Source organism: Streptomyces sp. NPDC048337, assembly GCF_043201175.1.
Taxonomy (GTDB): Bacteria; Actinomycetota; Actinomycetes; order Streptomycetales; family Streptomycetaceae; genus Streptomyces.
The window spans coordinates 1-53,584 of the sequence record NZ_JBICYR010000015.1; the positions used below are offsets into that span (position 1 = coordinate 1).

Annotated in this window: 51 protein-coding genes, 1 tRNA gene and 1 pseudogene; 25 read left to right on the forward strand and 28 right to left on the reverse strand. The window is 72.0% G+C overall.

Annotated features, from left to right (window positions below):
* Nucleotides 1–411: 411 nt before the first annotated feature.
* Both ACGFYU_RS23135 and ACGFYU_RS23140 read left to right on the forward strand, forming a co-directional pair.
* Nucleotides 412–1,803, forward strand: coding sequence for a pyridoxal phosphate-dependent decarboxylase family protein (locus ACGFYU_RS23135; protein ID WP_393829209.1), 1,392 nt, complete (start codon nucleotides 412–414; stop codon nucleotides 1,801–1,803).
* Nucleotides 1,800–3,209, forward strand: a complete 1,410-nt coding sequence (locus ACGFYU_RS23140) for a lysine N(6)-hydroxylase/L-ornithine N(5)-oxygenase family protein (RefSeq protein ID WP_393829210.1) — start codon at nucleotides 1,800–1,802, stop codon at nucleotides 3,207–3,209. The genes ACGFYU_RS23135 and ACGFYU_RS23140 overlap by 4 nt, the downstream gene beginning before the upstream one ends.
* 142 nt (nucleotides 3,210–3,351) lie before the next feature.
* Here the strand turns inward: ACGFYU_RS23140 and ACGFYU_RS23145 are convergent, their stop codons facing one another.
* On the reverse strand, nucleotides 3,352–5,148 hold the full coding sequence (locus ACGFYU_RS23145) for a bifunctional metallophosphatase/5'-nucleotidase (RefSeq protein ID WP_393829211.1): 1,797 nt from the start codon (nucleotides 5,146–5,148) through the stop codon (nucleotides 3,352–3,354).
* Nucleotides 5,149–5,288: 140 nt separating this feature from the next.
* Between ACGFYU_RS23145 and ACGFYU_RS23150 the strand changes: the two genes are divergently transcribed.
* Nucleotides 5,289–5,990, forward strand: a complete 702-nt coding sequence (locus ACGFYU_RS23150; RefSeq protein ID WP_393829212.1) for an SIMPL domain-containing protein — start codon at nucleotides 5,289–5,291, stop codon at nucleotides 5,988–5,990.
* Nucleotides 5,991–6,138: 148 nt separating this feature from the next.
* The gene (gene pyk / locus ACGFYU_RS23155) at nucleotides 6,139–7,566 is read left to right on the forward strand and encodes a pyruvate kinase (protein ID WP_393829213.1); all 1,428 of its coding nucleotides are present in this window, start codon (nucleotides 6,139–6,141) and stop codon (nucleotides 7,564–7,566) included.
* A 22-nt stretch (nucleotides 7,567–7,588) separates the two neighbouring features.
* On the opposite strand, the gene ACGFYU_RS23160 is transcribed toward pyk, so the two are convergent.
* On the reverse strand, nucleotides 7,589–8,161 hold the full coding sequence (locus ACGFYU_RS23160) for an RBBP9/YdeN family alpha/beta hydrolase (protein WP_393829214.1): 573 nt from the start codon (nucleotides 8,159–8,161) through the stop codon (nucleotides 7,589–7,591).
* 94 nt (nucleotides 8,162–8,255) lie between these two features.
* Here ACGFYU_RS23160 and ACGFYU_RS23165 point away from each other — a divergent pair, with 94 nt between their 5' ends.
* On the forward strand, nucleotides 8,256–8,864 hold the full coding sequence (locus ACGFYU_RS23165; RefSeq protein WP_393829215.1) for a TetR/AcrR family transcriptional regulator: 609 nt from the start codon (nucleotides 8,256–8,258) through the stop codon (nucleotides 8,862–8,864).
* Nucleotides 8,865–8,867: 3 nt separating this feature from the next.
* Here ACGFYU_RS23165 and ACGFYU_RS23170 read toward each other — a convergent pair whose 3' ends face one another.
* Nucleotides 8,868–9,119 (reverse strand): EF-hand domain-containing protein, encoded by a 252-nt coding sequence (locus ACGFYU_RS23170; RefSeq protein ID WP_393829216.1) that lies wholly within the window; start codon nucleotides 9,117–9,119, stop codon nucleotides 8,868–8,870.
* A gap of 66 nt (nucleotides 9,120–9,185) precedes the next feature.
* Between ACGFYU_RS23170 and ACGFYU_RS23175 the strand changes: the two genes are divergently transcribed.
* Nucleotides 9,186–9,641, forward strand: coding sequence for a MarR family transcriptional regulator (locus ACGFYU_RS23175; RefSeq protein WP_393829217.1), 456 nt, complete (start codon nucleotides 9,186–9,188; stop codon nucleotides 9,639–9,641).
* A gap of 82 nt (nucleotides 9,642–9,723) precedes the next feature.
* The gene (locus tag ACGFYU_RS23180) at nucleotides 9,724–10,164 is read left to right on the forward strand and encodes a GNAT family N-acetyltransferase (protein WP_393829218.1); all 441 of its coding nucleotides are present in this window, start codon (nucleotides 9,724–9,726) and stop codon (nucleotides 10,162–10,164) included.
* 93 nt (nucleotides 10,165–10,257) lie between these two features.
* Here the strand turns inward: ACGFYU_RS23180 and ACGFYU_RS23185 are convergent, their stop codons facing one another.
* The 4 genes from ACGFYU_RS23185 to ACGFYU_RS23200 all read right to left on the reverse strand — a co-directional run bounded on the left by ACGFYU_RS23185 (nucleotide 10,258) and on the right by ACGFYU_RS23200 (nucleotide 12,142).
* Nucleotides 10,258–10,572: a hypothetical protein gene (locus tag ACGFYU_RS23185; RefSeq protein WP_393829219.1), complete on the reverse strand. Its 315-nt coding sequence runs from the start codon at nucleotides 10,570–10,572 to the stop codon at nucleotides 10,258–10,260.
* A complete protein-coding gene (locus ACGFYU_RS23190) occupies nucleotides 10,536–11,147 on the reverse strand; it encodes a MerR family transcriptional regulator (RefSeq protein ID WP_393829220.1) in 612 nt (203 codons plus the stop codon). Before ACGFYU_RS23190 ends, ACGFYU_RS23185 begins: the two co-directional genes overlap by 37 nt.
* 57 nt (nucleotides 11,148–11,204) lie before the next feature.
* Complete coding sequence (locus ACGFYU_RS23195; protein WP_393829221.1) at nucleotides 11,205–11,960, reverse strand: transcriptional regulator; 756 nt, start codon at nucleotides 11,958–11,960, stop codon at nucleotides 11,205–11,207.
* Nucleotides 11,961–12,068: 108 nt separating this feature from the next.
* A tRNA-Leu gene (locus ACGFYU_RS23200) sits at nucleotides 12,069–12,142 on the reverse strand.
* Between the two features lie 97 nt (nucleotides 12,143–12,239).
* Here ACGFYU_RS23200 and ACGFYU_RS23205 point away from each other — a divergent pair.
* Nucleotides 12,240–12,905, forward strand: a complete 666-nt coding sequence (locus tag ACGFYU_RS23205; protein WP_393829222.1) for an ANTAR domain-containing response regulator — start codon at nucleotides 12,240–12,242, stop codon at nucleotides 12,903–12,905.
* A 74-nt stretch (nucleotides 12,906–12,979) separates the two neighbouring features.
* Here the strand turns inward: ACGFYU_RS23205 and ACGFYU_RS23210 are convergent, their stop codons facing one another.
* From ACGFYU_RS23210 to ACGFYU_RS23245, 8 genes are all read right to left on the reverse strand, one after another.
* Entirely contained in the window at nucleotides 12,980–13,696 is a 717-nt protein-coding gene (locus ACGFYU_RS23210) for an ABC transporter ATP-binding protein (RefSeq protein WP_393829223.1), read from the reverse strand.
* The gene (locus ACGFYU_RS23215) at nucleotides 13,693–14,628 is read right to left on the reverse strand and encodes an ABC transporter ATP-binding protein (RefSeq protein WP_393829224.1); all 936 of its coding nucleotides are present in this window, start codon (nucleotides 14,626–14,628) and stop codon (nucleotides 13,693–13,695) included. The genes ACGFYU_RS23210 and ACGFYU_RS23215 overlap by 4 nt, the downstream gene beginning before the upstream one ends.
* Before the next feature lie 5 nt (nucleotides 14,629–14,633).
* Entirely contained in the window at nucleotides 14,634–16,451 is a 1,818-nt protein-coding gene (locus ACGFYU_RS23220) for a branched-chain amino acid ABC transporter permease (RefSeq protein ID WP_393829368.1), read from the reverse strand.
* Between the two features lie 5 nt (nucleotides 16,452–16,456).
* The gene (locus tag ACGFYU_RS23225; RefSeq protein ID WP_393829225.1) at nucleotides 16,457–17,389 is read right to left on the reverse strand and encodes a branched-chain amino acid ABC transporter permease; all 933 of its coding nucleotides are present in this window, start codon (nucleotides 17,387–17,389) and stop codon (nucleotides 16,457–16,459) included.
* 135 nt (nucleotides 17,390–17,524) lie between these two features.
* Entirely contained in the window at nucleotides 17,525–18,757 is a 1,233-nt protein-coding gene (locus tag ACGFYU_RS23230; RefSeq protein ID WP_393829226.1) for a branched-chain amino acid ABC transporter substrate-binding protein, read from the reverse strand.
* A 543-nt stretch (nucleotides 18,758–19,300) separates the two neighbouring features.
* The gene (locus ACGFYU_RS23235) at nucleotides 19,301–19,702 is read right to left on the reverse strand and encodes a hypothetical protein (RefSeq protein ID WP_393829227.1); all 402 of its coding nucleotides are present in this window, start codon (nucleotides 19,700–19,702) and stop codon (nucleotides 19,301–19,303) included.
* Nucleotides 19,703–19,877: 175 nt separating this feature from the next.
* A complete protein-coding gene (locus tag ACGFYU_RS23240; RefSeq protein WP_393829228.1) occupies nucleotides 19,878–20,360 on the reverse strand; it encodes a PaaI family thioesterase in 483 nt (160 codons plus the stop codon).
* A 53-nt stretch (nucleotides 20,361–20,413) separates the two neighbouring features.
* Nucleotides 20,414–22,699 (reverse strand): FdhF/YdeP family oxidoreductase, encoded by a 2,286-nt coding sequence (locus ACGFYU_RS23245; RefSeq protein WP_393829229.1) that lies wholly within the window; start codon nucleotides 22,697–22,699, stop codon nucleotides 20,414–20,416.
* Nucleotides 22,700–22,814: 115 nt separating this feature from the next.
* Here ACGFYU_RS23245 and polA point away from each other — a divergent pair, with 115 nt between their 5' ends.
* The gene (gene polA / locus ACGFYU_RS23250; protein ID WP_393829230.1) at nucleotides 22,815–25,538 is read left to right on the forward strand and encodes a DNA polymerase I; all 2,724 of its coding nucleotides are present in this window, start codon (nucleotides 22,815–22,817) and stop codon (nucleotides 25,536–25,538) included.
* 36 nt (nucleotides 25,539–25,574) lie between these two features.
* Here polA and ACGFYU_RS23255 read toward each other — a convergent pair whose 3' ends face one another.
* Entirely contained in the window at nucleotides 25,575–26,444 is an 870-nt protein-coding gene (locus ACGFYU_RS23255) for a DUF4184 family protein (RefSeq protein ID WP_393829231.1), read from the reverse strand.
* A 147-nt stretch (nucleotides 26,445–26,591) separates the two neighbouring features.
* On the opposite strand from ACGFYU_RS23255, the gene ACGFYU_RS23260 reads away from it, so the two are divergent.
* A complete protein-coding gene (locus ACGFYU_RS23260; RefSeq protein WP_393829232.1) occupies nucleotides 26,592–26,804 on the forward strand; it encodes a hypothetical protein in 213 nt (70 codons plus the stop codon).
* Here the strand turns inward: ACGFYU_RS23260 and ACGFYU_RS23265 are convergent.
* The gene (locus ACGFYU_RS23265; protein ID WP_393829380.1) at nucleotides 26,776–27,204 is read right to left on the reverse strand and encodes a hypothetical protein; all 429 of its coding nucleotides are present in this window, start codon (nucleotides 27,202–27,204) and stop codon (nucleotides 26,776–26,778) included. The genes ACGFYU_RS23260 and ACGFYU_RS23265 overlap by 29 nt on opposite strands.
* Here ACGFYU_RS23265 and ACGFYU_RS23270 point away from each other — a divergent pair.
* Nucleotides 27,194–27,997 (forward strand): lytic transglycosylase domain-containing protein, encoded by an 804-nt coding sequence (locus ACGFYU_RS23270; RefSeq protein ID WP_393829369.1) that lies wholly within the window; start codon nucleotides 27,194–27,196, stop codon nucleotides 27,995–27,997. The genes ACGFYU_RS23265 and ACGFYU_RS23270 overlap by 11 nt on opposite strands.
* Before the next feature lie 21 nt (nucleotides 27,998–28,018).
* Here the strand turns inward: ACGFYU_RS23270 and ACGFYU_RS23275 are convergent.
* Nucleotides 28,019–28,560 (reverse strand): annotated as a pseudogene (locus tag ACGFYU_RS23275) (hypothetical protein).
* Between the two features lie 129 nt (nucleotides 28,561–28,689).
* On the opposite strand from ACGFYU_RS23275, the gene ACGFYU_RS23280 reads away from it, so the two are divergent.
* Together ACGFYU_RS23280 and ACGFYU_RS23285 are read left to right on the forward strand one after the other, a co-directional pair.
* Nucleotides 28,690–28,830, forward strand: coding sequence for an SPW_0924 family protein (locus tag ACGFYU_RS23280; RefSeq protein WP_329386914.1), 141 nt, complete (start codon nucleotides 28,690–28,692; stop codon nucleotides 28,828–28,830).
* A 14-nt stretch (nucleotides 28,831–28,844) separates the two neighbouring features.
* Nucleotides 28,845–29,828, forward strand: coding sequence for a DUF3068 domain-containing protein (locus ACGFYU_RS23285; protein ID WP_393829233.1), 984 nt, complete (start codon nucleotides 28,845–28,847; stop codon nucleotides 29,826–29,828).
* Here the strand turns inward: ACGFYU_RS23285 and ACGFYU_RS23290 are convergent.
* Entirely contained in the window at nucleotides 29,818–32,601 is a 2,784-nt protein-coding gene (locus tag ACGFYU_RS23290) for an ATP-dependent RNA helicase (RefSeq protein WP_393829234.1), read from the reverse strand. The genes ACGFYU_RS23285 and ACGFYU_RS23290 overlap by 11 nt on opposite strands.
* 7 nt (nucleotides 32,602–32,608) lie before the next feature.
* Nucleotides 32,609–33,457, reverse strand: coding sequence for a class I SAM-dependent methyltransferase (locus ACGFYU_RS23295; protein WP_393829235.1), 849 nt, complete (start codon nucleotides 33,455–33,457; stop codon nucleotides 32,609–32,611).
* A gap of 353 nt (nucleotides 33,458–33,810) precedes the next feature.
* On the opposite strand from ACGFYU_RS23295, the gene rpsA reads away from it, so the two are divergent.
* The 4 genes from rpsA to ACGFYU_RS23315 all read left to right on the forward strand — a co-directional run bounded on the left by rpsA (nucleotide 33,811) and on the right by ACGFYU_RS23315 (nucleotide 37,649).
* Nucleotides 33,811–35,319, forward strand: a complete 1,509-nt coding sequence (rpsA, locus tag ACGFYU_RS23300; protein ID WP_393829236.1) for a 30S ribosomal protein S1 — start codon at nucleotides 33,811–33,813, stop codon at nucleotides 35,317–35,319.
* Nucleotides 35,320–35,514: 195 nt separating this feature from the next.
* Nucleotides 35,515–36,453, forward strand: a complete 939-nt coding sequence (locus ACGFYU_RS23305) for a PAC2 family protein (protein ID WP_393829237.1) — start codon at nucleotides 35,515–35,517, stop codon at nucleotides 36,451–36,453.
* A 47-nt stretch (nucleotides 36,454–36,500) separates the two neighbouring features.
* Nucleotides 36,501–37,124, forward strand: coding sequence for a dephospho-CoA kinase (gene coaE, locus ACGFYU_RS23310; RefSeq protein WP_393829238.1), 624 nt, complete (start codon nucleotides 36,501–36,503; stop codon nucleotides 37,122–37,124).
* A gap of 123 nt (nucleotides 37,125–37,247) precedes the next feature.
* Nucleotides 37,248–37,649 carry a tetratricopeptide repeat protein gene (locus ACGFYU_RS23315; protein WP_393829239.1) on the forward strand — a complete coding sequence of 134 codons (402 nt, stop codon included), beginning with the start codon at nucleotides 37,248–37,250 and terminating at the stop codon, nucleotides 37,647–37,649.
* Between the two features lie 3 nt (nucleotides 37,650–37,652).
* Here the strand turns inward: ACGFYU_RS23315 and ACGFYU_RS23320 are convergent, their stop codons facing one another.
* Both ACGFYU_RS23320 and ACGFYU_RS23325 read right to left on the reverse strand, forming a co-directional pair.
* Nucleotides 37,653–37,913, reverse strand: a complete 261-nt coding sequence (locus ACGFYU_RS23320) for a DUF6343 family protein (protein WP_393829240.1) — start codon at nucleotides 37,911–37,913, stop codon at nucleotides 37,653–37,655.
* A 62-nt stretch (nucleotides 37,914–37,975) separates the two neighbouring features.
* The gene (locus tag ACGFYU_RS23325) at nucleotides 37,976–38,590 is read right to left on the reverse strand and encodes a hypothetical protein (RefSeq protein WP_393829241.1); all 615 of its coding nucleotides are present in this window, start codon (nucleotides 38,588–38,590) and stop codon (nucleotides 37,976–37,978) included.
* A 154-nt stretch (nucleotides 38,591–38,744) separates the two neighbouring features.
* On the opposite strand from ACGFYU_RS23325, the gene ACGFYU_RS23330 reads away from it, so the two are divergent.
* From ACGFYU_RS23330 to ACGFYU_RS23340, 3 genes are all read left to right on the forward strand, one after another.
* Nucleotides 38,745–40,040 carry a helix-turn-helix domain-containing protein gene (locus ACGFYU_RS23330; protein WP_393829242.1) on the forward strand — a complete coding sequence of 432 codons (1,296 nt, stop codon included), beginning with the start codon at nucleotides 38,745–38,747 and terminating at the stop codon, nucleotides 40,038–40,040.
* Between the two features lie 120 nt (nucleotides 40,041–40,160).
* A complete protein-coding gene (locus tag ACGFYU_RS23335; RefSeq protein ID WP_393829243.1) occupies nucleotides 40,161–43,013 on the forward strand; it encodes an SNF2-related protein in 2,853 nt (950 codons plus the stop codon).
* On the forward strand, nucleotides 43,010–44,215 hold the full coding sequence (locus ACGFYU_RS23340) for an SWIM zinc finger family protein (protein ID WP_393829244.1): 1,206 nt from the start codon (nucleotides 43,010–43,012) through the stop codon (nucleotides 44,213–44,215). The genes ACGFYU_RS23335 and ACGFYU_RS23340 overlap by 4 nt, the downstream gene beginning before the upstream one ends.
* On the opposite strand, the gene ACGFYU_RS23345 is transcribed toward ACGFYU_RS23340, so the two are convergent.
* On the reverse strand, nucleotides 44,196–44,744 hold the full coding sequence (locus ACGFYU_RS23345; protein WP_393829245.1) for a hypothetical protein: 549 nt from the start codon (nucleotides 44,742–44,744) through the stop codon (nucleotides 44,196–44,198). The two genes, ACGFYU_RS23340 and ACGFYU_RS23345, sit on opposite strands and share 20 nt — an antisense overlap.
* A 127-nt stretch (nucleotides 44,745–44,871) precedes the next feature.
* On the opposite strand from ACGFYU_RS23345, the gene ACGFYU_RS23350 reads away from it, so the two are divergent.
* Nucleotides 44,872–45,540, forward strand: a complete 669-nt coding sequence (locus ACGFYU_RS23350; RefSeq protein WP_393829246.1) for a chaplin — start codon at nucleotides 44,872–44,874, stop codon at nucleotides 45,538–45,540.
* Here the strand turns inward: ACGFYU_RS23350 and ACGFYU_RS23355 are convergent.
* Entirely contained in the window at nucleotides 45,537–46,190 is a 654-nt protein-coding gene (locus ACGFYU_RS23355; RefSeq protein WP_393829247.1) for a DUF2293 domain-containing protein, read from the reverse strand. The two genes, ACGFYU_RS23350 and ACGFYU_RS23355, sit on opposite strands and share 4 nt — an antisense overlap.
* A gap of 142 nt (nucleotides 46,191–46,332) precedes the next feature.
* Here ACGFYU_RS23355 and ACGFYU_RS23360 point away from each other — a divergent pair, with 142 nt between their 5' ends.
* A complete protein-coding gene (locus ACGFYU_RS23360) occupies nucleotides 46,333–46,722 on the forward strand; it encodes a cupin domain-containing protein (protein ID WP_393829248.1) in 390 nt (129 codons plus the stop codon).
* Here the strand turns inward: ACGFYU_RS23360 and ACGFYU_RS23365 are convergent.
* Nucleotides 46,675–48,120: a WGR domain-containing protein gene (locus ACGFYU_RS23365; RefSeq protein WP_393829249.1), complete on the reverse strand. Its 1,446-nt coding sequence runs from the start codon at nucleotides 48,118–48,120 to the stop codon at nucleotides 46,675–46,677. The two genes, ACGFYU_RS23360 and ACGFYU_RS23365, sit on opposite strands and share 48 nt — an antisense overlap.
* A 93-nt stretch (nucleotides 48,121–48,213) precedes the next feature.
* Between ACGFYU_RS23365 and ACGFYU_RS23370 the strand changes: the two genes are divergently transcribed.
* Nucleotides 48,214–48,864: a uridine kinase gene (locus tag ACGFYU_RS23370; protein ID WP_393829250.1), complete on the forward strand. Its 651-nt coding sequence runs from the start codon at nucleotides 48,214–48,216 to the stop codon at nucleotides 48,862–48,864.
* 26 nt (nucleotides 48,865–48,890) lie between these two features.
* On the opposite strand, the gene ACGFYU_RS23375 is transcribed toward ACGFYU_RS23370, so the two are convergent.
* The gene (locus tag ACGFYU_RS23375; RefSeq protein ID WP_393829251.1) at nucleotides 48,891–49,856 is read right to left on the reverse strand and encodes a carbohydrate kinase family protein; all 966 of its coding nucleotides are present in this window, start codon (nucleotides 49,854–49,856) and stop codon (nucleotides 48,891–48,893) included.
* The gene (locus ACGFYU_RS23380; protein ID WP_393829252.1) at nucleotides 49,853–50,788 is read right to left on the reverse strand and encodes a pseudouridine-5'-phosphate glycosidase; all 936 of its coding nucleotides are present in this window, start codon (nucleotides 50,786–50,788) and stop codon (nucleotides 49,853–49,855) included. Before ACGFYU_RS23380 ends, ACGFYU_RS23375 begins: the two co-directional genes overlap by 4 nt.
* Before the next feature lie 130 nt (nucleotides 50,789–50,918).
* On the opposite strand from ACGFYU_RS23380, the gene ACGFYU_RS23385 reads away from it, so the two are divergent.
* Nucleotides 50,919–51,464, forward strand: a complete 546-nt coding sequence (locus ACGFYU_RS23385; protein ID WP_393829253.1) for a class I SAM-dependent methyltransferase — start codon at nucleotides 50,919–50,921, stop codon at nucleotides 51,462–51,464.
* A 99-nt stretch (nucleotides 51,465–51,563) separates the two neighbouring features.
* The gene (locus ACGFYU_RS23390; RefSeq protein WP_393829254.1) at nucleotides 51,564–51,953 is read left to right on the forward strand and encodes a cupin domain-containing protein; all 390 of its coding nucleotides are present in this window, start codon (nucleotides 51,564–51,566) and stop codon (nucleotides 51,951–51,953) included.
* On the opposite strand, the gene ACGFYU_RS23395 is transcribed toward ACGFYU_RS23390, so the two are convergent.
* Nucleotides 51,943–53,250, reverse strand: a complete 1,308-nt coding sequence (locus ACGFYU_RS23395) for an MFS transporter (protein WP_393829255.1) — start codon at nucleotides 53,248–53,250, stop codon at nucleotides 51,943–51,945. The two genes, ACGFYU_RS23390 and ACGFYU_RS23395, sit on opposite strands and share 11 nt — an antisense overlap.
* Nucleotides 53,251–53,584 lie beyond the last annotated feature (334 nt).

Consider the following 53,584-nt stretch of genomic DNA (forward strand, 5'->3'; position numbering starts at 1 on the left):
CCGGCACACCCCCTACTCCCCCCCGGGGCGGGCCGCCACCGCGGCCCCCCCCATCCCCCCCCCCCCCGCCCCCCCCACCCCCCCCCCCCCCACCCCCCCCCCCCGCCCCCCCGGGGGGGGGCGGCCGCCACCCCATCCAGCCTCGCGGCGTTTGAGGCGCGGCACTTGCACACGCGGGCCCCGGCCATATTCGGCCCCGCCGGCGTTCGAGGTGCGGGGTCCGGGGCGGAGCCCCGGCAGGGGCGCGGCACCCGCACAAGTCGGCCCCACCCCCGGAGGGAACCGGCAGGTAGGCGATCCGGACAAACCCCGGCGGTTACCCCATTCGGGTCTGATCGTTGTACCGGCCGGGTGCCCGCCCCGCATCGGCGCAGCCGCAGCCGTAGCCGCCCAGCCTCCGGAGGACCCCGCATGACAGTGCCGCCCGGTACCCCGCCCCCCCTCGCCGGCGGCCGCGACGGCGCCGACGCCCTGCGGCCCCTCCTCGACACCGTCCTCGACGCCCTGCACACCGGAGCCAAGGAACGCGGCGGGCCCATTCCGGCCGGCGGCCCCGACGCCGTCGCGGCCCGCGTCCAGGCCGCACTGGGCGACGTACTCCCGGAACACGGCACCGGAGACCACGAAGCGCTCCGCACCCTCGTCCACACCCTCGCCGCCGGCGCCGCCGACCCCGCCGATCCCCTCTGCGCCGCCCACCTGCACGGCCCGCCGCTCGCCGCCGCGGCCGCCGCCGACCTCGCCGCCTGCGCCCTCAACCCCTCGCTCGACTCCTGGGACCAGGCCCCCGCCGCCTCCACCATCGAGGCCCTCCTCACCCGCACCCTCGCCGCCGAGTTCTACCCGACCGCCCCCCACCCCGACGCCCTCGTCACCACCGGCGGCACCGAAGCCAACCAGCTCGCCCTCCTCCTCGCCCGCGAACGCCACGGACCCGGCCTCACCGTCCTGCACGGCGCCAACGCCCACCACTCCATCCCGCGCTCCGCCTGGCTCCTCGGCCTCCCGCCCGCCCGCGCCCTGCCCACCCCCACCGGCACCCTCGACCCCGCCACCCTCGCCGAGGCCCTCGCCGCCACCCCAGGCCCCGTCCTCGTCACCGCCACCGCCGGCACCACCGACGCCGGACTCATCGACCCCCTCCACCGCATCGCCGACCTCTGCGACCGCTACGGATCCGACCTCCACATCGACGCCGCATACGGCGGCCTCCTCACCCTCAGCCCCCGCCACCGCGCCCAGGTCGACGGACTCGCCCGCGCCCACTCCCTCACCATCGACCTGCACAAACTCGGCTGGCAGCCCGTAGCCGCCGGAATCCTCGCCGTCCCCGACACCGCCCTGCTCAGCCCCCTCGCCCACCAGGCCGACTACCTCAACGCCCCCGACGACACCGAAGCCGGCCTGCCCGACCTCCTCGGCCGCTCCCTGCGCACCACCCGCCGCCCCGACGCCCTCAAGATCGCCACCACCTTGCGCGCACTGGGCCGCGACGGCATCGCCCGCCTCATCGACCGCACCTGCGAACTCGCCCACCACCTCGCCCGACTCCTGGACGCCCACCCCGCCTTCACACTCCACTCCGCACCCACCCTCACCACCGTGCTCTTCCGGCCCACCCACGCCGACGACACCCAGGTCGCCACCCTGCGCCGCACCCTGCTCCACGAAGGCCGCGCCGTCCTCGGCCGCACCCACGCCGACGGCCGCCTCTGGCTCAAAGCCACCCTGCTCAACCCCCACGCCACCGCGCGGGACCTGGACACCCTCGTCACCCTCCTGGAAGGCAGCACCCACCGATGACCGCCCAGCTCGATGCACCCCACGACCTCGTCGGAATCGGCATCGGCCCCTTCAACCTCTCCCTCGCGGCCCTCGCCCACGGCCTGCCCCACCGCGGAGCGGGAGAACTCGCCACCGCCTTCTACGACCAGCGCCGCGACTTCCGCTGGCACCCCGGGCTGCTCATCCACGGAGCCACCCTCCAAGTCCCCTTCCTTGCCGACCTGGTCACCCTCGCCGACCCGGCCAGCCCCTGGAGCTTCCTCAGCTACCTCAAGCACAAGGAACGGCTCTTCCCCTTCTACTTCGCCGAGCGGTTCCACATCCAGCGCGCCGAATACGACGCCTACTGCCGCTGGGTCGCCGGACGCCTGCCCGGACTCCACTTCGGCCACCAGGTCGACGCCGTCCGCTGGAACCCCGAACGCGACCTCTTCGAAGTCGACTTCACCCAGCTCGACCCCGACGGCGAAGCCGAAGCTCTCGGCCGCACCTACACCCGCCACCTCGCCCTCGGCGTCGGCACCGCCCCCTTCATCCCCGAACCCCTGCGCCCCCTCGCCGAAGCCCCCACCGTCCCCGTCATCCACTCCGCCGACTACCTCGACCACCGAGCCCGCATCGTCGGCGCCGAACACGTCACCGTCATCGGATCCGGCCAGTCCGGAGCCGAGGTCTTCCTCGACCTGCTCCGCGCCCGCCCCGCCGGCCGCGAACGCCTCACCTGGCTCGCCCGCACCCCCTCCTTCGCCCCCATGGAGTACTCCAAGCTCGGCCTGGAACACTTCACCCCCGACTACACCCGGTACTTCCACTCCCTCCCCGAACCCGTCCGCGACAAGCTCGTCCCCGCCCAATGGCAGCTCCACAAGGGCATCGACGCCGACACCATCGCCGCCATCCACGAGGAGCTCTACCGCCGCACCCTCCACGGCGGCTGGCCGGACGCCGTCCTCACCCCCGGAGTCAGCGTCCGCACCGCCGGCCGCGTCGCCACCACCAAGGTCGAACTCCACCTCGAACACGGCGAACAGGGCAGCCGCTCCCGCCTCACCACCGACGCAGTCGTCCTCGCCACCGGCTACCGCGAACGCCCCCTGGGCCGCCTCCTCGCAGGCCTCGACCCCTACCTCCGCAAGGACTCCTCCGGCCGCCCCCGCATCGACGACCACTACCGGATGATCACCGACCCCGCCGTCACCGGCAGCATCTTCGTCCAGAACGGCGAACGCCACACCCACGGCGTCGGAGCCCCCGACCTCGGCCTCGCCGCCTGGCGCAGCGCCGCCATCCTGAACACCCTCACGGGCAAAGACCCCTACCCCCAGCCCGACCGCACCGCCTTCACCACCTTCGGCCTCGAACAACGCGAACACACCCGCCCCCAACCCACCGTCGAGCTGCTCCCCCTGGTCGAACACCCCTAGACGAAGCCCGCCCCACCCCCGGCACCAGGGTGGCCACCATGCAGCGAACCAGCGCCGACGGGACCACCGCCCCGGCCCCTGGAACCGGACGGGGCCGGGTCCCGCCGCCGCGGACCCGGCCCCGGACAGGGACGACCGGCGCCTAGAAGACCGGCGTACCCGCCCGCGTCAGCCGCCAGTCCACCGACGCGAAGGCCGCCGGGTCCACCGTCCCCTTCGCCTTCACCCACTGGATGATCGTGTTGCGTATCTCATCCGAATTCGCCCACAGCTGCTTCGCCTGCGGAACGTGCGGGAAGTTCCCGCCCCCCGACGCCCGGTAGTTGTTCACCGCGAGCACGAACTGCCCCGCCGGATCCACCGGCTTCCCCTGGAACGACAGCCCGATGATCCGCGAACCGACCGGCTGCGCGATGTCGATGTCGTACGTGAACCCGTACACCGCGTCGTAGTTGTAGTCCGGGGTGCTCTCGGAGTTCGTCAGCTTCGCCGGATCCACCACGTCACCCGGGGCCGTCCGCACGTAGTACTTCGCCGAGTACTCCAGATAGTCCTTCAGCTGCGCGCCGGTCAGCAGCCGCGCCTCCAGCGTGTTCTCGAACGGGTACAGGCCGGCCGCGTCCTTGATCGTCACCTGCCCGGCCGGGATCGCCGCCGTCCGCGAGAAGCAGGAAGCCTGCGACAGCACCGGCAGCGCCGCCCACTCCGTGCCGGAGATGGCCGCCTTCACCGTCTCCGCCTGGACGTGGTTGATCAGATCGATGATCGGCACGTCCTTGACCGGACCCTCCGCCGAGGACATCGCCTGCGTCGAGGTCCCGATCACCTGGTTCACATACGCCACGACCTTGCGGTGCTCCTCCGACAGCAGCCCCGTGATCTCCGGGTCCTCCGCCGCCGTGTTGGAGTTCAGCACCTTCGCCGACACCTGCGCCACCGACCAGCGGCCCTTCGCCCACACCAGCTCGAAGTCGAACAGCGTCAGGCGCTGCCCCCACTTGAGCGGCTCCGACAGCACCACGTCCTTGCCGGTCGCCTTGTTCTTCACCCGGTACTCGGGAATCTCCGTGTGCGCGTGCCCCACCAGGATCGCGTCGATCCCCGGCACCTGCTCCGCCACCAGCCCCGCCGCGTTCTCGATGTACGGCAGCTGGTCCCCGTACGAAGAGGTCCCGCTCGACCCGGAGTGCGCCGACACGATCACCACGTCCGCACCCAGCGAACGCAGCCGCGGCACGTACTTCGCCGCCTGCTCCTCCAGCCCCGGGAAGGTCATCTTCCCCTGCACGTTCGCCTTGTCCCAGATCGCGATCCCCGGGTTCGTCAGCCCCAGCACCGCCACCTTCACGTCCGGCCCGTGCGGGGTCCGCAGCCGGTGCATGCTGTACGGCGGGAACGCCGGCCGCAGCGTCTTCGCGTCCAGCGCGTTCGCCCCCAGCAGCGGGAAGTCGCACTGCTCCTCGAACTTGCGCAGCACCGGAATGCCGTAGTTGAACTCGTGGTTCCCCAGCGCCGCCGCGTCGTACCCGATCGCGTTCATCGCCTGGGCCATCGGATGCACCGGACCCCGCCGCGCGGTGATCGGATCCACCTTGGCGTAGTAGTACGAAAGCTGCGTGCCCTGGATCGTGTCACCCGCGTCGATCAGCAGCGTGTTGCGGCGCCCCTTCTCCGCCCGCACCTGCTTCACCAGGGTGGAGATCTTCGCCAGACCCACGTCGTTGTGCGCCTTGTCGTCGAACTCCTTGTCCGTGAAATAGTCCCAGTTGAAGACATTCCCGTGGAGATCGGTCGTCCCCATCACCGTGAACGAGTACGTCCGCGGCGGCCTCCCCGACTCCGGCTGTGCGGCGGCCGGGGTGCTCGTGGCCCCCGCCAACGCAACGGCCGCACCTGTCGCGGCCGTGGTTCCCAGAAACGTCCTTCGGTCGAACGCCATGCCATCTCCCCTTGTGAGGCGTATTCAGCAGTACAGGCAACGCGCGTAGATTCTGACCCAGCGGTAACAAGCAGCAACACCCCTCCCAGGTTTCGATCCGATGACCGGACCCGTACGGACGACGGTGCGAGAGTGAAACCATGACCCAGGACGCATCGCACCAGCCCTACGGAACCCCCGAAGTACCCCGCGTCGCCGTCCGCGGCGAAGCCCGCATCGAAGTCGACCCCGAGATCGCCCGCATCGGCATCACCGTCAGCGCCCGCGGCACCGACCGGCGCAGCGCACTCGACGACCTCACCCGCCGCAACAACACCGTCCTCGACCTCATCAAGGGCTACGGCGACCCCGTCGAGAAACTCGAAACCGGATCCTTCTCCATCACCCCCGAACTCACCCGCCACGGCCGCGGCGAACGCATCCGCGCCTATCACGGCCGCGTCCACATCACCGCCGAGCTCAACGACTTCACCACCCTCGGCGAACTCACCACACGCCTCGCCGACCTCGAACTCACCCAGGTCGACGGCCCCTGGTGGGCCCTGCGCCCCACCTCACCCGCCCACGGCGAAGCCCGCCGCCAAGCCGTACTCGAAGCCGTCCAGCGTGCCCGCGAATACGCCGAAGCCCTCGGCGCCCGCCTGGCCGCCCTCGTCGAACTCGCCGACCTCGGAGCCGAGAACGCCGTCCCCTTCCCGGCCGCCGCCGGCACAGGCATGCGCACCATGGCCTTCAGCGCCGCCGAGGACGCGGGCCCCCCGCCCCTCGATCTCGAACCGCAGCTCCAGACCGTCTACGCCCAGGTGAACGCCCGCTTCACCATGACCCCTCCCCAGCTCTGAAACCCACCCCCATTCGGCGCCTTCGGGGGTGCTCATCAGAGCACCCCCATGCACATTCAACAATTGTCAACAAGCTTTTGCCCAAAGGTTGTTGAGTGGACACCCGGAACCAATTTCCTACTGCCTGGTAGGGGAATACGCTCGCCTCATGCGCCGAGCGAAAATCGTATGTACCCTGGGCCCCGCCACCGACTCATACGACCAGATCAAAGCCCTGGTCGAGGCCGGAATGGACATCGCCCGCTTCAATCTCAGCCACGGCACCTACGCCGAACACGAGGAGCGCTACCAGCGCGTACGCAAGGCCGCCGACGAAACCGGCCGCAGCGTCGGTATCCTCGCCGACCTTCAAGGCCCGAAGATCCGACTCGGCCGCTTCCGCGAAGGACCCGTACTCCTTGAACGCGGCGACGAGTTCACCATCACCGTCGAAGACCTCGAAGGCGACCGCCACACCTGCGGCACCACCTACAAGGGCCTCGCCGCCGACGTCACCACCGGCGAACGCATCCTCGTCGACGACGGCCGCGTCACCCTCGAAGTCACCGGAGTCGACGGCCCCCGCGTCCACACCCTCGTCGTCGAAGGCGGCATGGTCTCCGACCACAAGGGCCTCAACCTCCCCGGCGTGGCCGTCTCCGTCCCCGCCCTGTCCGAAAAGGACATCGACGACCTCCGCTGGGCCCTGCGCATCGGCGCCGACGTCATCGCCCTCTCCTTCGTCCGCAGCGGCCGCGACATCGACGACGTCCACCGCATCATGAACGAGGAAGGCCGCCGCCTCCCCGTCATCGCCAAGATCGAAAAGCCCCAGGCCGTCGAGAACATCGACGACATCGTCGCCGCCTTCGACGGCATCATGGTCGCCCGCGGCGACCTCGGCGTCGAAATGCCCCTGGAACAGGTCCCGATCGTCCAGAAACGAGCCATCAAGCTCGCCAAGCGCAACGCCAAGCCCGTCATCGTCGCGACCCAGATGCTCGACTCGATGATCGACAACTCCCGCCCCACCCGCGCCGAAGCCTCCGACGTCGCCAACGCCGTCATCGACGGCACCGACGCCGTAATGCTTTCGGGTGAAACCAGCGTCGGCAAATACCCGGTGGAAACCGTCCGCACCATGTCCCGCATCGTGGAAGCCGCCGAAGAGGACATCCTCGCCAAGGGCCTCCCGCCCCTCACCGACCGCAACAAGCCCCGGACCCAGGGTGGAGCCGTAGCCCGAGCCGCCGCCGAAATGGGCGACTTCCTCGACGCCAAATTCCTCGTCGCCTTCACCCAGAGCGGAGACACCGTCCGCCGGCTCTCCCGCTACCGCTCACCCATCCCCCTCCTCGCCTTCACCCCCGACCCGGCCACCCGCTCCCAGCTCAACCTCACCTGGGGCGTGGAAACCTTCCTCGGCCCCCACGTCGACTCCACCGACGCCATGGTCGCCCAGGTCGAGGAAGAGCTCCTGCGCATCGGCCGCTGCGTCCGCGGCGACGTCGTCGTGATCACCGCCGGCTCACCCCCCGGCGTCAGCGGATCCACCAACCTGGTCCGCATCCACCACATCGGCGACGCCGTCCGCTAAGCCCCGCAACAGCACCCCACCGCTACAACACCTCACGTATGAGACGCACCGCGTCGGGCAGCTCCAGCAGGCTCTCACCCGTACTCGGGAAGTGCCCGCCCGACGCGGTCACCCGTGCCGCCGCCCCCAACTCCGTCACGAACCGCATGACATGCTCCGCGGTCCTCTCCCCGGTCACCGGGTCATCCGCCGCATGCAGCACCCGGAACTCCCGCGCCGCACCCCGGATCCGCGCCCAGTCGAACTCCGGCGAGAAGAACGGCGCCAGCGCGTCGTAACCCACCTCGGCATTCATCGACGCCACGAACACCACACCCGCGAAAGCCCCCTCGGCCCCGGTGTCGTGCTCCTGCAGAAGCCGCAGCACATTCACCCCGCCCAGACTGTGCCCCACCAGCACCGTCTCACCGGCCCGCGCACCCTCGGTCTCCGCCCGCAGCCCCTTCAGCCACGCACCCGCCTCCGGCGCGAACGGCTCCGGGAAGTCCGGCACCCGCACCTCATGCCCCTCCGCGCCGAGCTCCGCGGCCACCGACGGGTACCAGTTCTCCCCGCCGCTCATGCCGTACCCGTGCGCGATCACGATCCTGCTCATGACTCATCCCCCTGACCCATCCAGCGACTGATCCAACCGATCAATCGAAACGCTACGCAGCGTGTCGATTTAAAGGTAGGGCTATCGTGATGGCGTGTCAACCACTCCCCAGAACCCCTCACCCCGCACAGGCGGCCGCCTGCGCAACGAGGACGCCCACCACTCCGTCCTCGAAGCAACAGCCGCCCTGCTCGTGGAACACGGCTACGGCGCCCTCACCATCGAAGGCGTCGCCAAACGCGCCAACGTCGCCAAAAGCACCGTCTACCGCTGGTGGAAATCCAAACCCGCCCTCGTCATGGACGCCTACGCCCACGAAACCGCCACCCGCGTCCCCGAACCCGACACCGGCACCCTCCCCGGCGACCTCACCACCTTCGTCACCGACCTCTACCGCATCGGCGGCGACCCCGTCCGCGCCAAAGCCCTCACCGGCCTCATGGCAGAAGCCCAACTCGACCCCGCCTTCGCCGAAGCCTTCCGCGCCTGGGTCCACACCCGCCGCGAACTCGTCACCACCCTCCTCACCCGCGCCATCACCCGCGAAGAAATCCCCGCCGACACCGACCTCGACCACGCCACCGACCTGATCTTCGGCCCCTTCTGGTACCGCCTCCTCATCGCCCACGCCCCCCTCGACCCCGCCGACGCCCAAGCCCACGTCACCACCATCCTGGGCGGCCTCACCCGGCACACACGATGAGCACTACCAGCCGAACCGCCGATCCACGACCGCCGCGAACTCCTCGAACGTCAACACCTCGTCGCCATTCGCATCCGCCGCATCGAACAACGCCGACGAAGCGTCCACATCCCCCACACCCCAAAACGGCAGCACACCCTGCGCAGCGAGCGTCGGCCCCTTCGACCGCAGCGCCGTGATCACCTCCACGCGCGTCAGCTCACCATCCGCATTCAAATCCAACGCCTCGAACAACTTCCGAGCGTTCTCACTCATCACACAAACCCCTTCATCGCACACACGCCTTGACCTCAACCTGACTCTAGGTCCTACGGTCACAACATGACGATCAAGGAATACCCCCAGGACCAACTCGCCGCACAACCCATCGGCTACTGGAGCGGCGAAGCCGCCAAGCTCGCCATAGGCGCCCTCCGGACCGCCCTCGCCGAAGAAGACCTCACCCAGCCCCACTGGTGGACCCTCAACCACCTCGCCGGCGCCCCCGGCCACTGGACCCGCACCACCCTCACCACGAAGCTCGCCCCCTACGACGACCAGGACACCGACTTCGAAGCGGTCTACGCCGACCTCACAGCCCGCGGCTGGCTCACCGAAACCGACAACGCCCTGACCCTCACGGACCAGGGCGAAGCAGGCCGCCTCCGCGCCCGCGACCGCAACGCCAAGGTCCACGCCCGCATGCGAGAAGGCATCGACGACGCCACCTACGCAGCCACCATCGCCACCCTCCGCCGCCTCGTCGCCAACCTCGGCGGCAACGGCGACCTCCCCTAAACCCTTGTCCCAGCCGGCACCCGGCACCTGACCGCCCGCATGCGGAATCGACGTCCGAGGAGCACTCAGGTCTCCTGCTGCGATGCCCGATCTTCGCTTCCACCGACCCGACGGCGATACCACCCTCAAAGACTGGCAGTACGTCCACAACGCGGTCATCCCCACCCATGTCCTGCCGCTGGAAGAGGTACGGGAACGCTCCCAGCGCCACCACCTGGAGATCGCGTATCTCGGCGACACCCTCGTCGGCTGCAGCACGGTGCGCCCGCCGGCAAACGACACGATGACGGCAACAGTCATCGCCCGCGTACTCGCCACCCACCGCGGACAGGGATTCGGCGAGGCACTCTACGCGCGTGGGCTCCACCGGGCGCGGGAGCTGGGTGCCAAGGTGATCGAAACCGTCGTCCTGTCATCGAACGAAGACGGCCTGCGCTTCGCCCAGAAGCACGCGTTCACCGAAACCGAGCGATACCTACTGCCGGGGGACACCATCCCCTGGATCGACATGCGGCTCTCCTGACCACAACAGAGCGCGCGATCGACTCAACCAAAGCCGTACGCGCGCCTCCGCCAACGCACCCGCACACGGAGCCGCGCACCAGGCCGACCACAGCTAGCCCACCGAACGCCCCCGCAACACCTCCGCCAACCGCGCATACACCGGCACCAACCCCGGCACCACCTCCCAGCCGTTCACCACCCACACCAACCGCCAGTACCGCTCCACCCGAGCATCACCCGCCGCCTCGAACTCCCCGGCCAGCCAATCCCGGAACCCGGCATCCGGCACCCGCCCCAACACCCCCGCGAACCTCCCCACCAAATCGCCGACGACCCCCTCGTCCACCGCCCCCTCCCCGGCCTCCTCCAGCACCCGCCGCGCGAACCCCATCACCTCGGCACCCGCACGCTCCTCCACCTCCGCCACACCCGGCCGCCACGCCCGCAGACCGCACGGAACCCCTCGTCACCCACCAGCCCCGCCAGCTCCACCCACGCCGCCAACTGCTCCGCCGACGGATCCTCCGGCAACTCGGGAGCAGCCGCAGCCACCGCCCCCACCACCGCGGGATCGGCCCCCTCCAGGAACCCCCCGACCAACCGCCGGAACTCCTCACCCGACAACCGTGCAAGCCCGAACATCAACTTCATCTCCTCAGCACTGGACCCCTGCCCGGCCACCGCCCGCAGCACGGCCCGACGCAACCGCAACACCCTGATCTGCACGTCCAGCGCATCGGCATGCGCCGCGGCAACCTCCGCCAGCGACGCCTCACGCCCCAGCACCCGCCGAACCGTCCCCAGATCCAGACCCAGCTCACGCAACGCACGCACCAGCTCCAGGCGAAACAGCACATCGAGGTCGTACAGCCGGTACCCGGCACGACTCCGATCCGTCGGCGCCACCACCCCCGAATCGGAGTAGAACCGGATCGTCCGAACCGACAACCCGGTCCGCCGTGCCAGCTCCCCGATCGAGAACAGATCCACACCGTCTTCCATGCGCCCACCCTGCGGTCTCCAGCCACTGGAGACTCAACCCTAGGCGCGCAGCGCCGCTCAGTACTTCGGCCCGATGTGGGCGTCCATGAGCGCCACGGATGCCTTTCGGGCGATGGACACGTTGAAGGGGTCGCTGCCCCGGGCGAGGATCGTCCACTGGACGCCGACCTTGGTGAGCGTGTCGGTGCAGAGCTTCCGGATGTCGTCCGACTTGTTGGTGAAGAAGTACCGCGGATACTCGTAGCGCTTCCGCTCCCCGCCGACCGTCCGGGTGGTCCAGTTGGTGATCCGGCACCCGTCGGAGTGGATCAGCCCCCGGATGAAGTCCCACGGGTGGGCGTCAACGATCCCCTGCTGCCAGTCCTCCAGGACGATGGGCCGCTCGTGCTTCTTGCCGGGTCCGTGCTGAGGGAACAGGCAGGTCCAGTGCCGACCGTAGCTGGTGACGGCGACGCAGCCTTGGCGCTGCAGGACGTACACCTTGTCGGATGGGCGAACCGCAAGGATCGCTGCGCGGCACTGCTCGATGAGGCCGGGCCACGCGTCTGCGCAGGCGATGCGGAGGTGGTGTCCACCTCGGGGGTGGGGACTGATGCAGCCGTCGCCGAGATAGAGACCGAGGAGGTAGGCGTACGCGGCCGGGTCGGGCGGGCCCTCGCACGGCGTCTGGTTCATGCGGGGGAGGGGTTCGATGCGAACCTGCCAGGCGCGGATGGCGGCCCGGGATATCCCCGTTTCCTTGCTGACGGAATTCAGGCTCCGCCCGTGACCGAGAAGAGTGAGCGCGTGCTGCCGAGTTGCCAGATCGTACATATGGGCGACACTGCGGAAAATCCTCCGGATGCGCGCCCTCTTTTCGGCGGATTCGCTCGAAAGGGGGAGGCTTGCCGCCGAGGCGTGACCTTGGAATTCAAGGAAAGGTGCCCCAGGTGGGATTCGAACCCACACTGTCCGCTGTTTGAGAGCGGCCTCTCTAACCGTTGGAGTACTGGGGCCTTCAAAACGAAGGTTCGGGGGAACCCTGCGTGGCACCACCTTACAGGAGCTCGGTAGGCTCGGGGGAGCTGTTATGCCCCGCAAAGAGGAGCCCCCGTGACCGCCGAGCACGAGTCGACGCCCACGCCCGACGCCGACCAGTCGCACGTTCCGCCGCTGACGACCCGGGTCGTCATCGCCGAGGACGAGGCGCTCATCCGTCTCGATCTGAAAGAGATGCTCGAGGAGGAGGGGTACGCCGTCGTCGGTGAGGCCGGGGACGGGCAGACGGCCGTGGAGCTGGCGCGGGAGCACCGGCCCGACCTCGTCATCCTCGACGTGAAGATGCCCGTGCTCGACGGCATCTCCGCGGCCGAGAAGATCGCGGAGGAGTCCATCGCGCCGGTGCTGATGCTGACCGCGTTCTCGCAGCGCGACCTGGTCGAGCGGGCCCGTGACGCCGGGGCCATGGCGTACCTCGTGAAGCCGTTCAGCAAGAGCGACGTCGTGCCCGCCATCGAGATGGCGGTCTCCCGTTTCGCGGAGCTGAAGGCGCTGGAGAAGGAGGTCGCCGACCTCTCGCTCCGGCTGGAGACCCGCAAGCTCGTGGACCGGGCCAAGAGCATCCTGCAGACGCAGTACGGGCTCAGTGAGCCGGCTGCGTTCCGGTGGATCCAGAAGACCTCCATGGACCGCCGCATGTCCATGCAGCAGGTCGCCGAGGCGGTCATCGAGGACGCCGAGGAGAAGAAGCAGCAGAAGGACGCCGCCAAGGGGCAGTAAGACCCCGGACAGACACGCGTGAGGCCCGTCTCCCCCCGAGGGGAGACGGGCCTCACGGCTTGGAGGGGGCGGGGTCAGTCCTCGCCGAGGTAGGCCTTGCGGACGTCCTCGTTGTGGAGGAGGTCCTGGCCGGTGCCGGAGAGCACGATCTTGCCGATCTCCATCACGTGCGCCTGGTCGGCCAGGGAGAGCGCGGCCTGGGCGTTCTGCTCGACGAGCAGGATGGTGGTGCCGGTGGCCTTGAGCTCGGCGATGGTCGCCATGATCTTCTGCATCATCAGCGGGGAGAGGCCCATGGAGGGCTCGTCCAGCATGAGGAGCTTGGGCTGGCACATGAGGGCGCGGCCCATGGCGAGCATCTGCTGTTCGCCGCCCGAGAGGGTGCCGGCGGCCTGCTTGCGGCGCTCTCCCAGGATGGGGAAGAGGTCGTAGGCGCGCTGGATGTCCTTCTCGATGCCTTCCTTGTCGGAGCGGAGGAAGGCGCCGAGCTGGAGGTTCTCGGCGATCGTCAGCCGGGGGAAGATGTGGCGTCCCTCGGGGGAGTGGGCCAGCTTCATGGAGACGATCTTGTGGGCGGGGACGCCGACGAGGGGCTTGCCGTCGAAGGTGATGCTGCCCGCGGTGGGCTTGAGGAGCCCGGAGAGGGTGCGCAGGGTGGTCGTCTTGCCGGCGCCGTTGGTGCCGACGAGGCAGACGATTTCGCCTTCGTTGACCTCGAAGGAGATGCCCTTGACGGCTTCGATCTTGCCGTAGGCGACTTTGAGGTCTTCGACCTTGAGCAGTGCGGTCACTTGGCCTCTCCTTCCGTGCTGGTGGTGCTGGTGGTGCTGTCGTCCTCGGCGGTGTCCGCCTCGGCTTCCGCCTCGGCCTCGGCCTCGGCTTCAGCGTGGGCCTCGGCCGCTTCGACCTCGGCGACTTCCTCTTCGCCCGGGGCGCCCTCGAAGGGCGTGCCGAGGTAGGCGGCGATGACGCGTTCGTCGCCCTGGACTTCGGCGGCGGTGCCTTCGATGAGCTTTTCGCCCTGGACGAGGCAGGCGACTCGGTCGCAGAGGTTGAAGATGAAGCGCATGTCGTGCTCGATGACGAGGACGGCGATGCCCTTGTCGCGGATGGCGAAGATGAGTTCTTCGGCCGCCCGGGTCTCCTGCGGGTTCATGCCGGCGGTGGGCTCGTCCAGGAGGATGAGGCCGGGGTCGCTGGCGAGGGCGCGGGCGATTTCGAGCTTGCGCTGCTCGCCGTAGGGGAGGTTCTTGGCGAGGTGGCCGGCCTTGTGCTGGAGGCCGATGAACTCGAGGAGTTCCATGGCGCGCTCTTCGCTGGCGGCTTCGGCCTTCTTGAAGCCGGGGCCGCGCAGGAGGGCGGACCAGAGGCCTTCCTTGGTGCGGGTGTGGCGTCCGACGAGGACGTTTTCCAGCACGGTCATGTTGTGGAAGAGCCGGATGTTCTGGAAGGTGCGGGCGACGCCTGCCGCGGTGACCTTGTGGGGCGTGGGCGGCAGGACGGTGCCTTTGTAGCTGACGGTTCCCTCGGTGGGGACGTACAGCCCGGTGAGGCAGTTGAAGAAGGTGGTCTTGCCGGCGCCGTTGGGGCCGATGAGGCCGACGATCTCGCCGGCGTTGACCGTGAGGTCGACGCCCTTGACGGCGGTGAGGCCGCCGAAGCGCATGGTGACGCCGCTGGCTTCGAGGACGGTGGTCGTGGTGGTGGTGTCTGTGGTGGTCATGGTGTTCACGCCCCCGCCTTGGCGGTGGCCAGGTCCGTGGGGGCCTGGTCAGCGGTGTCGTCGTGGTACTCGAGCTGCGCGCGCTTGTTGGCGATGAGGCCTTCGGGGCGGAAGCGCATGAGGAGGATGAGGGCGATGCCGAAGGCGAGGAGCTGGTAGTCCTGGAGGAAGGCCAGCTTCGCCGGGATCAGGAAGAGGAGTGCGGCGCCGAGGATGGGGCCGCGGATGGTGCCCATGCCGCCGAGGATGACGGCGGCGAGGAGGAACGCGGAGTTCGGCGGGACGGGCCCGGCGAAGACGTAGTTCTCGGGGACGACGGTGCTGTTGACGTGTGCCTGGACGGTGCCGGCGAGGCCGGCGAGGGTGGCGCCGAGGGCGAAGGCGATGAGCTTGACCTTGAAGCCGTTGATGCCCATGGCTTCGGCGGCGGTCTCGTCTTCGCGGATGGCGACCCAGGCGCGGCCGATGCGGCTGTTGCCGGCTCGGGCGAAGACCAGGACGACGATGGCCATGACGAGCAGCATCAGGAAGTAGTAGTTGGCGTAGGCGCCGAGGGTGATGCCGCCGATGTCGTGGGATTCCCCGAAGTTCCACCCGAAGATTTCGAGGTGGGGGATGTTGGGGATGCCGTTGGGGCCGTTGGTGATGTCGGGGCCGGAGTCGCCGTCGAGGTTGCCCATGGCGATGCGGAAGATTTCTCCGAAGCCGAGGGTGACGATGGCGAGGTAGTCGCCGCGCAGGCGCAGGGTGGGTGCGCCGATGACCACGCCGAAGATGAGGGAGGCGAGGGCGCCGACGATCATCGCTGCCCAGAAGGGGAGGCGGATGTCGAAGGCGGAGGCGGTGCTTCCGGAGACGAGGGCGGCGGTGTAGGCGCCGACGCCGAGGAAGGCGACGTAGCCGAGGTCGAGGAGGCCGGCGAGGCCGACGACGACGTTGAGGCCGAGGGCGACGGTCGCGAAGATCAGGATGTTGACCGCGATGAGCGTGTAGGTGTCGCCGCTCTGCTGGATGAAGGGGAAGGCGATCGCGGCGGCCGCGGTCCCGATGAGGGTGACCTGGCGGTGCCGCGCGATGATCGCGGAGACGTGCTTTCCGACTCCGGAGCTGCCGATTGCTGCGGCGGCGAGCGCGACGGTGATCAGGTAGGCGGTGAAGAGCTGCGGTTCCTTGTCATCGGTGTCGATGCCGAAGGTGATGACGAACAGGCCGGTCGCGAAGACTGCCGCGATGATCAGGATTTCGGCCCAGGAGGGGAGCTTGCGGGCGGCCGGGAGGCTGCCTTCGGCCCGTCCGAGGCGGATGTGCCGGTAGAGGGCGTAGATCGCGACACCGAGGATGATCGCGATGAACCAGTTCCACTTCGGCAGGTCTTCTACGGGCTTCCTGCGGAGGGGGAGGCCGAGGGAGCCGACGAAGGCGAGGAGGACGCCTGCGGCGGCGACGTAGGCGCCGGGCTCCAGGTGGGCCAGTCCGCCGAGTTCGACGGCGATGGCGCCGACCGTGAACAGGGTGGTGGCGAGGGCGCCGAAGGCGGCGATGACGGCGGGGTTGTTGCTCTTCGACGGGTTGAGCCAGCCGAGGCCGCGGATTCCGTAGCCGGAGGCTGCGAAGAGCAGGGTGAGGGCTCCGCCGACGATGGTGAGCATCTGGAGGTCGGCGGGGTAACCGTAGACCGTGAGGTTGCCGGGGAAGTCGGGGGTCCAGGTCCATGCCATGAAGGCGGACACGATGGTGACGACTGCGCCGGCGATGGTGAGCGCGCGGGCGGCGGCTGCGGGGATCGGGATGACCGGGGACGTCTCGATGGTGTTGGTGGTCATGGTTCTCACGCCCGATCCGCGACGCGCTCGCCGAGCAGGCCTTGTGGCCGCACGAGGAGGACGACGATGAGGAGTACGAACGCCCAGACGTTGGACCAGGCTCCACCGCCGAGCTGCTGCATGCCGGGGATCTCTTCGATGTACGCGATCGAGAGGGCCTCGGCGAGGCCGAGGACGACGCCGCCGACCATGGCGCCGTAGATGTTGCCGATGCCGCCGAGGACGGCCGCGGTGAAGGCCTTGAGTCCGAGGATGAAGCCCATCTCGAAGTTGATCTGGCCCTTGTCGAGGCCGTAGGCGACGGCGGCGACGGCGGCGAACGCGGCACCGATGGCGAAGGCCATGACGATGATGCGGTCGGTGTTGATGCCCATGAGCTTGGCGGTGTCCGGGTCCTGGGCGGTGGCCTGCATGGCGCGGCCGCTGCGGCTCTTGGAGACGAAGATGCCGAGGGCGAGCATGCAGAGCGGGGCCAGGATGAGGACGAAGGCGTCAGCGCGCTGGATCGCGAGGCTGTCGGTGATCTTGAAGGCCGCTCCCTTGAACTCGGGGAAGCTGACCGCCTTCTTGGCGTCCGGGTAGAACTGCCAGACGAGCTGCTGGAGCGCGATCGAGAGGCCGATTGCGGTGATGAGCGGGGCGAGCCGCGGGGCGCTGCGCAGTGGGCGGTACGCGAAGCGTTCCGCTGCGGTGGCCACGGCGACGGAGGTGAGAGCACCTCCGACGATCATGACGGGTATCGCGATCAGCAGGGAGGTGCCGGTCGGGAGGGCGGTGTAGGCGGTGAGCGCGCCGAAGCCGCCGATCATGAAGATCTCGCCGTGGGCGAAGTTGATGAGCTGGACGATGCCGTAGACCATGGTGTACCCGATGGCGATGAGGCCGTAAAGGGCACCGAGGGCAAGGCCGTTGGCCAGCTGTTGCGGCAGTTCGTGCACCGCAGGGCCTCCGATGAGCGTGTCGGATAAGACTCCGCGCGAGGGCGCTGTTTGCGCCCTCGCGCGGTTGGTTCGTTTGATGCGGGTCAGGCCGTTGGGACGGACTGGCCCGGTGCTAGCGGGCTAGCGGTGGGATTACTGGTTGAAGGTGTCGCTCTTGACGTCGATCCACTTGCCGCCCTCGACCTTGTAGACCGTGAGCTGCTTGTTGGTGGTGTCGCCGTACTGGTCGAAGGCGACCTTGCCGGTCACGCCTTCGAAGGAGACCTTGCCGAGGGCCTCGACGACCTTGGCGCGGGCGTCGGTGGGCAGCTTGCCGTCGTTGGCGGCGACGACGGCCTTGACGGCCTGGATGACGGCCCAGCCGGCGTCGTAGGAGTAGCCACCGTAGGCGGCGTACGGGTCCTTGTAGCCGGCGGCCTGGTAGTCCGCGATGAAGGTCTTGGCGGTGGGGAGCTTCTCGACCGGGTAGCCGATGGAGGTGGAGAGGTCGCCCTCGTTGGCCTCACCGGAGGCGCTGATGAAGGCGGGGTCCTGGATGCCGTCGCCGCCCATGAGCGGGATGTTGGCGCCGGTCTTCTTGATCTGGTCGGCGAGGAGGCCGCCCTCGGGGTACTGGCCGCCGAAGTAGACGGAGTCGGCGCCGGAAGCCTTGACCTTGTCGGCGGTGGAGGAGAAGTCGGTCTCCTTCACGGTGACGTGGTCGGTGCCGACGACCTCGCCGCCGAGCTTCTTGAACTCGTCGGAGAAGATCGCGGCGAGGCCGGCGCCGTAGGTCTGCTTGTCGTCGACGACGAAGACCTTCTTCTTGCCGGCGTCCTTGAAGAGGTACTGGGCGGCGAACTTGCCCTGGACCACGTCGGTGGCGGCGGTGCGGAAGTAGGTGTCGAAGGGGCGCTTGAACTCGCCCTTGCCCCAGTTGTCGCCCTGGCTGAGCGAGGGGTTGGTGTTGGCGGGGGAGACCTGCGCCAGCTTGGCGGAGGCGAAGACGCCCTGCATCTGCTGGGAGACGCCGGAGTTCAGCGGGCCGACGACGCCGATGACGTCCTTGTTGCCGACGAGCTTGGTGGCGTTGGCCTGACCGGAGGCGGGGACCGCCTGGTCGTCGAGGCCTTCGACCTTGAATTCGATCCCGGGGACCTCGTTGTTCTTGTTGGCCGTCTTGGCCGCGAGGTCCACGGAGTTCTTGATGCCCTGGCCGAGCGCGGAGAGCGAGCCGGTGAGGGGGGCGTCGACGCCGATGACGACGACGGTCTTCTTGCCGCCGCCGTTGTCCTTCGAGCCTCCGTCGCGCGATCCGCAAGCGGTGAGGGTCAGTGCTCCCGTGGTGATCACGGTGGTGAGGACGAGCAAAGAACGGTGTCGCACGATTCTTCCTTTCCCTGGCGCGGCGCCCTCTAGTCGAGGTGCCGGTAGGTCGCCGGGCCGCACTGGGAGGTCCACGGCCGTGCTGGGTCGCGCCCATCGGCGCGGTGACTGGCCGTGACTCTAGGCCCGAGGTGGCGAGCGCGGGGAGCGGGGAAAGGATGATGTGACGCTCTTGTTATGCCAAGGGCAAGAATGCGTGGTGGGAGTGCGGACAGATCGGACATTTTGTGACGCTGGGGAATGTCCGCATCCTGAGAAAACCCTGTTCCCCTAAGGGGCTTGAGGCCTCCATGCTCCTGTCTTTGATCAAATTCAGCCGAATGTGGCAGCGCGTGGCCGAAAGAATCCGTCGGGTGGCCATTCCCGAGGGAAAAGGGGGATTCGGTATGGCATTTCCGTTACGTAGAGTAACGAAAGAGGAAGATCCACTTCACTCGGATGGATCTTGTTCCGGCAGCCAAAGGGCCTGCGACCTGCGGTTCGGTCGTACGGGGGTACGTGCCCGGAAGCCGGACAGCGCGCCCGGGAATCCGGTGACCCGCGTCACGTCGGCGGGCGCCAGTTCTCGGAGCTCCAGGTCGCCCCGTTCTGCTCCGCGCAACGCTGGGCCACGAACCGGTCGATGAGCTCAAGTGCCTTGTCCCGTCCGGCAGTTCGCTCCTCGGCGCGGCCCGCGGCGACCGCGTCCTCGTGGATCGCGTACTGCTCGTTGGAGAGCCCCTTCTGCTCCCAGTCCAGACCGGACCATTTGGTGCCCATGAGGGTCTCCTTGGCCCAGTAGGACACCAGGCTGGTGCAGACCTGCGCGGGCGAGGAGGGGCTCGGGGCAGGGCTCCCGGAAGCGGCCTCGTGTGGCGGGGTGGAAGCTGAGCATCCGGTCAGGGCGAGCGCCGTGAGGAGGGTGGAGGCGACGTACCGGACCGTGGAACGTGGCTGGTTCCCCATGAGGGGAAGGTAGGCGGTCACCATCGGTGACACAACACATGGGGGCGAGAAGGGTGCGGACTGGCGGATTCCGGGCGGGTGCGTCCCGGTGCGCCCGGGGGTGGAACGGGCGCAGGCCCGGACGCGCCCGCCGGATGGGGCGGGGTCCGGGCCCGCGGGTGCTCGGCGGCCGGGGTCAGACTCCGGCGGGGGTCTCCGCGACCGGGCCGGCGTCGCGCAGCAGGCAGGTCAGGCGGGCGGTGCAGACGCGCCGCTCCTGCTCGTCGCTGATGACGACCTCGTAGGTGGCGGTGGAGCGGCCCCGGTGCACGGGGGTGGCGACGCCGGTGACCTGGCCGGAGCGCACGCCCCGGTGGTGGGTGCAGTTCAGGTCCACGCCGACGGCGACCTTGGTGATGCCGCCGTGCATCATCGCGCCGACCGAGCCGAGGGTCTCGGCCAGTACGGCGGAGGCCCCGCCGTGCAGCAGCCCGTACGGCTGGGTGTTGCCCTCGACGGGCATCGTGGCCACGACCCGCTCGGCCGAGGCCTCCAGGATCCGTATGTCCATGCGCTGTCCCAGGGCGCCCGCCGAGAAGAGGGCGGGCAGGTCGATGCCCAGGGCCGCGTACTCGTCGAGTACCTCCTGCGGGAACTTCACTGCGTGCTGCTCGCCCATGGGCCGGCTCCGTTCGTCAACGCTCGTTAACCATTGTGTCCTGGGTCGTTCTATCAGGCCGGTTCGAAGCGGATGACGACGGACTTGCTCGCGGGGGTGTTGCTGGTGTCGGCGGTGGAGTCCAGCGGGACCAGCACGTTGGTCTCGGGATAGTAGGCGGCGGCGCAGCCGCGGGCGGTCGGGTAGTGCACGACGCGGAAGCCGGGCGCGCGCCGCTCCACGCCGTCCTTCCACTCGCTCACCAGGTCGGTGTAGGAGCCGTCGGCCAGGCCCAGCTCGGCGGCGTCCTCGGGGTTGACCATGACGACGCGGCGGCCGCCGGTGATCCCGCGGTAGCGGTCGTCGAGGCCGTAGATCGTGGTGTTGTACTGGTCGTGGCTGCGCAGGGTCTGCAGGAGCAGCCGTCCCGCCGGGACCTTCGGGTATTCCACGGGCGCGGCGGTGAAGTTGGCCTTGCCGGTCTTCGTGGGGAAGCGGCGCTCGTCGCGCGGGGCGTGCGGGAGCCGGAAGCCGCCGGGGTGGGCCGCGCGGGCGTTGAAGTCCTCGAAGCCGGGGACCACGCGGGAGATGCGGTCGCGGATGGTGCCGTAGTCGCGCTCGAACTCCTCCCACGGGGTTCTCGAGGTGTCACCGAGGACGGCGCGGGCCATGCGGGCCACGATGGCGGGCTCGGAGAGCAGGTGGGGGCCGGCGGGGGCGAGGTTGCCGCGGGAGGAGTGGACCATGCCCATGGAGTCCTCGACGGTCACGAACTGCTTGCCCGAGGCCTGGACGTCCTTGTCGGTGCGGCCGAGGGTGGGCAGGATCAGGGCGCGCCGGCCGGTGACCGCGTGGGAGCGGTTGAGTTTGGTGGAGACGTGCACGGTCAGGGAGGCGCGGCGGATCGCGGCCTCGGTGACCTCGGTGTCGGGGGTGGCGCCGACGAAGTTGCCGCCCATGGCGAAGAGGACCTTGGCCCGGCCGTCGCGCAGGGCCTGGATGGAGCGGACCACGTCGAAGCCGTGCTCGCGCGGCGAGGTGATGCCGAATTCCTTGTCGAGGGCGTCGAGGAAGGCCGGGGCCGGGCGTTCAAAGATGCCCATCGTGCGGTCGCCCTGGACGTTGGAGTGGCCGCGGACGGGGCAGACACCGGCGCCGGGGCGGCCGATGTCGCCGCGCAGCAGGAGGAGGTTGACGACCTCGCGGATGGTGGCGACGGCGTGCTTGTGCTGGGTCAGACCCATGGCCCAGCAGACGATGGTGCGCTTCGAGGCGAGGATCATGGCGAGGGCGCGCTCGATCTCGGGCCGGGTGAGCCCGGTGGCGGTGAGGGTCTCGTCCCAGTTCGCTTCCTTGGCGGTGGCGGCGAACTCCTCGTAGCCGTGGGTGTGTTCACGGATGAACTCCTCGTCGGTGGCGCCGCCCGCCTCGATCACCAGCTTGTTCAGGAGGCGGAAGAGGGCCTGGTCGCCGCCGATGCGGATCTGGAGGAAGAGGTCGTTGAGGGGGGTGCCCTTGAGCATGCCGAGGGGGGTCTGAGGGTTCTTGAACCGCTCCATGCCGGCTTCGGGCAGCGGATTCACCGAGATGATCTTCGCGCCGGCTTCCTTGGCCTTCTCCAGGGCGGAGAGCATGCGCGGGTGGTTCGTCCCCGGGTTCTGGCCGGCGACGATGATCAGGTCGGCCTGGTGGAGGTCTTCGAGGGAGACGCTGCCCTTGCCGATGCCGATGGTCTCGTTCAGTGCGGAGCCCGAGGACTCGTGGCACATGTTGGAGCAGTCGGGCAGGTTGTTGGTGCCGAATTCGCGGGCGAAGAGCTGGAAGAGGAACGCGGCCTCGTTGCTGGTGCGGCCCGAGGTGTAGAAGAGGGCCTCGTCGGGGGAGGCGAGGGCGTGCAGCTCCTCGGCGATGATCGCGAAGGCCCGCTCCCAGCTCACGGCCTCGTACCGGTCGCCGCCGTCCGGCATGGCCCCTCTTTCGAGAAGCATGGGTTCGGTGATGCGGCCCTGCTGGCCCAGCCAGTACCCGGAGCGCGTGGCCAGGTCGGTCAGGGGGTGCGCGGCGAAGAACTCCGGGGTGACCCGGCGCAGGGTGGCCTCCTCCGCGACGGCCTTGGCGCCGTTCTCGCAGAATTCGGCGGTGTGCCGCTTGTCGCCCTCGGGCCAGGCGCAGCCGGGGCAGTCGAAGCCGTCCTTCTGGTTGACCTTGAGCAGGGTGCGGGCGGTGCGGGCCAGGCCCATCTGCTGCTGCGCGATCTTCAGGGTGTGCCCGATCGCGGGCAGTCCGGCAGCCGCGTGCTTCGGCGGCGCGACCTGCGGCGCGTCCTGTACCGGATCACCTACGGGCGGCTTGGAGGCCATGTCGCTCCCCTTTGAGCAGTCTTCGCGTACTCATCTCGTACACATCCGATCCTGTCACGCTCCGCCGACATCGCCGACGCCGGAATTGTCAGCGGGGGCGCCTAGGATCGGGGGCGTGGCAGATTCAGCATCGAAGAAGACCGACCAGACGACCGCAGCGGACCGCCCCCGCCTGATGCTCATGGACGGGCACTCCCTGGCGTACCGGGCGTTCTTCGCGCTGCCCGCGGAGAACTTCACGACCGCGACGGGCCAGCCGACCAACGCCATCTACGGCTTTGCGTCGATGCTGGCGAACACGCTGCGCGACGAGGCGCCCACGCATTTCGCGGTGGCGTTCGACGTGTCCCGCAAGACGTGGCGCTCGACGGAGTTCCCCGAGTACAAGGCGAACCGTTCCAAGACCCCCGACGAGTTCAAGGGGCAGGTCGAGCTGATCGGCGAGCTCCTCGACGCGATGGCCGTGCCGCGCTTCGCGGTGGAGGGCTTCGAGGCCGATGACGTGATCGCGACGCTCGCGACGCAGGCGGAGGCCCTCGGCTTCGAGGTGCTGATCGTCACCGGCGACCGCGACTCCTTCCAGCTCGTCTCCGAGCACACCACCGTGCTCTACCCGACCAAGGGCGTCTCCGAGCTGACCCGCTTCACGCCGGAGAAAGTCGAGGAGAAGTACGGCCTCACCCCCCAGCAGTACCCGGACTTCGCGGCGCTGCGCGGCGACCCGTCCGACAACCTGCCCGGCATCCCGGGCGTCGGCGAGAAGACGGCCGCCAAGTGGATCACCCAGTTCGGGTCGTTCGCGGAGCTCGTGGAGCGCGCCGATGAGGTCAAGGGCAAGGCCGGGCAGAATTTCCGGGACCACCTGGAGGCCGTCAAGCTCAACCGCGTCCTGACCGAGATGGTCAAGGACGTGGAGCTGTCCAAGACCCCCGCCGACCTGGCCCGCCTGCCGTACGACCGGTCCGCCGTGACCGGGGTGCTGGACGTGCTGGAGATCCGCAACGCCTCGCTGCGCGAGCGGCTGCTGGCCGTGGACCCGGGCGCGGCCGAGGAGCAGGCACCGGCTCCGGCGGCGGCGGGTGTGGAGCTGGACGCCTCCGTGCTGGGCACGGGCGAGCTCGCGCCGTGGCTGGAGTCCCACGCGGGCGGCCCGCTGGGCGTGGCCACCGTCGACAGCTGGGCGCTGGGTGCGGGCAAGGTCGCCGAGATCGCGCTCGCCGCGGCCGGGGGCGCGGCGGCCTGGTTCGAGCCGCACGCGCTGGACGAGGCCGACGAGCGGGCCTTCGCCGCCTGGGCCGCCGATGCGGCGCGCCCGAAGGTGGTGCACAACGCCAAGGGCCTGATGCGGGTCTTCCCCGAGCACGGCTGGACGCTGGCCGGAGCGGTCATGGACACGGCCCTCGCCGCGTACCTGGTCAAGCCGGGCCGCCGGTTCTTCGCGCTGGACGTGCTGTCCAACGAGTACCTGCACCGGGAGCTCGCGCCCGCCGCGGCCGACGGCCAGCTGGCCTTCGGCGCCGATGACACGGCCGAGGCGGAGGCGCTGATGGCGCAGGCCCGCGCGGTCCTGGACCTCGGGGACGCCTTCACCGAGAAGCTCGCCGAGGTGGGCGCCGCCGAGCTGCTCCACGACATGGAGCTGCCGACCTCCGAGCTGCTCGCCCGGATGGAGCGGGCCGGCATCGCCGCCGACCGCGACCACCTGGAGGCCATGGAGCAGCAGTTCGCCGGAGCGGTCCAGCAGGCGGTGAAGGAGGCGCACGCGGCGGTCGGCCACGAGTTCAACCTCGGCTCGCCCAAGCAGCTCCAGGAGGTGTTCTTCGGCGAGCTGGACCTGCCGAAGACGAAGAAGACCAAGACCGGCTACACCACGGACGCCGACGCGCTGGCCTGGCTGGCCACGCAGACCGACCACGAGCTGCCGGTGATCATGCTCCGCCACCGGGAGCAGGCCAAGCTGCGCGTCACCGTCGAGGGTCTGGTCAAGACCATCGCCGCCGACGGTCGGGTGCACACCAGCTTCAGCCAGACCGTCGCCGCGACCGGACGCCTGTCCTCCACCGACCCCAACCTGCAGAACGTGCCGGTGCGCACCGACGAGGGCCGCGCGATCCGCCGCGGCTTCGTCGTCGGCGAGGGCTTCGAGTCCCTCATGACCGCCGACTACAGCCAGATCGAGCTGCGCGTCATGGCCCACCTCTCCGAGGACGAGGGCCTGATCGAGGCGTTCCTGTCCGGCGAGGACCTGCACACCACCGTCGCCTCCCAGGTGTTCGCAGTGGAGCGGTCCGCCGTCGACGCCGAGATGCGCCGCAAGATCAAGGCCATGTCCTACGGTCTCGCGTACGGGCTGTCGGCCTTCGGTCTCGCCCAGCAGCTGAACATCGAGCCCGCCGAGGCGCGCGGCCTGATGGAGACCTTCTTCGAGCGGTTCGGCGGGGTCCGCGAGTACCTCCAGCGCGTCGTCGACGAGGCCCGGGCCACCGGGTACACGGCCACGATCTTCGGCCGTCGCCGGTACCTGCCCGACCTGAACAGCGACAACCGCCAGCGCCGCGAGGCCGCCGAGCGGATGGCGCTCAACGCCCCGATCCAGGGCACCGCGGCCGACATCGTCAAGGTCGCCATGCTGCGCGTGGACAAGGCGATCACCGAGGCCGGACTGCGGTCGCGGATGCTGCTCCAGGTCCACGACGAAATCGTGCTGGAGATCGCCCCGGGCGAGCGGAAGCAGGTCGAGGAGCTGGTGCGCCGGGAGATGGGCGCCGCCGTCGAGCTCCGCGCCCCGCTGGACGTGTCCGTGGGCGTCGGCCCCGACTGGGAGTCCGCCGCGCACTGATCCCCGTACGACGGCTCGGCCGAGCGCCCGTCCCCGCTACGCGGTGGGGACGGGCGTTCGCGTGTCCTCGTCCTCGTCCGTACGGTCCCGGCCGCGGCCGCGGTCGGCGCGGTGCCGGAGCCGGAAAAGGACCCCGTACAGCAGCAGGCCGACGCACAGGCCGCCGCCCGCGCCGAAGCAGACCGTCGGGATGATGTCGAGCGGCGTACGGATCCGGTCGAAGAAGGTGAAGAAGCGCATCACGCGCATCGTGATCCCGACCGCGACGCACACCACGAGCAGGGCGAGCGAGCACCGGACCTCCGCGCGGCCGAGCAACGGCACGGACGCGGGGGCCGGTGCGGACGGCAGCCGGCGCAGGCTCGTCACCGCGAACCAGAGCAGGGCGCAGGCGGCGAGCACCGAAGTGCCGTACTGCAGGTACAGGTAGGGCGGCAGGCCGAAGGCGAGCGGCTCGCCCAGCTCCGGCCACGTGTGCGTCCCGAAGCGGTCGATGTGCGTGAAGCTGTCCCACACCACGTGCGTGAGGGAGCCGGTGACCGCCGAGAGGTAGAACCAGAGGGCGAGCGCGGGGCGTTGCCGCCCGCGCCAGTCCTCGCCGCGCACGAAGGCGTGCACCCGGCCCTGGCGGCCGCGCGGCAGGAGCGCGATCAGCGGTTCGCGCAGCAGCAGCCAGCACGCCGCGAGGAGCGCGGTCAGTACGGCGTCCACGGTCAGTACCCCCGGCAGCGAGTGCGTGAAGGTGCCGTACGGCTTGATGCCCGGGACCACCGTGGCCGCGAAGTAGAAGGTGTCCGGCGCGAACGACCCCAGGACGAGCGCGGAGGCCACCAGCGGCCCCCGGGCACGCCCGGTCCTGCGGATGGCCGGAAGCACGGCGGCCGCGTGGCTGAGAGTGAACGGCATCGTGCGTCTCCTCGATCCCAGTGGTTCCGCCAGTATGCGTGACCTGCACGGGACGTGGGGATGTGGTGAATTCCCGACCGTGATGCGTGCCGTGTGAAGGGAGTTGACGTAGGGTCACGCGCACGTCGAGGGGGAGGGGTCCGGCTCATGTCGGCTCGAATATTCGGACGCAGGCTGCGCAGGGGCGGGGCGGCCGCCCTCGTCTCCGCGCTGGTGGTCGCCGCGGTGACCGCCTCCCAGGGGCCGGCCGCCGGTCGCACCGACCCGATCGCGGCGGCCGGAGGGGTGGTACGCAGTCCCTTCCGGGGACCGGAGGCGGCGGCGACTCCTCCTACTTCACCGAACTGCCGCCCCTGGTGAGCCCCGCGCCGCAGGCCGTACCCCTCGCCACCGAGGACGGAGCGGCCGCGCCGAACGCGCCCGCCGAGCAGACGGCGGCCGTGACCGGGGAGCCCGCCGCCACGGGGACGGCGGCGCAGGGGATTCCGGCGAGCGTGCTCGCGGCGTACCTGCGCGCGGAGAAGACGGTGGGGGAGAGCGACCCCGGATGCGGGCTGCGCTGGCAGCTCCTCGCCGCGATCGGCAAGGTCGAGTCCGGGCAGGCGCGCGGCGGCCGGGTGGACACGGCCGGGACCACGCTGCGGCCGATCCTGGGTCCGGTGCTCGACGGCAACGGCTTCGCGAACATCCCGGACACCGACGGTGGGGCGTTCGACGGCGACGCCCGCTCCGACCGGGCGGTGGGGCCGATGCAGTTCATCCCCTCCACGTGGGCGGCGTGGGGCCAGGACGCGGACGGCGACGGCCGGCGCAACCCGCACAACGTGTACGACGCGGCCCTCGCGGCGGGGCGCTACCTGTGCGCGGGCACGAGGGACCTGCGGGTGGCGGCGGATCTGGACCGGGCCGTGCTGTCGTACAACCACTCCACGGAGTACCTGCGGACGGTGCGGTCCTGGTTCACGTACTACCTCCAGGGGGCGCACGGGGTCCCGGACACGGGCGGCCCGGGCGGGGGCGCGCCGCCGGCACCCCAGCCGGAGCCGACCCCGGAGCCCACCCCGGAGCCGACCCCGGAGCCGACCCCGGAGCCGAGCCCGGAGCCGAGCCCGGAGCCGAGCCCGACGCCGGACCCGAAGCCGAGCCCCAGCCCGACACCAACGCCGAGCCCGACACCAACGCCGAGCCCGACGCCGACCCCCAGCCCGACGCCGACCCCGACACCGAGCCCCACCCCGACGCCGGATCCGAAGCCGACCCCGGAGCCGACCCCGGACCCGACGTCAACCCCGACGCCGACGCCGACGCCGGAGCCGAGCCCCACACCGACGCCCCACCCGACACCGACTCCCAGTCCGTCGCCCACCCCTACTCCGTCGCCCACCCCCATGCCGAAACCGGATTCGAGTCCCACGCCCAGCCCGACCCCGACTCCGGCTCCCAGTTCGACGCCGAGCCCCAAGCCGACGCCCACGCGGGCTCCCGCGCCCACGGCCACGCCCAGCGCGAGCGCCCCCGCAGAGCCCGGGCTGTCCCCGTCGCCCACGCCGTAGCCCGCTGCGGCGGCGGCCGCGTCACCACGCCGCCGCCTCCAGCACCCGCTCCGCGATCCACGGCACCGCCCGCCCGTCCGTCGCGACCCGCACCGTGCCCGGCGGAGCCCCCGCTCCAGCACCGCCGCCGCCCTCAGGCTCCGCTCGATGTGCGCGGCGAGCTGCGAGCCGATCTCCCGCCGGGCCAGCCGCTCCCGCACGGTCGCCTCCCGCGCCGTGAGCAGCACGCATGTCGTCCGGATCGGGACCCCGCCGCCCGCGCCGTCGCCGCCCATGGCCCGGTGGATCAGCGGCAGGTCGAGGATGCTCACGGTGTTGGTGTAGACGAGTCGGCGCTGCCCCAGCGCGGTGTAGTTCGCCCAGACCGAGGCGAGGTTGCGTTCGGTGATCGCCGCACGGTCCGGGTCGCCTTCGGGGGCCGGATGGATCTGGTCCAGGAAGTCGCCCTCGATGTAGCAGTGCGCCGTCCCGCGGCGGCGCAGCCGCTCCGAGACCTCCCAGCCGACCGTGGACTTCCCGACGCCCGACCCACCGCCGATCAGCAGCACTTCGTATGCGGTCATGCCCGGCAGGATGGCAGGGCCCGTACCGCTCCACCAGGCAGCCGACCTGCGCCTGACGGGTTCTCATCTCGCCTCCGCGTTGCTACGGTGCCTCCGCCCTGACGCCCTATCAGATTCCGGAGGCCCGGCATGCGCGCATTCATCGCCGCCGCCAGCGGGCTCGTCCTCGCGGTGCTCCTCGTCCTCGCCATCACGGCGTTCGGGGCGCCCGAAGGCAAGACCTCACCCAAGCCCCTGCTCACCACCGCGCCCGCCGCGCCCGGAAAGTAGAGGAGGGCCCGGCGATGCGACGCAGAGCGAGCCTTGTCCTGCTGGCACTGGCCGTCTTCTTCGCGGCCCTCGCGCCGCTGCTGCGCTGGTACGCGTACCCGCGGCTCGCCAAGATCCCGGCGAACCAGTACCAGGAGGTGGTCCTGGAGGCGAAGGACGCCACCCTCCTCGACTACTTCAACGGGATGCAGCCCAAGAAGGTCGACAAGGTCACGATCGTCCAGACCCTCAAGGGCAACGTGGAGGCGTCCAAGGAGATCGAGACCAGCGCGGGCAAGGACGTCGTCGTCTGGGACACGCTGACCCACATCATCGACCCCGAGGGGAAGATGGTCTCCCAGATCCCCGAGCGCTACATCTTCGACGCGCACACCCAAGACCCGGTGCACGCCACGGGCGAGATGGTCGACGGGGACGCCGTCAAGCGCGAGGGCATCGAGTTCAAGTGGCCGTTCTTCACCGAGCCGCGCGACTACCTGTACTTCGACGCGCAGACCCGTACCTCCTCGCCGATCCACTACGTCGGACCGCGCACGTTCAAGGGCATGGACGTCTACTACTTCGAGCAGACCGTGCCCTGGACCAAGGTGCCCATGCCCAAGAAGATGCCGATCGAGGGCATCGACCCGGCGACGATCGAGGCGACCACCGGCACCACCCTCTGGTACACGACCAAGGCGATGTTCTGGGTCGACCCGGTGACCGGGGCGCCCGTCAACGCCGAGCAGGAGATCCAGCAGGAGATGCGCGGCGGGATCGCGGCGGGCGGCCCCGACGGCAAGCTCACCGCCTTCGCCGGGCACGTGAAGATGCGCGAGGACTACAGCGACTACACCGTCGACCTGGTCAAGTCGAACCGTACGAAGGTCCTCGCGCTGCACACCTACGCGCCGATCGGTCTCGCGGCCGGCGGGCTGGCGCTCCTGGCGCTGGCGCTGTGGCTGGAGGCGCGCGGCCGCCGCCGGCCGGGGGCGGGGCCGCAGGAGCTCAGCGCCTGAGCCGGGCGTTGGTGTGGCGGGTGGGCTCGGCGGTGGCCGGGTCCTCAGGCCAGGGGTGCTTGGGGTAGCGGCCGCGCAGCTCGGCGCGGACGGCCCGGTAGCCGCCCTGCCAGAAGGAGGCGAGGTCGGCGGTGACGGCGGCCGGCCGGCCGGCGGGCGAGAGGAGATGGACGAGTACGGGTACCCCCGCCACCCGGGGGGTCTCGGCCAGCCCGAACAGCTCCTGGAGCTTCACGGCGAGCACCGGCTGCCCGTGCTCGGCGGAGTAGTCCACCCGGATCCGGGATCCGCTGGGCACCTCCAGCCGCTCCGGAGCCAGCTCGTCCAGGCGGGCCGCCTCGCCGGTGGCCCAGGGCAGCAGCCGGCTCAGGGCCTGCCCGGCGTCGATGCGGCCGAGGTCCGCGCGGCGGCGGGCCCGGGACAGCTCGGGCTCCAGCCAGTCGTCGGCGCGGTCCAGCAGGGCGCCGTCGTCCGCCACGTCGGGCCAGGCGCCGCCGAGCGTCCGGTGCAGGAAGCCGAGCCGGGCCCGGAGGGCCTGCGCGTCGGGGGACCAGCGCAGCAGGCCGAGGCCCTCGGCGCGGAGCCCGTCGAGCAGGGCGGCCCGTACGAGGGCGGGGTCGGGGTTCTTGAGGGGGCGCACGGCGAGTTCGACGGCCCCGAGCCGGTCCGCCGCGCGGGCGACGACGTCCCCGTCCTCCCAGTGCACCTCTTCACCCCGGCTGCGCAGATGGGCGGCTGCCGCCAGGGCCGTGTCCTCGTCGATGACGGCGGCGAGCCGGATCCGGGCGGAGGCGGAGTGCGGGGCCCGGTCGGCGACGGCGACGGCCAGCCAGGGCGCGCGGCGCAGCGGTGACCCGTCGGGGAGCTCGGCCCCGGTCCCGGAGGCCATGAGGAAGGCGCCCTCGCCCTTGCTCTTCGCGACGCGCTCGGGGAACGCCAGGGCCGCCACGAGCCCGGCGGCGGCATCGTCGGAGAGTTCCCCCACCCCGCCCCTTCCCGGCTGTGCCGCAGTTGCGGCTGCGCCGCGCGGGGGCTCCGCCCCCAGCCCCCCGCCGGGCTCCGCCCGGCCCCGCGCCTCAAACGCCGGCGGGGCTGAAATGGCGCTCCGCGCCATCCAGCCCGCCGAGCGGGCATATCCAGCCTCGCCGGCGTTTGAGGCGCGGGGGTCCGGGGGCGGAGCCCCCGCCGGGTCCGGGACGGAGCCCCGGGACGGGGGGCTGGGGGCGGAGCCCCCAGTTTCGGGAAGGGGCGGGGTGGGGGAAGGCCCCGCAGGGTTCCCGGCGGCGCGCTCCAGGCGGCGGGACTCCGCGCGCCAGCGGGACGCGTAGGCGTCGGCGCCCCGGCGGGCCTGACGCCAGGCCGCGGCCAGGTCGTCCCCGTACTCGCGCGGCGGCTCCTCGCTCAGCAGCGCCACCACCTCCGCCGCCCGGCGGGAGCCGAGGGCCGCGGAGCCGTCCAGCAGTGCCCGGGCAAGGCGCGGGTGCAGGCCCAGCCGGGCCATGCGCAGCCCCCGCGGGGTGGGCTGCCCCGCCCGGGACACCGCGCCCACCGCGAGCAGGACCTCCCGCGCCGCGGCCATCGCCCCGGCCGGCGGCGGGTCCAGCAGCGCCAGCCCCGACGCGTCCGGGTCGCCCCAGCAGGCGGCCTGCAGGGCGAACTGCGCCAGGTCGGCGATGCGGATCTCGGGGGAGGGGAAAGCGGGCAGGCGGGCGTCCTCCGCCTCGGCCCAGCAGCGGTACACCGCGCCCGGTGCCTCACGCCCGGCCCGCCCCGCCCGCTGGCGCCCGGCCGCGCGGGAGGCCCGTACGGTCGCCAGCGCGCCAAGCCCCCGCGCATGGTCCATGCGGGGCTCGCGGGCCAGCCCGGAGTCCACGACCACCCGCACGCCCGGCACGGTCAGGCTGGACTCCGCCACGGCGGTGGCGAGGATGACGCGACGGTGCACGGCGGGTGCGAGCGCCGCGTCCTGCACCGCCGCCGGGGCCCGGCCGTGCACCTGGAGCACCTCGGCGTCGACCCCGCCCAGCTGCCCGGCCACCCGGGCGATCTCCCCGACGCCGGGCAGGAAGCACAGGACATCGCCGGAACGTTCCGCCAGCGCCCGCCGCACCACCGCGGCCACATGCGTGAGCTGCGCGGGATCCACCCGCATCCCGTGCGGCGGCCGCACCGGCCGGGCCGGCGGGGCCCAGACGGTCTCCACCGGGTACGACACCCCGGCGGCCTCCACCACCGGCGCCCCGCCCAGCACCCTGGACCAGCCGGCCGCGTCGGTCGTCGCCGAAGCCGCCACCAGCCGCAGCTCCGGGCGCAGGGTTTCCCGTACGTCCATGAGGAAGGCGGCGACCGTATCGGCGTCGAGGTGCCGCTCGTGGCACTCGTCCAGGATCACCAGGTCCACGCCGGACAGCTCCTGGTCCCGCTGGAGCCGCTGCAGGAGGACACCGGTGGTGACCACCTCGACCACCGTCCCGGGCCCCGCGACCCGCTCCCCGCGCACCGTGAAGCCCACCGAACCGCCGATGGCCTCGCCCAGCAGCCAGGCCATGCGCCGCGCCGCCGCCCGGGCCGCGATCCGCCGCGGCTCGGCCACCACGACCCGGCGCCGCGGCCCGCCGCCCACCAGCCCGGCCAGGACCAGCGGCACCAGCGTGGTCTTGCCGGTGCCCGGCGGGGCGCAGAGCACGGCGGTGCCGTGGGCGTCCAGCGCCGAGACGAGCGCGGGCACGGCCTCCCGTACGGGGAGGGAGCCGAGGGCGGCGGTACGGATCAAGGGGGCGTCAGCCCCTCTCGCACACGAAGATCGCGGTGCCCGGGATCAGGTTGCCGCGCAGCGGGGACCAGCCGCCCCACTCCTGGCTGTTCCACTCGGGCCATTCCGGCTCGACCAGGTCGACCAGGCGGAAGCCGCCCGCCACCACGTCGCGGACCCGGTCGCCGATCGTGCGGTGGTGCTCCACGTACACGGCGCGGCCCCGCTCGTCCTGTTCGACGTACGGGGTCCGGTCGAAGTAGGAGGCGGAGACGGACAGCCCCTCGGGGCCGGGCTCGTCGGGGAAGGCCCAGCGGATGGGGTGGGTCACGGAGAAGACCCAGCGGCCGCCGGGGCGCAGTACGCGGTGCACCTCGCGCATCACGTTCACCGGGTCGGCGACGAAGGGGACGGCGCCGTAGGCGGAGCAGGCGAGGTCGAAGGAGGCGTCGCGGAAGGGCAGCTTCCCGGCGTCGGCCTCGACGAGCGGAACGTCGTCGCCGATGCGCAGGGCGTGCTGGAGCTGGCGGTGGGAGAGGTCGAGGGCGACGGGGCGGGCGCCCTGGGCGGCCAGCCAGCGCGAGCACTGCGCGGCGCCGGCGCCGATCTCCAGGACGTCCTTGCCCTTCAGGGAGGCGGCGGGCCCGAGCAGGGCCGCCTCCGCCTCGTCCAGGCCCTCCGGCCCCCACACGAAGCGGTCGTCGCCGAGGAAGGCGCCGTGCTCGCTCTGGTACTCGTCGGCGTTGCGGTCCCACCAGCCGCGGCTCGCGCGGCTGCTCTCCGCTTCGCCGGCGTCACGCCGGGTGGCCTCGGCATCGTCCCCGGAGGCGGAATCGACCTCGTACGCGTCTTCGGGGGCGTAGTCCTCTTGGTTCATGGGGCCCGTCGTCGTAGTCTGCGGATGTCTGCGGAGCGGGCAGGGAAGTGCCATCACGGCCTCCCCGCCCACGAATTGTGCCGGTTATACGGCGATCCGCCGGGGGTGTCCGCCTTCGCGCATTGACCCTGTCCGGCCGCCCCCGTATGCTACAAGTTGCGCTGCGAGCCTGTGCTCCTCAGACCTAGCAGGCTGCGCTTGCATCTGTTGATGTCCCCTCGGTTTTCGGGGCCCCGCCGCTCTTCGCGGAATGGGGGTCTCCTGGCTGTCCGGCTTCTTCGGCAGATGCCGATAAGGGCTCCCGGCGTAGCAGTACCTACGACTTTCTGTCCGTAACCGGAGCCCTTTCCCACATGACGAGCAGCACCGAGACCACCTCTACCACTCCGCAGGTAGCGGTCAACGACATCGGTAACGAGGAAGCCTTCCTCGCCGCGATCGACGAGACGATCAAGTACTTCAACGACGGCGACATCGTCGACGGCGTCATCGTGAAGGTCGACCGGGACGAGGTCCTGCTCGACATCGGTTACAAGACCGAAGGCGTGATCCCGAGCCGCGAGCTCTCGATCAAGCACGACGTCGACCCGAACGAGGTCGTCAAGGTCGGCGACGAGATCGAGGCCCTGGTTCTCCAGAAGGAGGACAAGGAAGGCCGTCTGATCCTGTCCAAGAAGCGCGCCCAGTACGAGCGCGCCTGGGGCACGATCGAGAAGATCAAGGAAGAGGACGGCATCGTCACCGGTACCGTCATCGAGGTCGTCAAGGGTGGTCTCATCCTCGACATCGGCCTCCGCGGCTTCCTGCCGGCCTCCCTCGTCGAGATGCGTCGCGTCCGCGACCTCCAGCCCTACGTGGGCAAGGAGCTCGAGGCGAAGATCATCGAGCTGGACAAGAACCGCAACAACGTGGTCCTGTCCCGCCGCGCCTGGCTGGAGCAGACCCAGTCCGAGGTCCGCCAGACGTTCCTCACCACCCTGCAGAAGGGTCAGGTCCGCTCCGGCGTCGTTTCCTCGATCGTCAACTTCGGTGCCTTCGTGGACCTGGGTGGCGTCGACGGTCTCGTCCACGTCTCCGAGCTGTCCTGGAAGCACATCGACCACCCGTCCGAGGTTGTCGAGGTCGGCCAGGAAGTCACCGTCGAGGTCCTCGACGTCGACATGGACCGCGAGCGTGTCTCCCTGTCGCTGAAGGCGACGCAGGAGGACCCGTGGCAGCAGTTCGCCCGGACCCACCAGATCGGTCAGGTCGTCCCGGGTAAGGTCACCAAGCTGGTTCCGTTCGGTGCGTTCGTCCGCGTGGACGAGGGCATCGAGGGTCTGGTCCACATCTCCGAGCTGGCCGAGCGCCACGTGGAGATCCCGGAGCAGGTCGTCCAGGTCAACGACGAGATCTTCGTCAAGGTCATCGACATCGACCTCGAGCGTCGCCGGATCTCGCTGTCCCTGAAGCAGGCCAACGAGTCCTTCGGTGCCGACCCGGCGTCGGTCGAGTTCGACCCGACCCTGTACGGCATGGCCGCGTCCTACGACGACCAGGGCAACTACATCTACCCCGAGGGCTTCGACCCCGAGACCAACGACTGGCTCGAGGGCTTCGACAAGCAGCGCGAGGCCTGGGAGACCCAGTACGCCGAGGCGCAGCAGCGCTTCGAGCAGCACCAGGCTCAGGTCATCAAGAGCCGCGAGGCCGACGAGGCCGCCGCTGCCGAGGGTGCTGCCGCCCCGGCCGCCGGTGCCGGCGCCGGTGCGGGCATCTCGGGTGGTTCGTACTCCTCGGAGTCGGACGAGACCTCCGGCGCCCTGGCGTCGGACGAGGCCCTGGCCGCGCTCCGCGAGAAGCTGGCCGGCGGCCAGAGCTGATCGCAGCGCGCACCACGCCTCCGGGCGTGAGCCGGGCTGGTTGAGTTGAACGGTGAGGCCCGTCCCCTTCGGGGGGCGGGCCTCATCGCGTTTTCCCCGTGATCCGTTGCGTTCTCGTGAATGCGTCCAACTGGGGAATGGTGGGGCCGCCTTGGACGTTCTTGGCAGAGAACGCGGCGAGGAGGAGTGGTGACGGTGCTTGATCCACAGGGTTTGTACGAATGGGACGCCAAGGGCCTGGCGGTGGCCGACCTGGCGCTCGCCCAGGACTCGGCCGGGCTGGTCATGCTGTACCACTTCGAGGGGTACATCGACGCGGGCGAGGCCGGGGAGCAGATCGTCGAGCGGCTCCTGGACACCCTGCCCCACCAGGTCGTGGCCCGCTTCGACGCGGACCGGCTCGTGGACTACCGGGCCCGTCGCCCGCTGCTGACCTTCCAGCGCGACCACTGGACGGAGTTCGAGGAACCCCGGCTGGAGGTCCGCCTCGTCCAGGACGCCACCGGAGCGCCCTTCCTGCTGTTCTCCGGCCCCGAGCCGGACGTGGAGTGGGAGCGGTTCGCGGTCGCCGTCCGGCAGATCGTCGAGCGCCTCGGCGTCCGTCTCTCGGTCAACTTCCACGGCATCCCCATGGGCGTCCCGCACACGCGGCCCGTCGGCATCACCCCGCACGGCAACCGGACCGACCTCATGCCGGGGCACCGCAGCCCCTTCGACGAGGCGCAGGTGCCGGGCAGCGCGGAGTCGCTGGTGGAGTTCCGCCTGGCCCAGGCCGGGCACGACGTGCTGGGTGTCGCCGCGCACGTACCGCACTACGTCGCCCGCTCCCCGTATCCGGACGCCGCGCTGACGGTGCTGGAGGCGATCACGGCGGCGACCGGGCTGGTACTGCCGGCCGTGGCGCACGCGCTGCGGACCGAGGCGCACCGTACGCAGACGGAGATCGACCGGCAGATCCGGGAGGGCGACGAGGAACTGGTCGCCCTGGTGCAGGGGCTGGAGCACCAGTACGACGCGGCCGCCGGCGCCGAGACCCGGGGGAACATGATGGCCGAGCCCGCGGAGATCCCGTCGGCGGATGAGATCGGCCGCGAGTTCGAGCGGTTCCTCGCGGAGCGCGAGGGCGAGAACTGAGCCGAGGGGGCTGTGGGGGCGCCGGGAGCTCGGTCTAGGCTGCGGGCATGCTGAAAGTGGGCCTGACGGGCGGAATCGGTGCCGGCAAGAGCGAGGTCTCGCGGCTGCTGGCGGGGTACGGGGCGGTCATCGTGGATGCCGACCGGATCGCGCGGGAGGTCGTCGAGCCCGGTACGCCGGGGCTCGCGGCCGTCGTGGCGGCCTTCGGGGAGGCGGTGCTGACCGCGGAGGGGGCGCTGGACCGGCCGAAGCTGGGGTCGATCGTGTTCGCCGATGCCGCGAAGCTCCAGACCCTCAACGCGATCGTCCACCCGCTGGTCGGGGCCCGGTCGGCCGAGCTGGAGGCCGCCGCGGGGGCCGACGCGATCGTGGTGCACGACGTACCGCTGCTCGCGGAGAACGGCCTGGCACCCCTGTACGACCTGGTGGTCGTGGTGGACGCGGCGCCCGGGACGCAGCTGGCGCGGCTGACCGAGCTGCGGGGGATGGCCGAGGAGGAGGCGCGGGCCAGGATGGCCGCGCAGGCCACCCGGGAGCAGCGGCTGGCCGTGGCGACCCTCGTGATCGACAACGACGGGCCGCTGGAGGCGCTGGAACCGCAGGTGCGCGCGGTGTGGGAGGAGCTCACGGCGCGGGCTGCGAAGCAGGCCGTGGAGCAGGCGGCGGAGTAGCCGTGGAGCGGGGCGGGGCGCGGGGCGGGCGGCCGGGCGGACGGATCGTCAGGTCTGACGTGCCGTGGAATAGCGGGCGCGGCGTGGGGCGTTGAACGCGGCCGTAGAGGGAAGGAACAGACCGTGTCCGACACCACGCCGCACTCCTCGCCGTCCTCGTCGTCCGGTGCGGCGAGCCCCGAGACGCACGTCATCGACTACCGGGCCGCCGAGCGGCTGCTCGCCGCACGCGACCCGCGCGGTGCGGTCAGGCTGCTCGACTCCGTCATAGCCGCCCACCCGGAGAACACGGCGGCCCGACTGCTGCGCGCCCGGGCCTTCTTCGCCGCCGCCCAACTGCGTCCGGCGGAGCTGGAGTTCGAGCTGGTGCTGGAGCGCGAGCCGGACAACGCCTTCGCCCACTTCGCGCTGGCCCGTACCCACGAGCGCTCCGGCCGGCCCGCGCAGGCCCGCAAGCACTTCCGGCTGGCCGCGGCGCTGGACCCGCAGCCCGAGTACCTCCAGGCCGCCCGTTTCGAGGACTGAGTCCTACCGGCGGCGGGGCGGCTCGTACGGAGGGATGTCCGGCCCGGGCTGGTAGTGCGGGCCCTGGTGGATGTGGTGCAGGATCACGGCCAGGTCCACCGTCACGATGACGGCCAGGACCCCGCAGGCGGCCGCCCAGCCGGGGCGGCCCGCCAGGGAGAAGGCGGCCGTCCCGGCGACAGCCCACATCAGCCCCCACATGCCCAGCCAGAACCGCAGCCGCAGCGGACTGCGCGCGGTCACGGGCTCGTTTCCGGAACGCATGGCCATCGCCTCGCCTCATGTCCATGGTCCCACCGATGCGGGCGGTCGGGGGCGGCCGCGCGCTAGGGGTTGAGCTTGTCGACGGCGGTGGTGGTCGTCTTCTTGAAGGCCGGGACGGGGGCGTCGGAGAGGTCGCCCATCTGCCCCCACTTCACGACCGTCACGGTGGAGCCGTCGCGTCCGATCCCGTACAGGTGCACGCCGGGCTCGGAGTCGGGGACCGAGGTGTGCACCCCGTAGACGTGTGCGCCCTCCTCGACGGGGAGCTTGCCGTAGTCCTGCCAGGAGGCCGTGCCGCCCGGGGTGGTGCGCAGCCAGTCGGAGGCGCAGGCCGCGACCTTGCGCTCGATGGCTGCGGCCAGCTTGGCGGCCGCGGAGGGCGAGGAGGACCGTACGGAGATCTGCACGGCGCCGGTGTCGAACTCGGTGCCGAACGTGCGGTGCCGGCTGCCCGTCGCCGGAAGGACGCCCTCCAGGCAGAACGGCGCGAACTCGGGCAGCCCCTTGGTGATCTCGCCGGTGTACCAGACGGAGCCGGGGTGCGGCGGCAGATCGGTGCCGGTGATGAACCCGGGCGCGGTGGCGGCCGTGGCAGTGGTCGATCCCGTCAGGGCGAGGGCGGTGGCCGCCGCGAGGGCGGCGAGGGCGGTGGTGGCGGTGGCGGTGCGTCGGAACATGGTCGGTTCTCCCCGTTTCCGTCGGTGCGTGTCCGTACGCCGAGAGCCTTGCCCCGAAGCGGGGTGTCGGGCGACGGATCGGGGCGGATTCGGGACACTGGAATGGCCGTACGTGCTGTCATCTGGGGGAACACCCCCTGCATGGAACGGAGTCGTGGGACGGGGGAACGCCGTGGGCGTGGGCGCGGGCGAGGGTGCGGGTGAGGCGGAGCGGTTCGCGCTGCTGATGCGGGAGCTGAAGGAGCGCGCCGGGCTGAGTTACGGGGTGCTGGCGCGCAGGCTGCACACGAGTACCTCGACCCTGCACCGCTACTGCAGCGGGGAGGCGGTGCCGGCGGAGTTCGCGGTGGTGGACCGCTTCGCGCGGGCCTGCGGGGCCTCGGTGGGGGAGGCGGTGGACCTGCACCGGGCGTGGCTGCTGGCGGACGCGCGGAGGCGGGCGGCGGCGCGGGGCGCGCAGCCGGATCCCGAACCGGCGCCGTCTCCGGTCGGGGGGCCGGGGTCGGGGGCTGAGGATGTCGTGGGGGTCCGGCCGGCCTGGTACCGGAGGCGGCGCCTGGCCGTGGTCGCCGCGGCCGGGGTGGCGGCGGGGGCGGTGGCCGTGGCGGTGCTGGCGGCGGCCGGGCCGGAGCGCGGTACGCCGTCGGGCGCCGCGGGGGCCGTGACCGGCTCGTCGGCGTCCGCCGCGGCGACGGCGACGGCGACTGCGGCGGGGCCCGGGAGCCCCGCCACGTCGGCGTCGCCCGGACCGGCCGTCACCCCCGCGCCGTCGGCGGTACCGGTGCCGGGCCCGGGGTCCGCCCCGCCTTCGGCGCGGCAGCCGGAGCCGTCCGCCCCGGCGGTGCCGCTGAGGGCGGCGGTACGGTCGCACGTGTGGGCCGCCGGCTGCGATCACGCCTACCTGGCCGATCGGGCCCCCGGCGCGGTGCCCCCGCCGCCGGTGGAGGCGGACGCGCCCGCCTGGGCCGCGGCCCAGGGGGCCGTGCACGCCGGAACGCAGATCGTGGAGGTCACGCTGCACGGCACGGGACCGGGCAGCGTCGTCCTGGAGGGCCTGGAGGTACGGGTGGCCGCGCGGCGGACCCCGCCGGCCTGGAACCTCTTCCAGATGTCGCAGGGCTGCGGCGGCTCGCTCACCCCGGCGGCCTTCGCGGTGAACCTGGACGCGTCGCGCCCCCTGGCCCGGCCGGTCGCCGGGAACGACGCGGGCGGCACGATCCCGGCCCCCGCCTTCCCCCTGCGCGTCTCGGCGTCCGAGCCCGTCGTCCTGCGCGTGGAGGCCACCACCGCGGGCTGCGACTGCGACTGGTCCCTGGACCTGCGCTGGAGCGGGCCGGCCGGTTCCGGCACCCTGCGCATCGACGACGGCGGCCGCCCGCTGCGCACGAGCGCCGCCACCGGCCGGCCCGTGTACGGCTACGCGACGGAACCGGGCCGCTGGGGCCGCTGACCCGAAGCCTGGGCATATGTGCAGGTCAGTGGCTTTGTCAGTGGGCCCGCCTAGACTCGGCGACAGAAGGGGATCCGTATCGGGGATCCCTATCGGCCGGGCAGCAGGGAGGGGGACGCCGTGGCGACATCACCGCAGTCGGAGCAGACCCGCGCCCTGCTGCGCCACGCCGCCGTCTTCCTGCCCGCCGCCGTCCCCCGGGAGGGGCGCGTCGCCTTCTGGGCGCCCGACGGGGACGCCCTGCCCGAGGCGGGTACGCCCGCGCCGCTGACCGTGGTCCGCCCGCACGGAGACGGGGTCCGCAGCCGGACCGTGCCCTCCGTGAGCTTCTCCGTCGCCACTGCCCTGCCCCTGCTCTTCCGGGCTCCCCGCAGCCCCGCCGCGCACCCCGCCACCCGTGCCTGGGGCACCGCCGCCACGCAGGCGCTCACTCTGGTCGCCCGAGGCAGGCTGCTGCCCGGGCTCACCCCCGCGGGGGTCGACGCCTGGCGGGCCGGGCCGCTCGACGCCGCCGATGTGGACCACCTTCGGGCGGTCGCCGCCGCGCTGCCGTACGAGGGGTACGCGACCCCCCTGGCCGGCCGCCGCCCCCTGCACCTGCCCGAACCGGAGGCGCTGGTCCGCGCCTTCCTCGACGCCGTCGCCGACAGCCTGCCCCGCACCCCGGCCGCCGCCGTGGCCGCCGGCCGGCCCTTCGCCGCCCGGGAACCCCAGCGGGTCCCCGGGATACGGGACTGGGCCGCGCAGGTCGCCGCCGGATCCGATACGGGCGTCGGGATCTCGCTGCGGCTCGACCTGTCCTCCTTCCGCCTCTTCGACGAGGCCGAGGAGGCAACGGATTCGGTTCAGGACGTGCGCCGCGCCGGGGCCGCCGTCGTCCAGGTGCACAGCCTCGCCGACCCCACCCTGGTCACCGACGCCGGACAGCTGTGGGCGGGCACGGCGGCCGCCGGGTTCGGCCCCCGGGCGCGGATCGATGCCGTGCTCGCGCTGCGCCGGGCCGCGCGGGTCTGGCCGCCGCTGCTGCGCCTGCTCGACCAGCCCGTCCCCGACGCGCTCGCCCTGTCCGATCCGGAGCTCGAAGACCTGCTGGGCACGGCCGCGAGCCGGCTGGCGGCCGCCGGGGTCCTGGTCCACTGGCCGCGCGAGCTGGCCCGGTCGCTCTCCGCGACCGCTGTCGTACGCTCCACCGCGCCCGGTTCCGCCATCGACGGCACCGCCTTCTTCGACGCCGAGCACCTCTTCGCCTTCTCCTGGGAACTGGCGCTCGGCGGCGACCGGCTCACCCCGGGGGAGATGGACGCCCTCGCGCAGGCCCACCGGCCCGTGGTGCGGCTGCGCGACCAGTGGGTGCGCGTCGATCCGGAACTGGTGCGCAAGGCGCGCAAGCGGGACCTGGGTCTGCTGGACCCGGTGGACGCGCTGGCCGCCGTACTGTCGGGGACGGCCGAGGTCGAGGGGGAGCCGGTCGAGGCGGTTCCGGTGGGGGCGCTGGCCGCCCTGCGGGAGCGGCTGACCGGTGAGTTGGCCCCGCTGCCGCAGCCCGCCGCCCTCAAGGCCACCCTGCGCGACTACCAGGCGCGCGGCCTGGCCTGGCTGGACCTGATGACCTCCCTCGGGCTCGGCGGCTGCCTCGCCGACGACATGGGCCTGGGCAAGACCGTCACCCTGATCGCGCTGCACCTGCACCGGGAGCGCCCCGAGCCGACGCTCGTGGTGTGCCCGGCCTCGCTGCTGGGCAACTGGCAGCGGGAGATCGAGAAGTTCGCCCCCGGCACGCCGGTGCGCCGCTTCCACGGCGGGGGCCGCGGCCCCGACGACCTGACGTCCTGCGCGGGCGGGTTCGTGCTCACCACGTACGGGACGATGCGCGCCAGCGCCCCGCTGCTCGCAGAGCAGAGCTGGGGCATGGTCGTCGCCGATGAGGCCCAGCACGTCAAGAACCCGCATTCGGCGACGGCGAAGGCGCTGCGCACCATCCCGGCGCCGGCCAGGGTGGCGCTCACGGGCACGCCCGTCGAGAACAACCTCTCCGAGCTGTGGGCGCTGCTCGACTGGACCACGCCCGGGCTGCTGGGCCCGCTCACCACGTTCCGGGCCCGCCACGCCCGCCCGGTGGAGCACCAGCAGGAGGAGGACGGCGGCAACGAGGCGGCGGTGGCCCGGCTGTCCGCGCTCGTGCGGCCGTTCCTGCTGCGCCGCAAGAAGTCCGATCCGGGGATCGCGCCCGAACTCCCGCCGAAGACGGAGACCGACCATCCCGTCTCCCTGACGCGTGAGCAGGCCTCGCTCTACCAGGCGGCGGTGGACGAGGCGATGGCCGTCATCGAGTCGAGCGAGGGCATGGAGCGGCGCGGCATGATCATGAAGCTGCTGGCCTCGCTCAAGCAGATCTGCAACCACCCCGCTCAGTACCTGAAGGAGGAGGCGCCGCGGATCCCGCACCGCTCGGGCAAGCTGGCGCTGCTCGACGAGCTGCTGGACACGATCCTGTCCGAGGGCGGCTCCGTGCTGGTCTTCACGCAGTACGTGACGATGGCCCGCCTCATCGAGCGCCATCTCGCGGCCCGCGGCATCTCCCGTCAACTCCTGCACGGCGGGACGCCGGTGGCGCGCCGCGAGGAGCTGGTGGACCGCTTCCAGGCGGGCGAGGTCCCCGTGTTCCTCCTCTCCCTGAAGGCGGCGGGCACCGGCCTGAACCTCACCCGCGCCGGCCATGTCATCCACTTCGACCGCTGGTGGAACCCGGCCGTCGAGGAGCAGGCCACCGACCGTGCCTACCGGATCGGCCAGACCCAGCCCGTGCAGGTGCACCGGATCATCGCCGAGGGCACCGTGGAGGACCGGATCGCCGAGATGCTGGAGGCGAAGCGGGCCCTGGCCGATGCGGTGCTCGGCTCCGGGGAGGCGGCGCTGACCGAGCTGACCGACCGCGAGCTGGCCGACCTCGTCTCCCTGCGGAGGCCCGCATGATCACCGCGCGGGACGACCGCCGACGCACCTTCGAGTCCGTGCCCGCCGGGGTGGAGGCGGTCAGCTGGTGGGGCCGGGCCTGGGTGTCGGCGCTGGAGGAGGTCTCCCGCGACACGGCCCGCCTGGCCCGGGGCCGTACGTACGCCGCCGAGGGGCACGTCGACGCGGTCACCGTCACTCCCGGCCGGATCGTGGCGTACGTACGGGGCAGCAGAGTCCGCCCGTACCGCACCGAGCTGACCCTGCCCGCATTCGCGGACGCCGAGTGGAGCGAACTCCTGGAGGCGGTCGCGGCCGACCCCGGGGCCCTCGCCGCGCTGCTGGAGCGGGAGGTTCCGCAGTCGCTCGCGGAGACGGTCCTGCCCGGCGCGGGCGAGCTCCACCCGCACTGCTCCTGCCCGGACTTCGGACGTCCGCCGTGCAAGCACGCGGCCGCCCTCTGCTACCGGGCGGCCCGCCTCCTCGACGAGGACCCCTTCGTGCTGCTGCTCCTGCGCGGCCGCGGCGAGCGGGAGCTCCTCGACGAGCTCGCCCGGCGCAACGCCGCCCACGCCGCGCGTGAACAGCCCGACGCCGCACCCGACTTCCCCGGCGTCCCGGCCCGCGCCGCGCTCGCCCGGACCAGCCTGCAGTTGCTGCCCGCGCCGCTCGCCGCGCCCGCCGCCGTGGGCCTCCCGCCGGCCTACCCGGCCGACCCCGCGGCCCCGGACCCGCTCGCCCTGGACCAGCTCGCCTCCGACGCCGCGGCCCGCGCCCTCGCCGTCCTGACCACCGCCGAGGACCCGATCGCCGGGCTCGACCTCTGGCAGGACGCCGTCCGGCTGGCCTCCGCGCACCCCACGGCAGGCCTCACCGGCGCGGCCCGCGCCCTCTACCGAGACCTGGCCCGCGCCACGGGCCGTACCACCACCGACCTGGCCCGGGCGGCGGCGGCCTGGCGCCAGGGCGGCCGCCCCGCCCTCGCCGCCCTCGAAGAGCCCTGGGACCCGCCGGCCGGCCCCTTCGACCGTGCCCGCCCGGCCCTCCTCGCCGCCGCCCAGGGCTCCTTCCGCCCCGACCGCAACCGCCTCACGACGGCCACCCGCCAGCTACGCCTCGGCCGTGACGCCCTCTGGTACGCCTACGAGTCCCGCCCGGACGATGAGGACTGGTGGCCCACGGGACACCCCTCCCCGGACCCGGTCACGGCTCTGCTGGGCTGATCCCGGCCGCCCAGCGCGTCAATGTGCCGAAGTCGCGGTCGCGGAGGCCGTGGCGGGGGCGGATGCGCAGGAGGAGGGCCGGGGTCGGGTGGTGGGCGGCGACCCAGGCGCGGTCGGCGGGGGTGATCATGTCGTCGACCCAGGCGAATGGGCGGCCGGCCGCCCAGTCGAGGAGGTGGCGGGTCTTCCAGGAGAGGCCGTCCGGGTCCCGGGCGAAAAGTTCCGGCCATTCGACTACAGGAAGATCACCGGGTAGTCCGATGTGCGGGGCGATCATCGTGTTGGCCTGGTGCGTCCAGGCGGTGGCCCAGGCGAGTTCGAAGGGCAGGGCCAGCAGCCGGGCGCCGTGGGAGGGGTGGAGGCGGACCCGCGCGCCGCGGCGGGCGCTGCGGGACTCCGGGTCGCGGTAGGAGAGCCAGACGTCCGGTTTCATCCGGTGGCTCGTGTACCCGCGCAGGCGGGCGAAGGGGGACCGGAAGGGGTTGAGCGGGCCGTCCACGTCGAGGAGGAGCAGCGGTCGTTCAGTCATGAAGTACGCACTACCCAGTACACGATGGAGTGAAATGCCTACCGGCTCTATAACCCGAATGGGTTGAGCGCGTTGTTTCCGGTGCGGGCGCGACGCCCGCGAAACCCTCCGGAAGGCAGGAAAACTGATGCGTCACAGTCGTCGGAATGGCTTGATCGCGGCGCTGGTTGCGGGAGGTGGGCTGGCGGTCGCGGGTGCGGGCGGATTCGCCCACGCCGATGCGGACGCGGGCGGGCAGGCCGAGCGGTCGCCGGGGCTGCTGTCCGGGAATCTGGTGCAACTGCCGGTGCACGTCCCGGTGAACGTGTGCGGGAACACCGTGAGCGTGGTCGGCGTACTCAACTCGGCCGCCGGGAACCGCTGTACGAACGGGAATCCGGAGCCAGGGCCCTCGCATCCTTCGTCCCATCCCTCGCACCAGGCGAAACCGGGGACCGGCAACGGTGGCGGAGCCGTCGCAGAGGGGCGGGGAAAGGATTCGCCGGGGCTGCTGTCCGGCAACGGCCTCCAGCTCCCGGTCGACGTGCCGGTGAACATCAGCGGCAACTCGGTGAGCGTCGTCGGGGTCGGCAACGGCTCCCACGGGAACACCTCCGTCAACGGGGAGACCCCCTCCGGCGCCAAGCCGCCCCAGCCGCCCGTCACCGAGCGACCGGTGACCCCGCCGCCCGCCCCGGCGCGGCCCGGCGAATCCCTCGCGCACACCGGAGCCGACGGCGTCGGCTACCTCATCCCCGGCGGGGGAGCCCTGCTCCTGGGCGGCGCGTTCCTCTACCGCCGCTTCCGGCTCACCTAGGGCAGTACGCGCCAGCCGTCCAGGATGGCGTCGATCTGCGCCGCCAGCCGGGCCCGGGCGGCGAAGCGCGGCACGCCGGCCATCAGCAGGGCGTCGTACTCGGTGTCGGTGTGCCGTACGGCGGCCCGTACCGCCACCGAGACGGCCAGTTCGTCGAGGGCCCGGCCGGCCGCCGTGCGACCCACCCGCCCGCTGCCGCGCACCGAGGCGTGGGTGGCTATCGCCACGGCCCGATCGGCCGGGCACCCGGGGAACAGCCGCACGATCTCGGCGGCGAAGGCCGCCGTGAACCGGGTGTCCTCGGCCGCGCGGCGCAGCCGGTCGCGCTCCCGGCGCCGCGCCCGCGCCTCGGCGTCCGCGAGGCAGGCCCGCTCCGCCCGGGCCAGGGCGGCATCCTCGACGAGGAGGCCCAGGCGCTCGTAGCGGCGCCGACGCCGGTTGAAGCGCAGGACGACGGCGCACAGCGAACTCGCCTCGCGCGAGCGGCGGGTCAACGCCGCGTCCCCGCGCGGAAGGTAGACCAGATGCCCGAGGTCGGCGCAGTCCAGGCAGCGCGGCACGCCCGCTTCGCGCACCAGGTGCCGGAGCGGGCCCTGCCGGCACCCCGCGCAGTGGATCTGCTTCTGAGACTCGAACACCACCAGGCTCATACCCATGTGATACCGCCGCCCGGGCCGCCTATCACCTGGAGCCGGGCGGAGGCTGGGGTTTGCCCAACTTCCCCTGGATCTGGGGATGTCCACCTAGCGTGGCGCCAGCGGGCGGCCCGGTCGGCCCGTGGAGGAGGGGGACATGGGTGGACGGCAGGCGACGGCACGGCCTCCGGAGGCGGCGGCTTCGGGTGACCTCGTGGGCAGGGAGATCGTCATAGAACCCGGTGGATGCACCGGCTGGCATTACCACAGGGTCCCGCTGATCGTCTTGGTCAAATCGGGGACGCTGACGCGGATCCTGCACGACCGCACGGTCGTGGTGCACGCTGCCGGGTCCAGCTTCATCGAGCCGGCCGGCATCCGGCACCTCCACCTCGGGCGCAACCTGGGCACCGAGCCGGTCGTGCTCTACGTGACCTGCGCCCTGGCCGAGGAGGACCCCCTGTCCATACCCGCCCCCGCCAGGCGGTGCCGGTGCCGCTCACACCAGTCGGCGTATCTCCCCGCGCACCCGGTAGAAGCCTCCTGAGGCCGCGTGCAGCCCGTCGACCACATACCGGGCGCCCACCTCCCGTATCCCGCGCGGGAACTGCACGTTCCATCCGGGCTCGAAGCCTCCCGACACCACCTGCACCCGCATCCGGCCGCCCCGCTGGACGCACTCCACCACCACGCCGCCCGTCGGCGCCGAAGCCACCGAGACCGTGGCCACCGCGGCGGGTGAGGCAGCCGGGGTGTACACGGGCAGGGCGGCCGCCGACTTCACATCCACCGCGGTCGGCACCGATCCCTGCTGGGCGGCGGCTATCGCCTGCTCGCTCGCGTCCACGCAGACCAGCGATCCGTCCGTGGTGACCAGGTAGAGCCGCCCGTCGAGGTACTGCATGGACAGCGCCGCCCCGCTGCCCGTGCCCAGCTTCCACAGCCGGTGCCCCTCCGCGTCGAAGCAGTACACCGACGAGGCGAGGTCGCCCGCGAAGACGTGCCTGCCGTCCGGCGAGGTGGCGCACGAGTACACCGCCGCGTCGCACCGGTACGTGGCCTCCACCGCACCGGTGGCCTTCGACAGCCGCTGTACGGTCTTGCGCCCGGTGCCCGCATACACCGCGTGCTCCTCCTGCCAGCCGAACAGGACATTGCCGCCGGTCTCGGTGTGCCACAACTCCCGCCCGCCGTCAGGGGCGTACGCGGTGACCCCCTTGCTGTGCCCGTGGTACACGGCCCGCTCGTCCGCCCGGACCATCCAGGCGTTGGTGCCGGCCGAGCGGCGCGACCACTGGAACTCGTCCTCGTGGTCGATGACCGTCAGACCGCCGCTGCGGTCGGACACGTTCAGCACGCCCTCGCGGATGTCGAGCCAGAAGATGTCCACATCCGCCGCTATGTCGTACGCCCCGAACGGCACCTTCGACGACAGGTCGTACACCGTGCCGTCGTCACAGCCCGCGTATATCCAGAACTCGTCCGCCACCAGGCACTTCACCCCGTCCGGCAGGGAGTAACGGGCCAGCACCTCACCGCCGTGGCTCAGCGTGTACACATCGCCCGCCTGGTTGCCGACCCAGCAGCGGTCCTCGTCCACATGGATGCCGAACGCCGACGAACCCGTCCGGAAGCGCCACAGCACCGGGGCCACGGCCCGCGCCGTCGACGGCGCCGACGTGACCTGGCGGCGGGTCACCGACCGCGCGGCGCGCTGCCCGGGCACCGCCGGGGCGTACCCCTTGCGGACCTTCTCCCCGATCTTCTTCGCGGCGGCCGCCCGGGCCTTGTCGGCGGTCGGGAACGAGGAGCTCTGCAGCTGGCCGGTCGCGCCGATGCGCCCGTACCGCACCGAGACGGCCGTGCCGTCGACCGTCACCTCGTAGAACTTGTGCGCCGCACCGTCGTCCTGCGACAGCTCCAGATACGTCGTCTCCCGAGCCATGACAGACCCCTCCCCAAAGGCCGGGCCACCGGCTTCCTTTCCGCCGGTGATCCCTCGTGAAAAACGCTACGGGCCACCACTGACAATGGGCTGGTGCAGCTGGAAGCGATCACATGGCAGCGGATGGCCGAGCGGCTCGCCGGTCACCTCGACGACCCCGATGCCCGCCCCGAGCAGGGCAGTTGGCAGAGGGTGGGGATCGACGGAGCGCCGGCCGCCGGGACCGGCGTCCTCGCCGGGCAGCTCGCCGACGCGCTGCGGGCGCGCGGGCGGTCGGTCCTGGTGGTGCCGGCCGAGGGCTTTCTGCGGCCGGCCTCCCTCCGCTTCGAGTTCGGCCGCGAGGACGTGGACTCGTACCTCGGCGGCTGGTACGACACGGCCGCGCTCTGGCGGGAGGTGTTCGGCCCCACGGACCCCGGCGGCACCGGGCGGGTGCTGCCCGACCTGTGGGACCCGGTGACCGACCGGGCGACCCGCAGCCCGTACACCGAACTCCCGCCCGGCGGGGTGGTGATCGTGCACGGCCCGCTCCTGCTGGGCCACTGGTTCCCCTTCGACCTCAGCGTCCACATCCGGCTCTCGCCGGGCGCGCTCGCCCGCCGCACCGAGGAGACCGCGCGCTGGACCCTGCCCGCCTTCGCACGCTACGAGGCGGACACCGACCCGGCGGCCGCCGCCGATGTACTGGTCCGGGCCGACGACCCCCGCCACCCCGCCTGGACGGGCCTTCGCGGGGGACGGTGAACGGACCGGGGGCCACCCCTACCCGGTCACGGCCTGCCACCCAGCCGGGTGACGGCCAGCGCCGCCGTGTGGCAGCCGGCGCGGGCGGCCTCCGCCGGGTCCGCCCCCGCCAGTCGGGCCGCGAGGAAACCGCCGGTGAAGGCGTCCCCGGCGCCCGTGGAGTCCACCGCTTCGGCCGCCTCCGCGGCGACCTCGGCGGTGATCCGTCCCCGCTCGGCGACCAGCGCCCCCGCCGCGCCCCGCGTCACCACCACCAGCGGCACCCGGCGGCTCAGCTCCGCCGCCGCCCGGGCCACTCCGGCGGGCTCCGGCAGCCCGGCGAGCAGCCGCGCCTCGTCCTCGTTGGGCAGCAGTACGTCGGCCCCCGTCACGGCGTCGAGGAACCGCCGCGGGCCCAGCGTGATCAGGAAACCGGCCGACGCGGGGTCCACGCTCACCGGCACCCCCCGGCTCCGGGCCGACCGCAGCGCGATCAGGGCCAGCTCCCGGCTGCTGTCGGCGAAGAACAGGTAGCCGGACAGGTGCAGATGGGCCACCCCGTCCAGCAGGGACGGACTCCAGTCGGCGGGGCACAGCCGCAGCGCTGCCCCGCTGTCGGTCAGGAAGGTCCGCTCCGCGTCCTTGCCGACCAGTGCGACCACCGTCCCGGTCGGCTCCTCCCGGTCGATCACCAGCCGCGGCCGCACCCCAGCGTCCAGCAGCGCCCGCTCGTGCCAGCGCGCGGACTCGGAGCCCACCCGGGCGAGGAGCCGTACCTCCGCGGCCCCCGTCTGCGCCGCCCAGCAGGCCGCGTTGGCCCCGGCGCCGCCCGGCAGGGTCCGGATCCGGGCGGCCGTGTCCGTGGCCGGAGCCAGCGGTTCCGGATGCACCGCCACCACGTCGGTCACCACGTCGCCGACGATCAGCAGCGCCCCCGGCCCGCCGGTGCTGCCCGCCCCGCCGGTGCCCGCAGCGCCGTTGCCGAGGGCGCCGCTCGGGCCCGCCCCGCTCATGCCCGCGCCGCCCAGGCCCCCGCGATCCCGGCCCCGAGCCGCACGTTGCCCCGTACCGCCGCCAGGTTCGCCTCCAGCGATGCCCCGCCCGTCGCCCGCACCAGGAACCCCAGCAGGAACGGGGTCACCGCCTGCCCCGTGATCCCCCGTTCCCGGCACTCGGCCAGGGCCTCGGCCAGCACCCGGTCGTGCAGCTCCGGATCCAGCTGCTCCGCCTCCGCCACCGGATTGGCCACCAGCAGCGCCGACTCCGGGCCGCCCAGCGCGTCCTGAGCGGCCATCACCGCCGCGACCTCCTCCGGCCCCTGCACGGTCCAGTCCACCGGCTCACCCGAATCCGCCAGGTAGAACCCGGGGAAGCGCTGCGTCCGGTACCCGAGCACCCCCACCCCCAGCGTCTCCAGGCGCTGCAACGTGGCCGGCACGTCCAGGATCGACTTCACTCCCGCGCACACCACCGTGATCCGCGTCCGGGCCAGCAGGGACAGGTCCGCCGACTCGTCCTGCGTCTGCGCCCACTCCCGGTGTACGCCGCCCAGCCCGCCCGTGGCGAAGACCCGCAGGCCCGCCCGCGCTGCCAGGAAGGCCGTCGCGGACACGGTCGTCGCCCCGGTCGCCCCCGTGGCCAGTGCGGGCGCCAGGTCCCGGTGGCCGAGCTTGCGCACGCCGTCCCCGCCCGCGATCCGCTCCAGCTGCGCCTTGTCCAGGCCCGCGCGGGCCACCCCGTCCACGACCGCGATCGTCGCCGGAACCGCACCCTCCGAGCGGACCAGAGCCTCCAGTTCGAGGCCCACCGCCAGATTGCGGGGGCGCGGCAGGCCGTGCGCGATGATCGTCGACTCCAGGGCCACGACGGGCCGGCGCCGGGCGAGCGCCTCTCGTACCTCTTCGGACAGGACCACCGGGAGCTCAGATGCTGTGTGCTGTGACATGTCCCCATCCATGGCACGGGATTCACGCCCCCAAACGCCCTCCCGCCCCAGCCGTCCCAACCTGTCCGAGTAGCGTTCCCCCACGGACACGCGCCGCTTCGACGACGAACTGGCCGACCGGTACGACCTCATGTACGCGGACTGGGACGCCGGCGTCGCCCGCCAGGGCCGGGCCCTCGACACCCTGCTCACCGCAGCACTGGGCCCGGGTCCGCACACGGTCCTCGACAGCGCCTGCGGCATAGGCACCCAGGCTCTGGGCCTCGCGGTCCTGGGCCACCGGGTCACCGGGGCCGACCTCAGCCCCGTCTCGGCCGTCCGCGGCGCGCGGGAGGCCGCGGGGCGGGGGCTCGCCCTGCCCGTCGCCGCGGCCGACATGCGGGCCCTGCCCTTCGCGGACGCCTCCTTCGACGCCGTGGTCTGCGCCGACAACGCCCTGCCGCACCTCCTGACGGCCACGGACGTTCGCGCTGCACTGGCCGAAACCCTGCGGGTCCTGCGCCCAGGGGGCCTGGTCCTGCTTTCAACCCGCCCGTACACGGAGCTGCGCCGGGCCCGGCAGCAGAGTCGGACCGCCGCTTTCGCCCGGCAGGAGGGCTTCCGGGACACGGTCTGGCACGGACGGGCGGACACCGGGTTCCACCAGCCGGTCCTCGCCGCCAGGCGGCCCGGCTGACGCGGCGGAGTGACTGGACAGGTTGACTCGTCGGCCGGGATGTTGCTGGACGCTCCGCTCACCGCGCCGTGCGGGCGGGCGGGACTAGGCTGGCGCGCCATGAGCACCAGTGATCACGCAGCAGCCGGCGAGCCGGCCCCCGCCTCCTTCGCCGTCTCCGTACCCGACCTCCCCGACTCCGAGCTGGAGGCCGAGGACCTCGACCCCGACCAGATCGTCTCCGGCGAGCCGGTGGTGACGGGCAAGGTGCTGTGGGAGTCGGCGGACGGCAGGCAGGTGCGCGGGATCTGGCAGATCACCCCGGGCGTGGTCACCGACGTCGAGGCCAACGAGCTGTTCGTGGTGGTCAGCGGCCGCGCCACCATCGAGGTCGAGGGCGGCGGGACCCTGGAGGTGGGCCCCGGCAGCGCCTGCTTGCTCCGGGAGGGCGACAGGACGACCTGGACCGTGCACGAGACGCTCCGCAAGGCCTACCACATCAGCTACTGACCCCCTTCGAAGGCGCGGGCGCCGTCACGGGGTGGCGGCGGGCGGTGACCAGCGCGAGCGCCGCCAGCGGCAGCAGCAGGCCGGCGCCGATGGCGTTCAGCCAGCCGTAGCCCGCCTGGGACATCACGAGGCCGGCGGCCGCGCCGCCCACGCCCGCCGACGTGTTCATGGTCAGGTCGCTCAGGCCCTGTACGGCGGCCCGCGCGGGCTGCGGTACCGAGTCGGTCAGCAGCGCCGAACCGGACACCATCCCCGCCGACCAGCCGAGGCCGAGCAGGAAGAGCCCGGCGGTGCTCTGCGCGTGGTCTCCGGCGGCCGTCCCGGCGAGCAGCGCGGCGACCGAGAGCAGCCCGGCCGCGAGGCCGATGACGGACAGCCTGCCGAGCCGGTCGGCGAGCCAGCCCATGACGGGCGAGAAGGCGAACATGCCGGCGATGTGCACGCTGATCACCAGCCCGATGAGCTGCAGGCCGGCGCCGTGGTGGCCCAGGTCCATCGGGGTCATGACCATGATCGAGACCATGGTGGTGTGGGACACGGCGACGGTGACGAGGGCGAGCCGGGCCCGCGGGGAGGCCTTGACGGCGGCGAACCCCGCGCGCAGCGAGCGGCCCTCGCGGGTCTGCTCCTCGGGAGCGGCCAGCGCACGGGCCGTCAGCAGCGGGTCCGGGCGCAGGAGTACGCCGATCAGCGTGCCGGTAAGGACGAAGACGACGGCGGCCCACACGAAGGGGCCCGCCGTCTCGGGTATGGAGGTCCCGGCGAAGCTGCGGCTGGCCGGGGCGGACAGGTTGGGGCCGAGCACGGCGCCGATGGTGGACGCCCACACGACGACGGAGATCGCCCGGGCCCGGCGGTCCGGGGCGGCGAGGTCGGCGGCGGCGAACCGGGCCTGGAGGTTGGCGGAGGAGGCGGCGCCGAAGGCGGCCATGCCGAGCAGGAGCAGCGGGAAGCTCTTGACGGTGGCGGCGAGGACGACCACGGCCGCGCCGGTCGCGCCGATCGCGTACGCCAGGACCAGCCCGGCGCGGCGGCCGCGCGCGGTCATCAGCGCGGCGAGCGGCAGCGAGACCAGGGCGGTGCCGATCACTGCGGCGGTGGAGGCGAAACCGGACATGGCTTCGGTGCCGCTGATCTCGGTCGCGAGGACGGGGGCCAGGGCGATGCTGATCGGCACGCCGAGCCCGCCGAGGATCTGGCTGGTGATGAGCACGGCGGAGGTTCGGCGCTGCAGCCGGGCCAGGTCCGGGAGGCCGGTCGGCGGAGCGGTCCGGTCCGTGCCGGGGGAGGTGGTCACGTCGTACACCTCCCTCGCTGGGGCGCGAGCGGGCGCGCCTGCGAGGCGCGGGCGGACGGTGCGGCGGAGGTAGTCACCGCGGCAGTGTCCCACCCCTTACCGCCTGGCGGAACCGGGATTCGGCGACCCCCGGTGCTCCGCCCCAGACCCCGCGCCTCGAACGCCGGCGAGGCCGACATCGCCCCTGGGGCCGTCCAGCCCACCGCGCGCACAGCCCGCGGCCTCCGCCCCGGATCCCCCGCCTCGAACGCCGGAGAGCCAGAAATCGCCCTGCGGCCAATCCAACCCGCCGCCCACCCAGCCCGTGCCGGGCGCAAAGCCCGCACCGGCGGCT

Excerpts from the sequence above, each read along its gene's own strand:
- ACGFYU_RS23135 (WP_393829209.1), top strand. The coding sequence starts at position 412 with ATGACAGTGCCGCCCGGTACCCCGCCCCCCCTCGCCGGCGGCCGCGAC.
- ACGFYU_RS23140 (WP_393829210.1), top strand. The coding sequence starts at position 1,800 with ATGACCGCCCAGCTCGATGCACCCCACGACCTCGTCGGAATCGGCATC.
- ACGFYU_RS23145 (WP_393829211.1), bottom strand. The coding sequence starts at position 5,148 with ATGGCGTTCGACCGAAGGACGTTTCTGGGAACCACGGCCGCGACAGGT.
- ACGFYU_RS23150 (WP_393829212.1), top strand. The coding sequence starts at position 5,289 with ATGACCCAGGACGCATCGCACCAGCCCTACGGAACCCCCGAAGTACCC.
- pyk (WP_393829213.1), top strand. The coding sequence starts at position 6,139 with ATGCGCCGAGCGAAAATCGTATGTACCCTGGGCCCCGCCACCGACTCA.
- ACGFYU_RS23160 (WP_393829214.1), bottom strand. The coding sequence starts at position 8,161 with ATGAGCAGGATCGTGATCGCGCACGGGTACGGCATGAGCGGCGGGGAG.
- ACGFYU_RS23170 (WP_393829216.1), bottom strand. The coding sequence starts at position 9,119 with ATGAGTGAGAACGCTCGGAAGTTGTTCGAGGCGTTGGATTTGAATGCG.
- ACGFYU_RS23175 (WP_393829217.1), top strand. The coding sequence starts at position 9,186 with ATGACGATCAAGGAATACCCCCAGGACCAACTCGCCGCACAACCCATC.
- ACGFYU_RS23180 (WP_393829218.1), top strand. The coding sequence starts at position 9,724 with ATGCCCGATCTTCGCTTCCACCGACCCGACGGCGATACCACCCTCAAA.
- ACGFYU_RS23190 (WP_393829220.1), bottom strand. The coding sequence starts at position 11,147 with ATGGAAGACGGTGTGGATCTGTTCTCGATCGGGGAGCTGGCACGGCGG.
- ACGFYU_RS23195 (WP_393829221.1), bottom strand. The coding sequence starts at position 11,960 with ATGTACGATCTGGCAACTCGGCAGCACGCGCTCACTCTTCTCGGTCAC.
- ACGFYU_RS23215 (WP_393829224.1), bottom strand. The coding sequence starts at position 14,628 with ATGACCACCACAGACACCACCACCACGACCACCGTCCTCGAAGCCAGC.
- ACGFYU_RS23220 (WP_393829368.1), bottom strand. The coding sequence starts at position 16,451 with ATGACCACCAACACCATCGAGACGTCCCCGGTCATCCCGATCCCCGCA.
- ACGFYU_RS23235 (WP_393829227.1), bottom strand. The coding sequence starts at position 19,702 with ATGGGGAACCAGCCACGTTCCACGGTCCGGTACGTCGCCTCCACCCTC.
- ACGFYU_RS23240 (WP_393829228.1), bottom strand. The coding sequence starts at position 20,360 with ATGGGCGAGCAGCACGCAGTGAAGTTCCCGCAGGAGGTACTCGACGAG.
- ACGFYU_RS23245 (WP_393829229.1), bottom strand. The coding sequence starts at position 22,699 with ATGGCCTCCAAGCCGCCCGTAGGTGATCCGGTACAGGACGCGCCGCAG.
- ACGFYU_RS23255 (WP_393829231.1), bottom strand. The coding sequence starts at position 26,444 with ATGCCGTTCACTCTCAGCCACGCGGCCGCCGTGCTTCCGGCCATCCGC.
- ACGFYU_RS23260 (WP_393829232.1), top strand. The coding sequence starts at position 26,592 with ATGTCGGCTCGAATATTCGGACGCAGGCTGCGCAGGGGCGGGGCGGCC.
- ACGFYU_RS23270 (WP_393829369.1), top strand. The coding sequence starts at position 27,194 with ATGCAGTTCATCCCCTCCACGTGGGCGGCGTGGGGCCAGGACGCGGAC.
- ACGFYU_RS23265 (WP_393829380.1), bottom strand. The coding sequence starts at position 27,204 with ATGAACTGCATCGGCCCCACCGCCCGGTCGGAGCGGGCGTCGCCGTCG.
- ACGFYU_RS23280 (WP_329386914.1), top strand. The coding sequence starts at position 28,690 with ATGCGCGCATTCATCGCCGCCGCCAGCGGGCTCGTCCTCGCGGTGCTC.
- ACGFYU_RS23285 (WP_393829233.1), top strand. The coding sequence starts at position 28,845 with ATGCGACGCAGAGCGAGCCTTGTCCTGCTGGCACTGGCCGTCTTCTTC.
- ACGFYU_RS23295 (WP_393829235.1), bottom strand. The coding sequence starts at position 33,457 with ATGAACCAAGAGGACTACGCCCCCGAAGACGCGTACGAGGTCGATTCC.
- rpsA (WP_393829236.1), top strand. The coding sequence starts at position 33,811 with ATGACGAGCAGCACCGAGACCACCTCTACCACTCCGCAGGTAGCGGTC.
- coaE (WP_393829238.1), top strand. The coding sequence starts at position 36,501 with ATGCTGAAAGTGGGCCTGACGGGCGGAATCGGTGCCGGCAAGAGCGAG.
- ACGFYU_RS23320 (WP_393829240.1), bottom strand. The coding sequence starts at position 37,913 with ATGCGTTCCGGAAACGAGCCCGTGACCGCGCGCAGTCCGCTGCGGCTG.
- ACGFYU_RS23325 (WP_393829241.1), bottom strand. The coding sequence starts at position 38,590 with ATGTTCCGACGCACCGCCACCGCCACCACCGCCCTCGCCGCCCTCGCG.
- ACGFYU_RS23340 (WP_393829244.1), top strand. The coding sequence starts at position 43,010 with ATGATCACCGCGCGGGACGACCGCCGACGCACCTTCGAGTCCGTGCCC.
- ACGFYU_RS23345 (WP_393829245.1), bottom strand. The coding sequence starts at position 44,744 with ATGACTGAACGACCGCTGCTCCTCCTCGACGTGGACGGCCCGCTCAAC.
- ACGFYU_RS23350 (WP_393829246.1), top strand. The coding sequence starts at position 44,872 with ATGCGTCACAGTCGTCGGAATGGCTTGATCGCGGCGCTGGTTGCGGGA.
- ACGFYU_RS23355 (WP_393829247.1), bottom strand. The coding sequence starts at position 46,190 with ATGAGCCTGGTGGTGTTCGAGTCTCAGAAGCAGATCCACTGCGCGGGG.
- ACGFYU_RS23360 (WP_393829248.1), top strand. The coding sequence starts at position 46,333 with ATGGGTGGACGGCAGGCGACGGCACGGCCTCCGGAGGCGGCGGCTTCG.
- ACGFYU_RS23365 (WP_393829249.1), bottom strand. The coding sequence starts at position 48,120 with ATGGCTCGGGAGACGACGTATCTGGAGCTGTCGCAGGACGACGGTGCG.
- ACGFYU_RS23375 (WP_393829251.1), bottom strand. The coding sequence starts at position 49,856 with ATGAGCGGGGCGGGCCCGAGCGGCGCCCTCGGCAACGGCGCTGCGGGC.
- ACGFYU_RS23380 (WP_393829252.1), bottom strand. The coding sequence starts at position 50,788 with ATGTCACAGCACACAGCATCTGAGCTCCCGGTGGTCCTGTCCGAAGAG.
- ACGFYU_RS23385 (WP_393829253.1), top strand. The coding sequence starts at position 50,919 with ATGTACGCGGACTGGGACGCCGGCGTCGCCCGCCAGGGCCGGGCCCTC.
- ACGFYU_RS23390 (WP_393829254.1), top strand. The coding sequence starts at position 51,564 with ATGAGCACCAGTGATCACGCAGCAGCCGGCGAGCCGGCCCCCGCCTCC.